The sequence below is a fragment of the Flavobacterium sp. genome (assembly GCF_039932285.1).
In the GTDB taxonomy this organism is placed as follows: Bacteria; Bacteroidota; Bacteroidia; order Flavobacteriales; family Flavobacteriaceae; genus Flavobacterium.
The window spans coordinates 1-56715 of record NZ_JBDTQE010000001.1 but is presented as its reverse complement, the minus strand read 5'-3'; the positions used below and the strand labels follow the sequence as shown (position 1 = coordinate 56715).

64 protein-coding genes and 1 tRNA gene (1 of these 65 only partly in view) are annotated in these 56715 nt (G+C 30.8%); 25 read left to right on the top strand and 40 right to left on the bottom strand.

Annotation, left to right across the window (positions count from 1 at the left end; translation table 11 throughout):
• On the bottom strand, positions 1–331 hold the 5' portion of the coding sequence (locus tag ABI549_RS00325; protein WP_348074449.1) for an anhydro-N-acetylmuramic acid kinase. It extends 737 nt beyond the left edge of the window; the window shows 331 of its 1068 coding nt (coding positions 1–331); the start codon lies at positions 329–331; its stop codon lies off the left edge, out of view.
• A 96-nt stretch (positions 332–427) separates the two neighbouring features.
• Between ABI549_RS00325 and ABI549_RS00320 the strand changes: the two genes are divergently transcribed.
• Complete coding sequence (locus ABI549_RS00320; protein WP_348074448.1) at positions 428–1567, top strand: acyl-CoA dehydrogenase family protein; 1140 nt, start codon at positions 428–430, stop codon at positions 1565–1567.
• 212 nt (positions 1568–1779) lie between these two features.
• Complete coding sequence (locus tag ABI549_RS00315) at positions 1780–2076, top strand: hypothetical protein (RefSeq protein WP_348074447.1); 297 nt, start codon at positions 1780–1782, stop codon at positions 2074–2076.
• A gap of 20 nt (positions 2077–2096) precedes the next feature.
• On the opposite strand, the gene ABI549_RS00310 is transcribed toward ABI549_RS00315, so the two are convergent.
• The 8 genes from ABI549_RS00310 to ABI549_RS00275 form a co-directional block, all read right to left on the bottom strand.
• Positions 2097–2170: transfer RNA gene (locus ABI549_RS00310), tRNA-Thr, on the bottom strand.
• A gap of 79 nt (positions 2171–2249) precedes the next feature.
• Positions 2250–2516 carry a hypothetical protein gene (locus tag ABI549_RS00305; RefSeq protein ID WP_348074446.1) on the bottom strand — a complete coding sequence of 89 codons (267 nt, stop codon included), beginning with the start codon at positions 2514–2516 and terminating at the stop codon, positions 2250–2252.
• A gap of 82 nt (positions 2517–2598) precedes the next feature.
• Complete coding sequence (locus tag ABI549_RS00300) at positions 2599–3567, bottom strand: type I phosphomannose isomerase catalytic subunit (protein ID WP_348074445.1); 969 nt, start codon at positions 3565–3567, stop codon at positions 2599–2601.
• Between the two features lie 194 nt (positions 3568–3761).
• A complete protein-coding gene (locus ABI549_RS00295; RefSeq protein WP_348074444.1) occupies positions 3762–4220 on the bottom strand; it encodes a peroxiredoxin in 459 nt (152 codons plus the stop codon).
• On the bottom strand, positions 4220–4630 hold the full coding sequence (locus tag ABI549_RS00290) for a 6-carboxytetrahydropterin synthase (protein ID WP_348074443.1): 411 nt from the start codon (positions 4628–4630) through the stop codon (positions 4220–4222). Before ABI549_RS00290 ends, ABI549_RS00295 begins: the two co-directional genes overlap by 1 nt.
• A gap of 90 nt (positions 4631–4720) precedes the next feature.
• A complete protein-coding gene (idi, locus tag ABI549_RS00285) occupies positions 4721–5248 on the bottom strand; it encodes an isopentenyl-diphosphate Delta-isomerase (protein ID WP_348074442.1) in 528 nt (175 codons plus the stop codon).
• Positions 5249–5286: 38 nt separating this feature from the next.
• Positions 5287–6690: an FAD-linked oxidase C-terminal domain-containing protein gene (locus ABI549_RS00280; protein ID WP_348074441.1), complete on the bottom strand. Its 1404-nt coding sequence runs from the start codon at positions 6688–6690 to the stop codon at positions 5287–5289.
• Positions 6691–6894: 204 nt separating this feature from the next.
• A complete protein-coding gene (locus ABI549_RS00275) occupies positions 6895–8103 on the bottom strand; it encodes an MFS transporter (RefSeq protein WP_348074440.1) in 1209 nt (402 codons plus the stop codon).
• 110 nt (positions 8104–8213) lie between these two features.
• Here ABI549_RS00275 and meaB point away from each other — a divergent pair, with 110 nt between their 5' ends.
• Complete coding sequence (gene meaB, locus ABI549_RS00270) at positions 8214–9299, top strand: methylmalonyl Co-A mutase-associated GTPase MeaB (protein ID WP_348074439.1); 1086 nt, start codon at positions 8214–8216, stop codon at positions 9297–9299.
• Positions 9300–9301: 2 nt separating this feature from the next.
• Here the strand turns inward: meaB and ABI549_RS00265 are convergent, their stop codons facing one another.
• Together ABI549_RS00265 and ABI549_RS00260 are read right to left on the bottom strand one after the other, a co-directional pair.
• Positions 9302–9532 (bottom strand): hypothetical protein, encoded by a 231-nt coding sequence (locus tag ABI549_RS00265; protein ID WP_091473020.1) that lies wholly within the window; start codon positions 9530–9532, stop codon positions 9302–9304.
• Between the two features lie 35 nt (positions 9533–9567).
• Positions 9568–10947 carry an MATE family efflux transporter gene (locus ABI549_RS00260; RefSeq protein WP_348074438.1) on the bottom strand — a complete coding sequence of 460 codons (1380 nt, stop codon included), beginning with the start codon at positions 10945–10947 and terminating at the stop codon, positions 9568–9570.
• Positions 10948–11221: 274 nt separating this feature from the next.
• Between ABI549_RS00260 and ABI549_RS00255 the strand changes: the two genes are divergently transcribed.
• Positions 11222–11767 (top strand): hypothetical protein, encoded by a 546-nt coding sequence (locus ABI549_RS00255; RefSeq protein ID WP_348074437.1) that lies wholly within the window; start codon positions 11222–11224, stop codon positions 11765–11767.
• 50 nt (positions 11768–11817) lie between these two features.
• On the opposite strand, the gene ABI549_RS00250 is transcribed toward ABI549_RS00255, so the two are convergent.
• Entirely contained in the window at positions 11818–12696 is an 879-nt protein-coding gene (locus tag ABI549_RS00250) for a PPK2 family polyphosphate kinase (RefSeq protein WP_348074436.1), read from the bottom strand.
• 124 nt (positions 12697–12820) lie between these two features.
• On the opposite strand from ABI549_RS00250, the gene ABI549_RS00245 reads away from it, so the two are divergent.
• The 6 genes from ABI549_RS00245 to ABI549_RS00220 all read left to right on the top strand — a co-directional run bounded on the left by ABI549_RS00245 (position 12821) and on the right by ABI549_RS00220 (position 19379).
• A complete protein-coding gene (locus ABI549_RS00245) occupies positions 12821–13633 on the top strand; it encodes a hypothetical protein (RefSeq protein ID WP_348074435.1) in 813 nt (270 codons plus the stop codon).
• The gene (locus tag ABI549_RS00240) at positions 13630–14217 is read left to right on the top strand and encodes a phospholipid scramblase-related protein (RefSeq protein ID WP_348074434.1); all 588 of its coding nucleotides are present in this window, start codon (positions 13630–13632) and stop codon (positions 14215–14217) included. Before ABI549_RS00245 ends, ABI549_RS00240 begins: the two co-directional genes overlap by 4 nt.
• Positions 14218–14273: 56 nt before the next feature.
• Positions 14274–15674 carry a PIN-like domain-containing protein gene (locus tag ABI549_RS00235; RefSeq protein WP_348074433.1) on the top strand — a complete coding sequence of 467 codons (1401 nt, stop codon included), beginning with the start codon at positions 14274–14276 and terminating at the stop codon, positions 15672–15674.
• 277 nt (positions 15675–15951) lie between these two features.
• A complete protein-coding gene (locus ABI549_RS00230; RefSeq protein ID WP_348074432.1) occupies positions 15952–16452 on the top strand; it encodes a sigma-70 family RNA polymerase sigma factor in 501 nt (166 codons plus the stop codon).
• Between the two features lie 2 nt (positions 16453–16454).
• Complete coding sequence (locus ABI549_RS00225) at positions 16455–17390, top strand: hypothetical protein (protein WP_348074431.1); 936 nt, start codon at positions 16455–16457, stop codon at positions 17388–17390.
• Positions 17391–17426: 36 nt separating this feature from the next.
• Entirely contained in the window at positions 17427–19379 is a 1953-nt protein-coding gene (locus ABI549_RS00220) for a von Willebrand factor type A domain-containing protein (RefSeq protein ID WP_348074430.1), read from the top strand.
• Between the two features lie 90 nt (positions 19380–19469).
• Here the strand turns inward: ABI549_RS00220 and ABI549_RS00215 are convergent, their stop codons facing one another.
• Positions 19470–21104, bottom strand: a complete 1635-nt coding sequence (locus ABI549_RS00215; RefSeq protein ID WP_348074429.1) for an ABC-F family ATP-binding cassette domain-containing protein — start codon at positions 21102–21104, stop codon at positions 19470–19472.
• Between the two features lie 149 nt (positions 21105–21253).
• Between ABI549_RS00215 and ABI549_RS00210 the strand changes: the two genes are divergently transcribed.
• Positions 21254–21739, top strand: a complete 486-nt coding sequence (locus ABI549_RS00210) for a YqiA/YcfP family alpha/beta fold hydrolase (protein WP_348074428.1) — start codon at positions 21254–21256, stop codon at positions 21737–21739.
• Between the two features lie 22 nt (positions 21740–21761).
• Here ABI549_RS00210 and ABI549_RS00205 read toward each other — a convergent pair whose 3' ends face one another.
• The 11 genes from ABI549_RS00205 to ABI549_RS00155 form a co-directional block, all read right to left on the bottom strand.
• Positions 21762–22721, bottom strand: a complete 960-nt coding sequence (locus tag ABI549_RS00205) for a Fic family protein (protein WP_348074427.1) — start codon at positions 22719–22721, stop codon at positions 21762–21764.
• Positions 22722–22843: 122 nt separating this feature from the next.
• Positions 22844–23062, bottom strand: coding sequence for a DUF2007 domain-containing protein (locus ABI549_RS00200; protein ID WP_011962825.1), 219 nt, complete (start codon positions 23060–23062; stop codon positions 22844–22846).
• Between the two features lie 11 nt (positions 23063–23073).
• Positions 23074–23505, bottom strand: a complete 432-nt coding sequence (locus ABI549_RS00195) for a hypothetical protein (protein WP_348074426.1) — start codon at positions 23503–23505, stop codon at positions 23074–23076.
• Between the two features lie 42 nt (positions 23506–23547).
• Positions 23548–24207, bottom strand: coding sequence for a DEAD/DEAH box helicase (locus ABI549_RS00190; RefSeq protein WP_348074425.1), 660 nt, complete (start codon positions 24205–24207; stop codon positions 23548–23550).
• 108 nt (positions 24208–24315) lie between these two features.
• Positions 24316–25479 (bottom strand): sigma-54 dependent transcriptional regulator, encoded by a 1164-nt coding sequence (locus tag ABI549_RS00185; protein WP_348074424.1) that lies wholly within the window; start codon positions 25477–25479, stop codon positions 24316–24318.
• A 76-nt stretch (positions 25480–25555) separates the two neighbouring features.
• Complete coding sequence (locus ABI549_RS00180; protein ID WP_348074423.1) at positions 25556–26860, bottom strand: ABC transporter permease; 1305 nt, start codon at positions 26858–26860, stop codon at positions 25556–25558.
• Entirely contained in the window at positions 26860–27783 is a 924-nt protein-coding gene (locus tag ABI549_RS00175; RefSeq protein ID WP_348074422.1) for an ABC transporter ATP-binding protein, read from the bottom strand. The genes ABI549_RS00180 and ABI549_RS00175 overlap by 1 nt, the downstream gene beginning before the upstream one ends.
• A gap of 216 nt (positions 27784–27999) precedes the next feature.
• Positions 28000–29118: a molecular chaperone DnaJ gene (gene dnaJ, locus ABI549_RS00170; RefSeq protein WP_348074421.1), complete on the bottom strand. Its 1119-nt coding sequence runs from the start codon at positions 29116–29118 to the stop codon at positions 28000–28002.
• A gap of 57 nt (positions 29119–29175) precedes the next feature.
• Entirely contained in the window at positions 29176–29748 is a 573-nt protein-coding gene (locus ABI549_RS00165) for a nucleotide exchange factor GrpE (RefSeq protein ID WP_348074420.1), read from the bottom strand.
• A 197-nt stretch (positions 29749–29945) separates the two neighbouring features.
• Positions 29946–30854: a TIGR01777 family oxidoreductase gene (locus ABI549_RS00160; protein ID WP_348074419.1), complete on the bottom strand. Its 909-nt coding sequence runs from the start codon at positions 30852–30854 to the stop codon at positions 29946–29948.
• 205 nt (positions 30855–31059) lie between these two features.
• Positions 31060–31512: a DUF4442 domain-containing protein gene (locus ABI549_RS00155; RefSeq protein ID WP_348074418.1), complete on the bottom strand. Its 453-nt coding sequence runs from the start codon at positions 31510–31512 to the stop codon at positions 31060–31062.
• 191 nt (positions 31513–31703) lie between these two features.
• Between ABI549_RS00155 and ABI549_RS00150 the strand changes: the two genes are divergently transcribed.
• The 6 genes from ABI549_RS00150 to ABI549_RS00125 all read left to right on the top strand — a co-directional run bounded on the left by ABI549_RS00150 (position 31704) and on the right by ABI549_RS00125 (position 37043).
• Positions 31704–32168 (top strand): DUF4870 domain-containing protein, encoded by a 465-nt coding sequence (locus ABI549_RS00150; RefSeq protein WP_348074417.1) that lies wholly within the window; start codon positions 31704–31706, stop codon positions 32166–32168.
• Positions 32169–32244: 76 nt separating this feature from the next.
• A complete protein-coding gene (locus ABI549_RS00145; RefSeq protein WP_091473079.1) occupies positions 32245–32574 on the top strand; it encodes a PadR family transcriptional regulator in 330 nt (109 codons plus the stop codon).
• Between the two features lie 5 nt (positions 32575–32579).
• Positions 32580–34283, top strand: coding sequence for a PspC domain-containing protein (locus ABI549_RS00140; protein ID WP_348074416.1), 1704 nt, complete (start codon positions 32580–32582; stop codon positions 34281–34283).
• 6 nt (positions 34284–34289) lie between these two features.
• Entirely contained in the window at positions 34290–35363 is a 1074-nt protein-coding gene (locus ABI549_RS00135; RefSeq protein ID WP_348074415.1) for a M23 family metallopeptidase, read from the top strand.
• Positions 35364–35403: 40 nt separating this feature from the next.
• A complete protein-coding gene (locus ABI549_RS00130) occupies positions 35404–36132 on the top strand; it encodes a head GIN domain-containing protein (RefSeq protein WP_348074414.1) in 729 nt (242 codons plus the stop codon).
• A gap of 74 nt (positions 36133–36206) precedes the next feature.
• On the top strand, positions 36207–37043 hold the full coding sequence (locus tag ABI549_RS00125) for a DUF2807 domain-containing protein (RefSeq protein WP_348074413.1): 837 nt from the start codon (positions 36207–36209) through the stop codon (positions 37041–37043).
• Positions 37044–37094: 51 nt separating this feature from the next.
• On the opposite strand, the gene ABI549_RS00120 is transcribed toward ABI549_RS00125, so the two are convergent.
• The 4 genes from ABI549_RS00120 to ABI549_RS00105 all read right to left on the bottom strand — a co-directional run bounded on the left by ABI549_RS00120 (position 37095) and on the right by ABI549_RS00105 (position 38964).
• Positions 37095–37292 carry a hypothetical protein gene (locus ABI549_RS00120; RefSeq protein WP_348074412.1) on the bottom strand — a complete coding sequence of 66 codons (198 nt, stop codon included), beginning with the start codon at positions 37290–37292 and terminating at the stop codon, positions 37095–37097.
• A 75-nt stretch (positions 37293–37367) separates the two neighbouring features.
• Positions 37368–38033 carry a tRNA (5-methylaminomethyl-2-thiouridine)(34)-methyltransferase MnmD gene (gene mnmD, locus ABI549_RS00115; RefSeq protein ID WP_348074411.1) on the bottom strand — a complete coding sequence of 222 codons (666 nt, stop codon included), beginning with the start codon at positions 38031–38033 and terminating at the stop codon, positions 37368–37370.
• A 2-nt stretch (positions 38034–38035) separates the two neighbouring features.
• A complete protein-coding gene (locus ABI549_RS00110; RefSeq protein WP_348074410.1) occupies positions 38036–38467 on the bottom strand; it encodes a hypothetical protein in 432 nt (143 codons plus the stop codon).
• The gene (locus tag ABI549_RS00105) at positions 38467–38964 is read right to left on the bottom strand and encodes a DUF4920 domain-containing protein (protein WP_348074409.1); all 498 of its coding nucleotides are present in this window, start codon (positions 38962–38964) and stop codon (positions 38467–38469) included. Before ABI549_RS00105 ends, ABI549_RS00110 begins: the two co-directional genes overlap by 1 nt.
• A 220-nt stretch (positions 38965–39184) precedes the next feature.
• Between ABI549_RS00105 and ABI549_RS00100 the strand changes: the two genes are divergently transcribed.
• The gene (locus ABI549_RS00100; RefSeq protein ID WP_348074408.1) at positions 39185–40252 is read left to right on the top strand and encodes a branched-chain amino acid aminotransferase; all 1068 of its coding nucleotides are present in this window, start codon (positions 39185–39187) and stop codon (positions 40250–40252) included.
• Positions 40253–40320: 68 nt separating this feature from the next.
• Here the strand turns inward: ABI549_RS00100 and ABI549_RS00095 are convergent, their stop codons facing one another.
• The gene (locus ABI549_RS00095; RefSeq protein WP_348074407.1) at positions 40321–40707 is read right to left on the bottom strand and encodes a nucleoside triphosphate pyrophosphohydrolase family protein; all 387 of its coding nucleotides are present in this window, start codon (positions 40705–40707) and stop codon (positions 40321–40323) included.
• 77 nt (positions 40708–40784) lie between these two features.
• Here ABI549_RS00095 and ABI549_RS00090 point away from each other — a divergent pair, with 77 nt between their 5' ends.
• From ABI549_RS00090 to ABI549_RS00080, 3 genes are all read left to right on the top strand, one after another.
• The gene (locus ABI549_RS00090) at positions 40785–40973 is read left to right on the top strand and encodes a hypothetical protein (protein WP_348074406.1); all 189 of its coding nucleotides are present in this window, start codon (positions 40785–40787) and stop codon (positions 40971–40973) included.
• Between the two features lie 74 nt (positions 40974–41047).
• Positions 41048–42076: a GyrI-like domain-containing protein gene (locus tag ABI549_RS00085; protein ID WP_348074405.1), complete on the top strand. Its 1029-nt coding sequence runs from the start codon at positions 41048–41050 to the stop codon at positions 42074–42076.
• Positions 42077–42105: 29 nt separating this feature from the next.
• On the top strand, positions 42106–42549 hold the full coding sequence (locus tag ABI549_RS00080) for an ankyrin repeat domain-containing protein (RefSeq protein WP_348074404.1): 444 nt from the start codon (positions 42106–42108) through the stop codon (positions 42547–42549).
• Between the two features lie 108 nt (positions 42550–42657).
• Here the strand turns inward: ABI549_RS00080 and ABI549_RS00075 are convergent, their stop codons facing one another.
• From ABI549_RS00075 to ABI549_RS00065, 3 genes are all read right to left on the bottom strand, one after another.
• Positions 42658–43368 carry a tRNA threonylcarbamoyladenosine dehydratase gene (locus ABI549_RS00075; protein WP_348074403.1) on the bottom strand — a complete coding sequence of 237 codons (711 nt, stop codon included), beginning with the start codon at positions 43366–43368 and terminating at the stop codon, positions 42658–42660.
• Positions 43369–43436: 68 nt separating this feature from the next.
• Positions 43437–44084 carry a TatD family hydrolase gene (locus ABI549_RS00070; RefSeq protein WP_348074402.1) on the bottom strand — a complete coding sequence of 216 codons (648 nt, stop codon included), beginning with the start codon at positions 44082–44084 and terminating at the stop codon, positions 43437–43439.
• Positions 44084–44683: a DUF1684 domain-containing protein gene (locus ABI549_RS00065; RefSeq protein ID WP_348074401.1), complete on the bottom strand. Its 600-nt coding sequence runs from the start codon at positions 44681–44683 to the stop codon at positions 44084–44086. The genes ABI549_RS00070 and ABI549_RS00065 overlap by 1 nt, the downstream gene beginning before the upstream one ends.
• 88 nt (positions 44684–44771) lie before the next feature.
• Here ABI549_RS00065 and ABI549_RS00060 point away from each other — a divergent pair, with 88 nt between their 5' ends.
• Positions 44772–46001, top strand: a complete 1230-nt coding sequence (locus ABI549_RS00060) for an MFS transporter (protein WP_348074400.1) — start codon at positions 44772–44774, stop codon at positions 45999–46001.
• Here the strand turns inward: ABI549_RS00060 and ABI549_RS00055 are convergent, their stop codons facing one another.
• Positions 46002–47042, bottom strand: a complete 1041-nt coding sequence (locus ABI549_RS00055; protein ID WP_348074399.1) for a patatin-like phospholipase family protein — start codon at positions 47040–47042, stop codon at positions 46002–46004.
• Positions 47043–47310: 268 nt separating this feature from the next.
• Here ABI549_RS00055 and ABI549_RS00050 point away from each other — a divergent pair, with 268 nt between their 5' ends.
• Entirely contained in the window at positions 47311–47670 is a 360-nt protein-coding gene (locus tag ABI549_RS00050; RefSeq protein WP_348074398.1) for a BlaI/MecI/CopY family transcriptional regulator, read from the top strand.
• A 4-nt stretch (positions 47671–47674) separates the two neighbouring features.
• Positions 47675–49270, top strand: a complete 1596-nt coding sequence (locus ABI549_RS00045; protein WP_348074397.1) for a M56 family metallopeptidase — start codon at positions 47675–47677, stop codon at positions 49268–49270.
• A 90-nt stretch (positions 49271–49360) separates the two neighbouring features.
• On the opposite strand, the gene ABI549_RS00040 is transcribed toward ABI549_RS00045, so the two are convergent.
• Positions 49361–50551 (bottom strand): pyridoxal phosphate-dependent aminotransferase, encoded by a 1191-nt coding sequence (locus ABI549_RS00040; RefSeq protein WP_348074396.1) that lies wholly within the window; start codon positions 50549–50551, stop codon positions 49361–49363.
• Between the two features lie 126 nt (positions 50552–50677).
• Here ABI549_RS00040 and ABI549_RS00035 point away from each other — a divergent pair, with 126 nt between their 5' ends.
• A complete protein-coding gene (locus ABI549_RS00035) occupies positions 50678–51997 on the top strand; it encodes an aspartyl protease family protein (RefSeq protein WP_348074395.1) in 1320 nt (439 codons plus the stop codon).
• Between the two features lie 29 nt (positions 51998–52026).
• On the opposite strand, the gene ABI549_RS00030 is transcribed toward ABI549_RS00035, so the two are convergent.
• From ABI549_RS00030 to ftsH, 6 genes are all read right to left on the bottom strand, one after another.
• Positions 52027–52896 (bottom strand): superoxide dismutase, encoded by an 870-nt coding sequence (locus ABI549_RS00030; protein ID WP_348074394.1) that lies wholly within the window; start codon positions 52894–52896, stop codon positions 52027–52029.
• Positions 52897–52899: 3 nt separating this feature from the next.
• Complete coding sequence (locus tag ABI549_RS00025) at positions 52900–53169, bottom strand: acyl-CoA-binding protein (RefSeq protein WP_348074393.1); 270 nt, start codon at positions 53167–53169, stop codon at positions 52900–52902.
• The gene (locus ABI549_RS00020; protein ID WP_348074392.1) at positions 53170–53826 is read right to left on the bottom strand and encodes a phosphatidylserine decarboxylase family protein; all 657 of its coding nucleotides are present in this window, start codon (positions 53824–53826) and stop codon (positions 53170–53172) included.
• Positions 53810–54622 (bottom strand): phosphatidate cytidylyltransferase, encoded by an 813-nt coding sequence (locus ABI549_RS00015; protein ID WP_348074391.1) that lies wholly within the window; start codon positions 54620–54622, stop codon positions 53810–53812. Before ABI549_RS00015 ends, ABI549_RS00020 begins: the two co-directional genes overlap by 17 nt.
• A gap of 1 nt (position 54623) precedes the next feature.
• On the bottom strand, positions 54624–55229 hold the full coding sequence (locus ABI549_RS00010) for a lactate utilization protein B/C (RefSeq protein WP_348074390.1): 606 nt from the start codon (positions 55227–55229) through the stop codon (positions 54624–54626).
• Positions 55230–55336: 107 nt separating this feature from the next.
• Positions 55337–56715 (bottom strand): ATP-dependent zinc metalloprotease FtsH (gene ftsH / locus ABI549_RS00005; RefSeq protein ID WP_348074389.1); only part of this gene is annotated, 1379 nt, incomplete at its 5' end.

Sequence of the window (56715 nt, the reverse complement as noted above, 5' to 3'; positions counted from 1 at the left end):
TAATTCCGTTTTGTGGCTGATGCAAAATTGTATGTCCGTGAGAACAAACTACATCAAGATTTTCTATTTTATTAGATTTAATAAAATTAGAAATAATCTCGGCTAACAATATGGTATAATCTTCATTTAGTTTTTTTAATTCTAAATCAGAAAAATCGACTGCTTTTCTAAGTTGATTTATCCATGATTCCGAATAACTAATAGTTTCGCTTTCATTTATTTGAAAACTCCATTTTCCATTTTCTTCAAAAAAATGAATATGTGCCAAGTCTACTCCATCGAGTGAAGTTCCCGACATTACTCCTAAAACATTATAGTGGTGCTTAAACATGGGTTAAAATTAGGAAAACCTTTTGAAAAATTCATATTAATCAACTATATTTGAAAAATTTTAAAAAAGATTTACAAATAAAATATTAATATAAAGATGGATTTTAATTTTAGCGAAGAACAATTAATGATTCAACAAGCAGCTCGTGATTTTGCTGTAAATGAACTTTTGCCTGGTGTTATAGAACGTGATGAATATTCAAAATTCCCAACCGAGCAAGTCAAGAAAATGGCTGAACTTGGATTTATGGGAATGATGGTAGATCCTAAATACGGTGGTTCAGGATTAGATAGTGTTTCTTATGTTCTAGCCATGACCGAATTATCCAAAATAGATGCTTCGGCAGCAGTTGTAATGTCTGTAAACAACTCATTAGTTTGCGCCGGAATTGAAAAATATGCAAGTGAAGAATTAAAAATGAAATATCTAGTTCCACTTGCAAAAGGTGAAGTTATAGGTGCTTTTTGCTTATCTGAACCAGAAGCTGGATCTGATGCTACTTCGCAAAAAACTACTGCAATAGACAAAGGAGATCATTACCTATTAAATGGAACAAAAAACTGGATTACAAACGGAGGAACTGCTTCTACTTATATTGTAATTGCACAAACTGATATTGAAAAAGGCCATAAAGGAATTAATGCTTTTATTGTAGAAAAAGGTTGGGCTGGTTTTGAAATTGGTCCTAAAGAAAAGAAAATGGGAATTCGTGGTTCTGATACACACTCTCTAATGTTTAGTGATGTAAAAATTCCTAAAGAAAATAGAATTGGTGAAGACGGATTTGGTTTTAATTTTGCTATGAATGTTTTAAATGCTGGTAGAATAGGAATCGCATCTCAAGCTTTAGGTATTGCAACTGGTGCTTACGAACTAGCATTAAAATATGCACAGGAACGTGTTGCTTTTAAAAAACCAATTTTTCAACACCAAGCTATCGCATTTAAGTTAGCAGATATGGCTACACAAATCATGGCAGCCAAAATGTTAGTCCTTAAAGCAGCTACTGAAAAAGATGCTGGTCAAGACATATCACAATCTGGCGCTATGGCAAAACTTTTTGCTTCCGAAACAGCTATGAATACAACTATAGAAGCCGTGCAAATACATGGTGGAAACGGATATGTGAGCGAATATCATGTAGAACGTATGATGCGTGATGCTAAGATTACTCAAATTTACGAAGGAACTTCTGAGATTCAGAGAATTGTAATTTCTAGAACTTTAGTAAAATAAAAAACAATTTTAATAATATAACATGCTAAGCCTAACATAAAAGTTAGGCTTTTTTATTTTTATTGAATATTCTTTAAAGTTAATTCTAAAATATTTCTAAGCTAAATATAATTTTTAAATATTTGATAAAGTAGGCTTTAACCGTATTTTTTATATTAAAAAAACATTAACAATCTTCGCAAACTAATTAGTTAGTAGTAATAATAAAAAAAATGCGTACAGAAGAATTAATAAATAGTTTAGAACTGTTGAAAAACTATAATTATCATTTTACTGATTATGAGTTTAGAGAATTTGAAGAAAATTTCATTGTAAATGAAACTCGAAGAAATTGGTTAGTTAAAGAATACTTTAAATTTATAGATGATTTCAAGTCTATTATAAATGAACATAATGAAAGTTATTATATAGGAAAATCTATAAAAAAACTTGTAGAAAACTTCAGTCCTAATATAATTTATCCGTTTTCAAAACACATAGTCTTAAAACAAAAAAACCACCACAAATAAATGTGATGGTTTTACAAAAGAGCCGGCGGAGGGACTCGAACCCACGACCTGCTGATTACAAATCAGCTGCTCTAGCCAACTGAGCTACGCTGGCGACTTTAATTCTGGTGCAAATATAATTCTGAAATTCTAATTTCCAAAATAAATCAGCACTTTTTTGCAATTATTTTTAACTATAATGCGTTGATTTTTTCAACCATTTGATTTGCAACTTGTTCCAATTCTACATTGATTTGTTTGAAGTGTGCTTTTTTGTTTTCAACGTTTTTTGCGTTTACTTTTACAATTAATCCGTCAAAAGCTGCAATAGCTTGATCTATTAAAGCATTTGTAGCATCAGTAGGTTTTCCTGTCGTTGTCATTTCGTACAAGTAAACTGCTTCAATAATATCTCCTAATACGAAGTTGATGTCTTTTTTTAAATTTTTAACGTTTGCCATTTTATTTTATTTTTGAAATTTTATTATTCTGTTGAATGTTATAATTCGGGTGCAAAAGTACATATAATCTTTATAATATAGACTATGAAATGTAAATTTCTAAAATAGATGCTTTACCTATTAAAGTATAATGAGTAATTACTGCTGGAAGCAGTATTGTTTCTCCTTTTTTGAATGATTGTTTTTCGTTGTTATAAACTAAATAAAATTCGCCTTCGGTACACATAAATACCTTAAATGAACTTGAATTTCCTTTAAAAATCATTTCTCCATCGAGCGGAATAAAATTAGTGGTGAAATAAGGACAATTTACTGCTTTATTTGAAGTGTTAATTGTCTTATTATACTTTTTCCTAGATTCAATTTTATTATAGTTTATAGCTTCTAATGCTAAATCATTGTGTAGTTCTCTACTGTTGCCTTGTGCATCTTTTCTATCAAAATCGTAAATACGATAAGTTATATCAGATGTTTGCTGAATCTCAGCTATGAGGATTCCTGCTCCTATGGCATGAATTGTACCTGTTTCAAGGAAGAAAACATCTCCTTTTTTTACTGAAATTTCTTCTAGAATTGTGGTTAATGTTTTATTTTCTAAATGTTGTAAATATTCTTTTGGAGAGGATTTTTCTTTAAATCCTACTATAATACTAGCTTCTTCATCAGCTTGCATGATATACCACATCTCGGTTTTACCGAAGGAATTGTGTCGTTTTTTTGCTAACTCATCATTAGGATGTACTTGTATTGATAAGTCTTCATGAGCATCTAAAAATTTAAATAATAAAGGAAATTGTTTACCAAATTGTTTATAAACTTTTGTTCCTAATATCTCCTCAGGATATTCTTCAAGTAATTCATTTAATGTTTTTCCTTTTAACAAACCATTTTTCACAATACTTACATCTCCTGTAACTTGAGAAATTTCCCAGCTTTCGCCTGTTGTTTTTGAGATGATTTTTTTTTCGAGGATTGATTGTAACTTGGTTCCTCCCCAAATTCTTTCTTTTAGAATGGATTCGAAAACAAGTGGATAACAATTTGTACTCATATTCATGATATTATAGTGCAAAAATGCAAAAAAATTATTCAATTGCCCTGATGGGGTGAAAATCCTCTCTATTTTTCTTGGCAAGATTACTTCACTAAACTTTCATTTTAAGTAAAGTTCAGTCAACTACGTTTACAATGACAGCAGGAATAGAATTTAAAAGAATTCTCGAAGAATTCGCTTCTAGAAATGCCTTATTTTAATTTTTGGATTGCTTCTAGTGATTTAGGTATGTGCTGGCTGGCGTCCATACTATTGTAAACCATTTGCACAATACCTTTTAGGTCTACTACATAAGTAACTCTTCCCGGAATTAATCCTAACATAATACTTGGCACCCCGAAAAGTTTTCTGATTGTTTTGTCGTTATCCGACAATAGAATATATGGTAATTTGTGATTTTGAGCAAATTTTTTGTGCGATTTTGTACTGTCTCCACTTATTCCGATGACTTCGGCGCCTGCATTTTTGATGTCTTCATATTCATCTCTAAACGAACAGGCTTGTTTTGTACAACCTGGTGTTTCGTCTTTTGGATAAAAATAAATAACTAATATTTTCTTAAATAATACGGATTCGATGTAAAAATCGTTTCCATCTTGGTCTTTTGCGCCAAATATTGGCATTTTATCTCCTACTTTAATTGGTTCCATTATTCTCCTTTATAAGTTACAAAATTACGTGGTGTTTCGTATAATATGACTTCTAAGTCCATTTCTGATGTAATTCTTTTTCGAATTTTACTCCAAATCACGACTACTATGTTTTCGGCAGTTGGATTTAAATCCTGAAATTCTGGTACGTCGAGATTTAAATTTTTATGATCAAATTTGTCTTCTACTTCTTCTTTTATAATATCTGATAGCACTTTAACATCCATTACATAACCAGTTTCTGGATCTATTTTACCAGTAACACTTACTGTTAAATCGTAATTGTGTCCGTGAAAATTTGGGTTATTACATTTTCCGAAAATAGCATCATTTTTTTCGAAAGTCCAATCTTTCCTGTATAAACGATGTGCTGCATTAAAATGTGCTTTTCTGCTTATGGTTACTTTCATTTAATTTTAGATTTTAGATTTTAGATTTTAGATTACGAAATCTAATTTCTAAAATCATAATAATTTGTAATATTTCTGAAAATTGAAATCTTAAATCTTATGATCCTCTAGATAATGATAAAATTCGTCGAAGATAATTTTGAACCAAACCGTATAAATATCCGGATTTTGAATCATGTCTTTTTTTACATTATCAATACTCATCCATTTCCAATTTTCTACTTCGTCATTGTTTATTATTGGTTTTTCGCTATAATATCCTATCATAACGTGATCCAGTTCGTGTTCTGTAAGTCCGTTATCAAAAGGTGCTTTGTATATAAAATGAAATAATTCTTTCAATTCCGTTACAAAACCCATTTCTTCTCGTAAACGACGTGTTCCTGCCTGAATATTTGTTTCACCTTCTCGCTGGTGACTACAACAAGTATTTGTCCATAATAATGGGGAATGATACTTATGATGTGCTCTTTGTTGCAACATAATTTCGTTGTTGCTATTTAGCACAAAAACTGAAAAGGCACGATGTAAAATTGCTTTTTCATGAGCTTCAAGTTTTGGCATTAAGCCTATTTGTTCGTCTTTTTCGTTTACTAAGATTACTTTTTCTTCTATCATACTTTTTTATTGCGTTGTAAAAATACAAAAAAAGAAAATCATAAACTATCTGGAAAAATCTTTCCTGGATTTAAAATATTATTTGGATCAAAAACAAATTTTATTCTTTCCATCAATTCCAAATGGGTTTTAGAAAAAGCAATGTCCATATAGTTTTTTTGCACTAATCCAATTCCATGTTCACCAGATAAAGTTCCTTTTAATGAAACTGTCAATTCGAAAATTTCTCGAATTCCTCTGGTCACTTGTGTATTCCAATTGTCATCTGTCATGTCACCTTTGATGATGTTTACATGTAAGTTTCCGTCTCCAGCATGACCATAACAAACAGATTTGAAACCGTATTTATTTCCTATTTCTTTGATTCCTGAGAGTAATTTTGGTAATTCATATCTCGGCACAACCGTGTCTTCTTCTTTGTAAATAGAATTTGATTTTACAGCTTCGGCAACCGAACGGCGCATTTTCCATAAAGCATTTTTCTGGTCTTCGGTGTCGGCAAAAAGTATTTCATCAATTTCAAATTGCTCCACCACATTCATTATTTTTTCAGCTTCTTGCATCAGAATTTCTGGATAATTTCCATCGACTTCTATGAGTAAATGCGCTTGAATTTCTGATTTTACAACTACAGAAATATTTGGATTAAATTTTAGAGTCCAATCAATCGCATCACGTTCCATAAACTCTAAAGCACTTGGTGTAATTCCTGCTCTAAAAATAGCAGAAACTGCTTCGCAAGCTTGATTGGCTTTATAAAAAGGAACTAACATTAAGACATTGTGATTTACTTTGGGCAGTAATTTCATCACAATTTTAGTGATTACTCCCAAAGTTCCTTCGCTTCCCACCATCAATTGCGTCAGGTTATATCCAGTCGAATTTTTTAGTGTATTAGCTCCTGTCCAAATGATTTCGCCACTAGATAAAACAACTTCGAGATTTAACACATAATCTTTTGTAACGCCATATTTTACAGCTCTTGCTCCACCAGCATTTTCGGCAACGTTCCCTCCTATCCAGCAACTTCCTTGACTACTTGGATCTGGTGGATAAAACAATCCTTTCTGATCTACTGCTTCTCTCAAAACTTGTGTAATGACAGCTGGTTCGACTATTACTTGCAGGTTTTGTTCGTCGATATTGATGATTTTATTAAAACGTTCCATCGATAAACCAATTCCTTTATAAATAGACAATGCACCACCGCTCAAGCCTGTTCTTGCTCCGATTGGTGTTACTGGAATTTTATATTCATTAGCTAACTTTAATATCTGAGAAATTTCTTCAGACGTTTGTGGTTTTAACACAACCGATGGTGGAAAAACATAATCTTCGGTTTCGTCGTGTCCGTAATGATTACGAGTTTCTTGGTCGGTAAAAACGAAGGATTCTCCTATAATTTGGTTTAATTTTTGAAGTATTTCTGGTGTGATTTGCATTTTGTTTTAATTGAATAGTAAAAGTAAATTATTTCATAAAGATTTACAAAGAAGCCGCTAATATTCATAAAATTTTTAGAACAAAATAAATAATTTAAGACCGAAGCCCTAGCCCAGATAGTAGTGAAAATACTTTTTGAGGTTTTTCTCCGAAAAAAGATTGCAACGGATAGCTGGAAATAGCTCCTAATTATTATTGAAAAATTACTTCTTTTTCATGTTAGGCAAAAAATAACAAACAATTCCTAAAATTGGCAAGTAAGAACATATTTGATACACGAATGTAATCGAAGTATGATCGGCAAGAATCCCTAGTAATGCCGAGCCTAAAGCGCCCATTCCGAAAGCAAAACCATAAAAAAGACCTGAAACCATTCCGAGTTTTTTGGGTAATAATTCTTGTGCATAAACAATAATAGCCGGAAAAGCTGAAGAAATGATCATTCCGATAATTATCATTAGTACATCTGTATAAAAAAGGTTGGCGTATGGCAATAATAATGCGAATGGTGTAGCTCCAAAAACCGAAAACCAAATGATGTATTTTCGTCCGAATTTATCTCCCAACGGGCCACCCATTATTGTTCCTAAAGCATAAGCTATCAGGTAAATAAACATATGATATTGTGCTTGTTGAATGCTTAAATGAAATTTCTCGATTACAAAAAATTGATAATAAGTAGAAAGACTCGCCGAGTAGAAAAACTTAGTGAAAATCACAAAAAGTAAGATTGCAATTGCCATTTTAACCTTTTTATTTGGCAAATCATGTTGTTCGATAAAAAGTCTTTTTTTATCTAATTTTAGTTTTAAATTATCTCGGTACCAAAAAGCAATTTTAGAAATTATCATTAATCCCAAAGAAGAAGCTATCAAAAACCAAAGAATGTGTTTTTGAGAATTTGGTACTACGATTGCCGCAACTAATAATGGCGCTATTGCTGTTCCAAGATTTCCTCCTACCTGAAAAATAGATTGTGCCAATCCTCGTTTTCCACCCGATGCCATATTAGAAATTCTAGCCGATTCTGGATGAAAAATCGCTGAACCCAAACCAATAAGCATAACCGAAATAATTATCCAAGGTAAATTATTAGCATAAGAAAGTGAAATGATTCCCAGTGAAGAAAAAATCATACCATAAATTTGTGAAAATGGTTTTGGATATTTGTCTGTATAATAACCTACAAATGGCTGAAAAACGGAAGCTGTTAGTTGAAATGAAAAGGTAATTAACCCTATTTGAGTAAATGTTAACCCATAATTTTGCTTCAAAATTGGATAAACCGATGGGATTATTGCTTGAATTAAATCATTGAGTAAATGTGCAAAACTGATAGAGAAAAGGATTGAAAAAATAGTTTTTTGAACTAAGTCCTTTTTGTTTTCTAGGATAATACTTTCTGTAGCCACAAGAATTTATTTTTGGTAGTGCAAAAGTACTATTTATAGATTTGAAATAAGTAGCATTTATAAATTTTAGCATTTATTTAATTTTTATAGTAATTTTACACAAAGTACAGTTGAAATTGAAAAATAAGAAATCGGCATTAACAGAAAACCAAGGAATAGAAAGACCTGAGATTATCAGTGCTATTTCTGTTGAGCAAATTCAGCAATTTAGAAAAATTCAACCCTCATCTGAAGAATTGGTCAACGGAATTTTATCAGGAAATATAACAGCTTTAAGTCGTGCGATTACACTGGTAGAAAGTACAAATGTTTTACATTTAGAAAAAGCTAATGAAGTAATAAATGCTTGTTTAATTCATGCCAATAAATCGATAAGAATAGGAATTACTGGTGTTCCAGGCGTTGGAAAAAGTACTTTTATAGAAGCTTTTGGGAAAAATTTAACTGGTTTGGGAAAAAAAGTAGCTGTATTGGCTGTCGATCCTTCTAGTACGATTTCTCACGGAAGTATTTTGGGTGACAAAACCCGAATGGAAGAATTGGTAAAAGACAATAATGCTTATATAAGACCTAGTGCTTCGGGCGAAACTTTAGGTGGTGTGGCGCGAAAAACTCGTGAAACAATAACACTTTGCGAGGCTGCTGGTTTTGATACTATCATTATTGAAACTGTCGGTGTTGGACAAAGTGAAACGGCTGTTCATAGCATGGTAGATTTCTTTTTACTCCTAAAAATTTCTGGTGCGGGCGATGAATTGCAAGGCATTAAACGAGGCATTATGGAAATGGCAGATGCTATTGTGATTAATAAAGCCGATGGAGATAATGTTAGAAAAGCCAATTTAGCAAAAACCGAATTCAATAGGGCTTTGCATTTATTTCCTGCAAAAAAATCAGGTTGGACTCCTACAACTTCAACTTGTAGCGCAATTACTCATGATGGAATTTCAGAGGTTTGGAAAACGATTTCTGATTTTACAGCACTCACAAAATCCAACAATTATTTCTTCGAAAAACGAAAAGAACAAAACCAATATTGGATGTTGGAAACCATCAACGAACAATTGAAAGCAAATTTCTTCAACCATCCAGAAATTGATAAATTATTAGAAGAAAACAAAAAAGCAGTTGCAAATGATGAAATTTCACCTTTTGCCGCTGCTCAAATATTGTTAGAAAAATACTTTAAAAAATAAGCTTATTCTTTCTCGTAAAGTTCCATTTCTCGATCATAGAAAGCGTTTGCTTGTTCTATTAACCCTTCCATTTCAGTGTTTAGTTCGGCTTCGTCTAGATCTTCGGCTTCTTCCATAAACTCTACTTCATCATCTTTTAGATTGATGATAAATCGAGGATAGTCAAGATGAATGATAAAAATATCATCTGGAAAATCAGTATTGTCGCCTAGTAAAAATTTTGGTAATTCCATATTTGTTGTTATTTGATTAACATTAAAACTATTTATTAATTTGAATTCTGTCTGACTAATTTTTTTGTCAATTTATGAAAACGAAGGTACAAAAATAGTGCGGCTGTCGTTAATCCTGCCAAAAGCCCTATCCAAATTCCTGTTGCTTTAAGTTCTGTATATTTTCCTAAATAGAAAGAAATAGGAAAACCAACAACCCAATAAGCTACAAAAGTGATATACATAGGGATTTTTACATCTTGCAAACCTCGTAAAGCGCCTAGAACAACTACTTGTATTCCGTCTGAAATTTGAAAAACTGCAGCAACTAATAACAATTGAGCCGTAATTTTTATAACCTCTACATTATCTAAAGCTTGATTTGCATCAGTCATATTTAAAAATAAATGCGGCAAAAAGTTGTGAAAAACAATAAATGCAAGAGCAAAAATAGTTTCTAAAATAATCGCTAGGATAAATATCGATTTGGCAACAATTATCAAATTTTTATAATCATTCAGCCCTTTTTGGTTACTCACTCTTATCATGGCGGTAACGTTTAATCCCATTGCAAACATAAATGTTGTCGTGGCTAATGTGAGTGCAATCTGATTGGCTGCTTGATGATTTTTTCCTATAGAACCTGACAACCAAATGGCTGCAGTAAATAAAGTGACTTCGAAAAGCATTTGCATTGCAGAAGGAAAACCTAGGTTAATGATTTTTCTTAAAGCCGATTTTCTAATTTCTTTAAAGCTAAAATGTTTAAAGAATTTTTTCATCTCCTGGTTTTTTCTTAGCATAAAATGCATAAAAATAACCATCATTATTCTTGAAATTACAGTTCCTAAAGCCGCTCCTACAATTCCTAACTTCGGGAAAATCCAAATTCCGTAAATCAGAACATAATTAAAAAATACATGGACTACGTTTGTAAAAAATATAGCATACATCGAATATTTTGTTTTCGATAATCCATCGGCAAACTGCTTGTAACCTTGATAGATAATTACAGGAATTAACGAAAAAGCAACCCAATCTATATAAGGTGTGGCTAAATCTACTACTGCTTTTGGCTGATGCATTAGTAACATAATAGGTTTAGACAAAACTATTAATATAAACAATACAACACCTATAATCGTGCATAGAAACAACCCATGATGAAAAGTAGATCGGATTTTCTTGTCGTCTTTTTCTGCATCGGCTTCTGCAATAATTGGCGTGATTGCTGTCGAAAACCCAATTCCTATAGACATTCCTATAAATATAAAACTGTTTCCTAAAGATACTGCTGCCAACTCGGTCGAACCTAAATTTCCAACCATCAAGTTATCTACAATTCCTATTAAAGTATGCCCTAACATTCCTAGAATAACTGGATAGGCAAGTTTTATGTTTTCGGAAAACTCCTTGGTGTATTGTTTTAAATTCACTTTTATTTTTTTACAAATGTAATGGCAATAATTTAAAAATAATAATGTGTTTGATGAATTATTTAAGTTTAATGAAGTTTTCGGTTTAAAAAAATAATAAAAGAATATTCAAGTTAAACATTTGATTATCAAATAAAAAGCCTTAATCAATAAAAATTAAAATAATATACTTTCTAGAACTATAATCATAATTATATAACAAATACCTATAATAGTGTAACAAAACTACGATTAACAAGCCTAGATTTGCACTATAAATAATAAAATTTAAAAAATGAAAACGAAAACATCAATTAAAATACTTTTAGTATTAACAATTTCTCTATTTGTTACAAGTAACTCTTTTGCACAAGAAACAGAAACAAAAAATTATGACCAAGGATTTAAATTAGGAATTGGAATTAATGGCGGATATGCATTTGCAGATCCTTATAAATTAGCTTTAGGAGCTGATGCTAGATTACAATATGATTTATCTAAAAGATATTCTATAACTTTAACTAGTGGATTTACAAATCTTTTTGTAGATGGAAAAGACAATGATTTAGGTTTCATTCCTGTTAAAGCTGGTTTTAAAGCTTTTGTTTGGGAAGATCAGTTTTACGTGATGGGAGAAGCTGGAGCGGCATTTGCTGTAACCAATAATTATGACAAAACATCACTTTTACTATCTCCAAGTATTGGATATGCTACAAAACATATCGATTTAAGTTTAAGATACGAACATTATTCAGATTTTGTAAAACTTAATAGCAATGGTACTACAGGAATAGGATTTGGACAAATAGCTCTTAGAGTTGCTTATGGTTTTGATCTTTAATATCATATAAAACGTTTAAAAAAATGCACTGGAATTCAGTGCATTTTTTTTTATTCTTTTTCTAGCTGTTCTCTATACATTTTCATATTCTCTTTCACTTTATCGTCTAATTCAGGCTCACATATATCGACTCGTTTTTGCATTTCTTCCCAAATTATTTTTGCCACAATATAACGTGCCATTTCTTTGTCATCAGCTGGAATTACATACCACGGCGCGTGATTAGTAGACGTGTTGTTAATAGCATCTTCATAACAAGACATGTATTCGTCCCAAAGTTCTCGCTCTTTTAAATCGCCAGTAGAAAATTTCCAATTGTCCTCTTGATTCTCTAATCGATGTAACAATCTTTTTCGTTGTTCCTCTTTGCTCATGTTCAAAAAGAATTTTATCACAATAGTACCGTTCTGAACAATGTGTTTTTCGAAATTATTAATCTGTTCAAAACGATTTTGCCAAAACTCAGGGGTTATAGCTGAAACGTTGTCTATTCCTGGCAAATTTTCATACATAATATATTCAGGATGCACACGAGTAACCAGCACATTCTCATAATGTGTTCTATTAAAAACGGCAAACTTCCCTTTTTCTGGCAGCGCTAAATAGTGACGCCATAAATAATCGTGTTCCAATTCGGTCGAATTAGGAGTTTTAAAACTGTGAACCACAACCCCACGAGCATTAAATTCCTTGAAAACCTCTCGAATCAAACTATCTTTTCCAGAAGTATCCATGCCTTGCAAACAAATTAAGACACTATATCTGTTGTGTGCATACATGACATCTTGAAAAGAGCTCAACTTGCTACGTACTTTGGTCAGCTTTTCTTCTTTTTCACTATCGTCTATATTAGACTCCAAAAGAGTCGGAATTTTAGATAATGTAATTCTATCAGTTACTTTAAAATCATCAGGATTTATCGAATTCATATTCTTTGTTTTATATTTGTTTTTTTAGGAGCTATTTCCCGCTATTCGTTGCAATCTTTTTCTTTCTAAAGAAAAAAGAAAAAGGATTTCTACTTCTATCAGGGCTAAACTTATCAGCTAATTTATGCAAAAATTTCAACTTTCGGAGTACTTAAATATTTCAGGCATTGGTTCTGCCTCAGGAATCGTGTTTACAAACCAATCCTTATATGTTATTAGTGATAACGCAGGATTTTTATATCAATACGATTTAGAATACGACAAATTGATAAAACATCAATTAATAGAAAATCCATCAGAAAATATTGCGAAAATTAGCAAGCCTGATCTCGAATCTATTACATTAAAAGAAAATGAATTACATCTTTTTGGTTCAGGATCAACACAAAACCGAAATAAAAATATCGTTTTTAACATCCAAAATCAAGAAATTCAAGAAAATGATTTCTCTGAAATATATCAAAATATAAAAAATACCATTCCAATTTCTGACGAAGAATTAAATATTGAAGGAGCATTATTTTACAAGGAAAAATTATATTTATTTCAACGAGGAAATGGCGCAAAGGCTAAAAACGGAATTATTACAATCAGTAACGATATCCATTTTCAACCCATACAATTACCTAAAATAAAACACGTAGAAACGGCATTTACAGATGCTATTTTAGTTCATGACAAAATCTACTTTCTAGCATCTGCCGAAGACACACTTTCTACTTACGATGATGGGGAAGTTTTGGGAAGTATAATAGGCTGTATAAATGTTGAAACTTTCGAAATCGAATTCACAATTCAAATTTCTAATTCACATAAATTTGAAGGGTTAACTTTATTTAAAAATTCCGAATATCATTTAGAATTCTTACTTTGCGAAGACAATGACACCGAACAATTAGAAACTAAAATTTATAAACTAACAATATCTAAAAAATGAATCCATTATTAAACCAAAATATTTTCTTGATTAAGGAAAAAATAGGAATGTTTAAGGCTGCAAACAGTTATGACATTTTCGACCCTGAATCGAACAAACAATTAATGACCAGCACCGAACCTAATTTAGGGGTTTTTACTAAAATTTTTCGTTTCACAAAATACAAACGAAACACACCGTTTAATGTTCTTGTCACCACAACCGAAGGAAAACCAATTGTAAACATAAAACGTGGTGTCGTATTTTTTCGTTCAGATGTAGAAGTTTTTGACGAAAGAGGCCAACTTATAGGTTATTTTAAACAAAAATTCTGGTCTTTTGGAGGCAAATTCGAAATTGTAGACAAACATCAAAAACCAGTTTGCACCTTACAAGGAAAATGGACCGGTTGGGAATTCAAATTTAATGCAGCCGAAAAAGAACTAGCATCAGTTAGCAAAAAATGGGCAGGAATTGGCAAAGAATTTTTTACCAGCGCCGATAATTATGTGCTTTCCATAAACGAAATTGTATCACAAGACTCTGTCGAAAGACAACTTATTTTTGCCGCTGTGATGGTGATTGATATGGTTTTGAAGGAGTAATAATAAAATATTTATAACAAGCTAATAGTTAGCTGCTATTTTTTAAAACTACAGACATGAAAGAACCTTTTTATACAATAAGTGAATTTGATGAAAAGAAATTATTTGAAGATTCTTTAATTTTCTTTGATACTTCTTCTCTATTAGACTTTTTCTACTTCACTAACGAAAATCTTAATGAATTAGTTGAAAAATTATTTACTCCATTACAGGAAAGACTTTGGATTAGTAATCATTCAGAAATGGAGTTTTGGAAGAATAAAGCAAAAGTTGAACTCAAACCAATTGATTCTTATAGTGCTTTAATTAATAAAACAAAGGGAAGTAATGAAAGTGGTCATATTCAAGAAATCGAAAGCGTAATTGGGAGTTTTAAATCAAAAATCAACGATGAAATTCGAGGACATTTGAAAACTTTACAGGAAAAAGTTGTCAAAAACAATAAACATCCTTATCTACATGAATTTGATTTTTCATCTTTCAATACGCAAATCCATGAATTTGAGAAAAGTTACCAAATATTGCAAGATCAATATAATAAATTTAAAGACAGTATAATTAAAAAAGTAGAAGAGGAAAAATCAAAAATTAGGGCACAGGAAAATCAAATAGTACTTGAAATCGTTAAAAAATATTTTAAAATCACTGACGAATATAAGTATTCAAAATTGATGGAAATTGTAAATGAAGGAGAATTTAGATACAAACATAAAATTCCTCCCGGATATATGGATGAAGGCGAAAAAGTCGGATTTCAACGATTTGGAGACCTTATAGTGTGGAAGCAGATTCTTGAAAAATGTAAAGAACAAAATTTAAATTTGATACTAGTCACCAACGATGTAAAAGAAGATTGGTGGTATATGGATGATAAAAAAAATCGTTTATCACCTCGCTACGAATTGATAAAAGAATTTTCAGAAATTTCAAATGGTAAATTTTGGATGTATGAAATTGGTGATTTCTTATATAAAACAAATAAATATATTTCAACATCTATTGATGACGAAACAATCGCAGAAATTATTAGTCTTACAGAAGAATATAAAATTCCGGAGCTAGATGACGAGTTTATCGATTGGACATTTGAACATCTTGAAATTGATGTATTAAGAGAAACAATTGTTTTACCAGATAGCCAATTTGACTTTGAATGTGAAAAAGATGATAAGTTGATTTACCAAGGAATAATAAAAAAAATGAGAAGTCACATTTATACTAAGTTAATGTTACCTGTAAGAGACTTTTGCTCTATTAATAATCAAAATGAAGATATTCTTGAAATACTTGTATTAGAATACAATGATCCAGAATTAGTTACAACTTTCTACAACCATACGGTAAACAAAAAAACTTTACGTAGATTAATAAGTAGTATTGATTCAAGCAAAAAAAGACTTATCGTTACGCTAAATTATAATGGAACCTATTCAACTATATTCGATTCACATATATAAAACATCAGCTAACGGCTGTTTCAGGCAATTGCGAATTTTGTGGTAAATTCATGTTTATGTTTCGCAGGAAATTTTATCTTTAATAGAAACAATATCCTATAAAACCAAACATTATAAATCCAATAGTAAACACTTATTTTACTATTGGATTTTGCTTTATAACCAACACCTTAAAAAAATATTTTACCTTCGTCCCAACCTTTTTATAAAAAATAGCCTCTTTAGTATAAAGACATCAATTGTGATAAACGAAAACTTAATATTAGCCTGCAAAAAAATGCACCGAGACGCACAACGTGAGGTGTATGAGCTTATGGCTCCAAAATTGTATCGCACTTGCAAGCGTTACCTAAAGAAAGAGGAAGAAATAGAAGAAGTGTTGGCCGATGCTTTTTATACTATTTTCACAAAAATAGACACATTAAAAGAGCTTGGTGCTTTTGAAGCTTGGGCTCGGAAAATTACAGTAAATAACTGTCTTCATCAGCTGAAACGTAATGTAAACTTCAATATATATCTTGAAGACACAAAGCATCAGCTACAACCGGAGAGTTTGCCAAACACACATTTGGAAGAAGAAGATTTACTCAAATTACTAGATTATATTCCTGCTGGTTGCAAAACAATTTTTAATTTATTCGCTATTGAAGGTTACAGTCACAAAGAAATAGCAACGATGTTGAACATTTCTGAAGGCACATCGAAATCACAATTGAATGTAGCCAAAACAAAGTTGAAAGATTTAGTAAACAATTTGTATTACAAACAAGCAAAGTAAAAATGGAAAATCAAGATAAAATATTCGAACAATTTAAAAATGCTGCCGAGAAAGCAGAAATCAAAGACTTTCCTGAAATGGAGAAAATTTGGTCGCGAGTAGATGCTAAACTCGACACGGTTGTTTACAAAAAGCAAAACAACAATTGGAAGAAATTAGCTGTTGCGGCTTCGGTAGTTTTAGTGGGAATTATTGTGTTTCAGTTTACGAAAACTGAAAATAAGGTAATGATTCCTGAAAACGAAGTTGTAGTTTCCGATGCAAAAAAAGAAGTTTTACCCGAATCAATTACAGAAGAAAATGCAATTGTAAGTACTGAAGAAAACAATAACATTATTAAAACCGATGCTGAAAAAATCCTGAAAAAGCAAATCGAAACACAAGCATCTGTAGCTGTTTTAGATGAGAAAGATGCCGAACCAGCAATGGCTAAAGAACTGGATGAAGCCGTTTCAGTTTCTGATGACTATGTAAAAAGTGCTTCAAATGTAGCTTCGGCAAATAATTCAGGTTATGTATTGCGAGGACGTGTTTTTGATGCCATTGGAGTGCATCATACGACTCAAGAATCAGAAAAAAAAGACAGTAAAAAAGCAGAAGCACAAGATTCAAAAAATGCGCCGTTAGTCGTTATTGATGGTAAACCAATTATCAATGGTAAAAAATCTGGAGAAGCAATCGTTTCAGAATTAGACAACGAAGCTTTTGATACGGTTTATTTAAAAGAACCATTATACATTATAAACGGCACTTATTATTCGGAAGAATCGCTGTTTGGCAAGAATCCAACAAGTCCTTATGCACCATTAGACAAGCAAGAAATTAAAACCATTAAAATCTTGCAAGACGAAAATACAACTGCTGTTTATGGCGAAAAAGGAAAAAAAGGTGTTGTTATTATTACTACTAAAACTGGAAAACCTATAGAACCAAAATAGGTAAACTCAAAAAATTAATCTTTAAAATTTAAAATCATGAAAAACTTAAAAAGTATTTCGTTAGGCATTGCTATGCTTATTTCTGTCCTAACTTTCGGACAGCAAAAAACAATTACAGGAACCGTAACCGATGCGTCTGGACCAATTCCAGGTGTAAATGTTGTGGTAAAAGGAACGCAACGAGGCGTTACTACAAATTTTGACGGAACCTATAAAATTCTAGCAGGAACAGGAGAAACATTGGTTTTCAGTTTTATGGGAATGAACGATGAGATTAGAATAGTTGGAACTTCTAATATTATTAATATCAAGATGAAAGAAAGTGCTAAAATGTTAGAATCGGTTGTAGTTACAGGGTATTCATCAGATTATGAATATGAAGAAAGACCTATTTCGCCAAGAAGAGAAAGAAAAAAAGGGGAAAACATTCAAGCTTTATCTGGCAAAGTTTCTGGTTTACAAATAAACACCAATACAAATGCTAATACAAGAATAGTTTTACGTGGAAATCGTTCTGTTTCAGATAAAAAAGATGATCTAAAACAATATTCGAATACTAATATAAATAAAACGCCAATTCCTAACGATGAAGATTATGGAATATTTTTAGAAAATGAATTTGAAAGCCCAAAACAAGCGCCGCTTTCTACTTTTTCTATTGATGTTGATAATGCTTCTTATACAAACATTCGCCGTTTCATAAACAATGGGCAACAAGTTCCAAAAGATGCTGTTCGTATCGAAGAAATGATGAATTTCTTTAAATACAATTACCCGCAACCAAAAGGAGAACATCCTTTTTCTATTAATATAGAATATAGCGAATGCCCTTGGAATATTAATAATAAACTGGTTCGTATTGGTTTACAAGGGAAAAATATTGAAACGGATAATCTTCCAGCCTCTAATTTGGTTTTTTTAATCGATGTTTCAGGTTCTATGAGTGACGAAAATAAATTACCACTGTTAAAACAATCGTTGAAAATATTGGTTAATCAATTAAGAAATGAAGACAAAATTTCTATTGTAGTATATGCTGGAGCTGCCGGATTGGTTTTGCCTCCAACCTCAGGAAATAACAAAGAAACTATTATTGCGGCACTCGAAAATTTAAGTGCTGGAGGAAGTACCGCTGGAGGAGCAGGGATTCAATTAGCATACAAAACGGCAGAAGATAATTTTATAAAAGGCGGAAACAATCGTGTAATTCTGGCTACTGATGGTGATTTTAACGTAGGTGCTTCTTCAGATAACGACATGCAAAGAATGATTGAAGACAAACGAAAATCGGGCGTATTCTTAACTTGCTTGGGTTACGGAATGGGGAATTATAAAGACAGTAAAATGGAAACTTTAGCAGATAAAGGCAACGGAAACTATGCTTATATAGACAATATTCAGGAAGCCAATCGCTTTTTAGGTAAAGAGTTTAAAGGTTCTATGTTTGCTATTGCGAAAGATGTAAAAATTCAAATTGAATTCAATCCAAAATACGTTCAGAGTTATAGATTAATTGGTTACGAAAACAGAAAATTACGCCCAGAAGATTTCAAAAATGATGCAATTGATGCTGGAGAATTGGGAAGTAATCACACAGTAACCGCTTTGTACGAAATTATTCCAACCGATGTGAAAAGTGATTTTTTTAAAGAAACTTCCGATTTAAAATACACGAAAGTAGCACCAACAGAAAATAATTTTAACGACGAATTGGCTACTATAAAATTCCGTTACAAAAAGCCTGACGGCGACAAAAGTATCGAAATGGTTCAAATTATTGAAAATAAATCTAGCTTGTTAGAAAATGCTTCTGATGATTTAAAATTTACTGCATCAGTAGCTTGGTTTGGATTAAAATTGAGAGATTCAAAACTCATCAAAAACAAAACAACAAAAGACATATTAGCGCTCGCCAAACAAGGATTGATTAATGATAATGAAGGATATAGAGCTGAATTTATTCGATTGATAGAAAATGTAAGATTATAGTTAAGTTGTTTTTTTTGGTTAATTTGTTTTATTGAAAAACCCGTCACATTTTTAGGAACGAGACGGGTTTTATTATATATCAAAAAAATATTATTTTTCGATTTCTCTCATGCTATCCATTTTCTTGTGGGCTAAGAAACCTGCAATATCTTCAAAATGTTCTTTGACACGTTTGTTTCCAAATTCGAAAACTTTAGTTGCCAATCCGTCCAAGAAATCACGATCGTGTGAAACGAGAATTAATGTTCCGTCGAAATCACGCAAAGCTTCTTTTATGATGTCTTTGGTTTTCATATCCAAATGATTTGAAGGTTCATCGAGAATCAACAAATTAACAGGTTCTAGCAATAATTTGATCATTGCCAAACGCGTTTTTTCTCCACCAGAAAGTACTTTTACTTTTTTAGTAATATCATCACCTTGAAACATAAAAGCACCTAAAATGTCTTTTATTTTTGTACGAACATCACCAACAGCAATATCATCAATAGTAGAAAAAATTGTTCCGTTTTCGTCTAATAATGACGCTTGGTTTTGTGCAAAATAACCAATTTGAGAGTTATGTCCAATTTCGACACTTCCAGAATTGATTTCAATTTCTTTCATAATGGCTTTAATCATCGTCGATTTTCCTTCACCATTTTTACCTACAAAAGCTACTTTTTCACCACGTTCGATTACAATATTGGCATCTTTAAAAATGACTTTATCACCATAGGATTTTGTCATATCTTTTACAACAACTGGATATTGACCAGAACGAACAGCTGGCGGAAATTTTAGTTTCAGTGCCGAAGTATCAACCTCATCAACTTGAACAATAACCAATTTCTCGAGCATTTTAACACGCGATTGAACCGCATCGGTTTTAGAAAATGTTCCTTTGAAACGATCGATAAAAGTTCTGTTATCGGCAATCATTCGTTGTTGCTCATCGTATGCTTTTTGCTGATGAATTCTTCGGTCTTTTCTAAGTTCTAAGTAATGAGAATATTTGGCTTTATAGTCGTAAATTCTTCCCATCGTCACTTCGATAGTACGATTGGTAATATTGTCAACAAAAGCTCTATCGTGAGAAATTACCACAACCGCTTTGGCCGAATTGATCAAGAAATCCTCTAACCATTGAATACTTTCAATATCCATGTGATTGGTTGGCTCATCTAGTAAAATTAAATCTGGTTTTTGTAATAAGATTTTTGCTAGTTCGATTCGCATTCTCCAACCTCCAGAAAACTCTGAAGTTTGACGTGTAAAATCTTCACGCATAAAACCTAAACCAGTTAATATTTTCTCGACTTCAGCTTCATAATTTATTTCTTCGATAGCATAAAATTTCTCAGATAAGTCCGAAACTCTTTCTATCAATTTCATGTAATCATCACTTTCATAATCCGTACGAACGGTTAATTGCTCGTTTATTTCGTCGATTTCAGCTTTCATGGCAAAAACTTCTCCGAATGCTTTCGAAGTTTCTTCCATAACCGTAGCACCATCGGTAGTGAGCAAATGTTGAGGCAAATAGGCCACAACGGCATCTTTTGGTGCTGACACATTTCCTGTTGATGGTTTTGCTTGACCAGAAATTATCTTTAATAAAGTAGATTTTCCAGCACCATTCTTACCCATTAAGGCAATTTTATCATTTTCATTGATAGCAAAAGAAACATCGCTAAATAAAGTGGTTCCGCCAAATTGTACGGAAATATCGTTTACTGTAATCATATTCGGTTATTTGTGGATTCGGTTATTTGTTTAATCGAATTTTTGACGGTGCAAAGATAGATTAATTAGGGAATTTGACAATTTTAAAAAATGAATTTGAATTATGAAAAAAAGAATTCAGATATTTGTTTTTTGATAAACTAAAAATAATGAACATTCTTTATTTACAAGGACTTGACAGTAATTTAAGTATTGAAAAAAAGGAAGTTTTGGAACCATTCGGAAATATAATTGCTCCTGATTTAGATTACAGAGCAAATCCAAATATGATTGAAACTTTATATACTGAGTATAAAAACCAAAATATAAATTTTATTATTGGTAGTAGTATGGGTGGTTTTGCAGGTTTTTATCTTTCTAAATTATTGCAAACTCCGGCCTTGTTGTTTAATCCTGCTTTGCCTTATCGTACTCCTATTTTGCAAAATATTCCAATGATTAATAACGATTACAATCATTTACTACAAATTGTAATTGGAAATCAAGACGATGTAATTCTGGCAAAAGATAATCTTGATTTTATCATGAAATTATTACCTCTAAAAAATGATTTTAGACTACACCTTATCAATGAATTGGGTCACGGCATTCCAGTAGCTACTTTTGAAAGTGAAGTAAATTTGTTTTTTAGATAATTTTAAAATAAAAAAGACCACTTTACAGCAGTCTTTTTCGTTGTCTATTTCCAATATAATCTTCAATAGCTTTCTTTGTGGTAAGCCAATTACGACCTTCTTTATAAGCATCTATTTTTCCCTGACGCGCTAACAAACTAACATATTCCTGACCGTAATAAGAACCTGGTTCAGAAACAATATTTGCTATTGTGTCATACTCCTCTTCGTTATCTGGCAACGCATTTAAATAAATATTTAAGGTGCGTTCTACGGCTTGAGCCATTAACAAAATAAGTTTTTGATAATTTCCATTATTAGCTTGATTTAAAGCTTCGTAATATTTTTTACGGTCATTTTTTAAAATAATAGCAGGTGGAAAACCTTTTCGCATGAGTAATAAATTCATAGCCAAACGAACTGTACGACCATTACCGTCAAAAAAAGGATGAATCCAAACAAACTTATGATGAAAAACTGCAGCCAACTCAATATCGTTTAAACCCAAAGGATTTTCATTAACAAAATCTACTAATTCATCTAAATAATCAGAAACTTTGTTTGCATTAGGCGGAATAAAGTTTGCTCCTGAAATACGAACACCTCCGTTTCGGATACGCCCAGCAAAATCATCTTCGATAGAACGCAACACATAACCATGCAAAGAAAGTATATCGATACTTCTTAAAGTGTAATCATCATTTACAATAGAGTACAAATAATCGATTGCTTTTTCATGATTTTTAGCCTCAAAATGCTCTCGAAGAGAAATTCCTTTTATGGTAATTCCTTCTTGCAGAACCATTTGTGTTTCCCTTAAAGTTAAAGTATTTCCCTCAATACTATTAGAATTGTATGTCCATTCTATAGAAAGCGCTTCTTTAATTTTCCGTAATGCTATGTTTGGCAAAGGTCTATTTTTATTGAGCATTGCTTGTTTGTCATACAATCTTTCGAAAGTTGACTCAAATTCTTCAAGGTATGTTCTGTCTATATTCCACATAACATCACAAAGATATAAAAAATATCGGTTAATATTAAAAATAATACTATCCGATATTAAAATTTATTCCAAAAAAAATACTCTTCAAAACGGAAGAGTATCTTGTATATAATTTAAGAAAATTAAATGCTCATTCTAAACTCCTCAATCACCGGATTTGCTTTTCCAAAATCGATTTCTTGAATAAAAACTTCTACCGCTTGATCGGCAGTACCAAAACCTGCTAATTTAGCCGATTGAATATTGTTTTTTACAATTGTATTTACTCCAACCGCTTCAATTTTTGCTTGTAAAGCTTGTGCTAAAATTTCGCTTCCCGAAAATATTTTCATCAATCCCATATTATATTTTTTTATTTATTTTCTGTATATGAATTTATCTCAACGTATCCTTTTCCATAAAAATACCCATACCTTTTTATCGTTCTAAATTTTTTGTCAAAAGACAAGAAAATTATAGCACAGACACTTTTATCTTCCAAAGTTTCCCATTTTATTTTGTCATTGACAATTTCTTTAATGTTTAATTCATTTGTTGTGAAATTAGTATTATTAAAAACACTCATTAGACAAGAATTACCAGAATTATAAACAATTACTTGCAAATACATTTTACCTTTTAGTTTTTCTAAAAGTTTAGGTTTTAAATTGTCACATATTATTTTTAATAACTTATCATTTTCAAGTTCTGCCTGAACTGTATCTTTATCTAAAACAAAACGTTCTGTTAAACAAGGTCCAATCTCTTCTTTAAAAATACTTTGTGAAAAACAAAAAGAATTCAAAAAAACAAGACTAATAATATATAATACTTCATTTGTTTCGTTTTAAGAATTACTGTCAATTTTATCGTCTTCTCCCTCTTCTTCTTCCTCTTCCTCCATCTCAAAAAATAAAGGTTCGATCATTATTTTATCTGCCAGAGATTCTACTCTTTCTGTTAAATCGGTGGTAAAAAATAGTCTTTGTGTTTTATCAATACTATTTGATAATCTGTCAACAACAGCATCCATACGGTTTCTGAAAAGAATATCAGCATCATCGACCACAAACATTTTTACTGTACTAATATTAAATCCCGCCGAAGCAAACATAGCATTTACTCTATTTGGAGTTCCTATAAGCACATCAAGTCCCATTGAAATAACATTTTTATCATAATCGATATCGCCTTTTTCATGCACGCCAAAAACGCTCAAATCGTGGTATTTTCCGTATTTTAAGAACATTTCTTCCATTTCTAAAACACGTTCTTTATTTTCTACAATAATTAAGGCTCTTGTGCTTTCTCCAACGGATTTTTCCATTCGTTGAATCACATTAATAATTATTGTTGTCGATTTTCCAGAACCTTTTTGTGCAACTACAACTGCATCGGCACCACTTTTTATTGTGCTGAATGTTTCTTGTTGCAACTCATTAGCTTCGGTTAAACCGTTTTCGATAAGTGCTTGTTGTAGATTTTCGTTTATTTTTTTTAATTTCATTTTTTTGTTGTTACACAGAGATTATCGAAGAGACTCAGAGACTCACAAAGTCTTTTTAATTTTACTTGCGTGTCTTTGTAGCTACTTTGTGCATCTTTGCGAAATAATTTATTTACTTGCAAACAGTTTTACATCGTCTTCAGAAATTTCGCTTCCACCAAGAATAATTAGGCGTTCTACTACGTTTCTTAATTCACGAATATTTCCTGTCCAATCATATTCTTGTAATAATTTTATAGCTTGTTTTGAAAATACCTTTGACACATTTCCTTGTTCTGAGGCAATCTTATCGTTAAAATGTTCTATTAATAAAGGAATATCATCACGACGATCATTTAAAGCTGGAACTTTTATCAAAATTACTGCCAAGCGATGGTATAAATCCTCACGGAAACGACCTTCGTCTATTTCTTTTTTTAAATCTTTATTCGTTGCCGCTACAACACGAACATTTACTTTTATGTCTTTGTCTGCTCCTACTCTTTGTATCAAACTTTCTTGTAAAGCTCTTAAAACTTTGGCTTGCGCCGAAAGGCTCATATCGCCTATTTCGTCTAGAAAAATAGTACCACCATCGGCAGCTTCAAATTTTCCTGCACGGTCTTTTACTGCTGATGTAAAAGCACCTTTTACGTGTCCGAACAATTCACTTTCTATCAATTCTGATGGAATCGCGGCACAATTTACTTCGATTATAGGGAAATTAGCTCTTTCGCTTTTTTCGTGTAATTGATGTGCTACAAGTTCTTTTCCTGTTCCGTTTGGTCCAGTGATTAAAACCCTAGCTTCGGTTAGTGCTACCTTTTCAATCATATCTTTGATATGATTAATGGGTTGGCTCTCGCCTATCATTTCGTAGTTTTTAGAAACTTTCTTTTTTAATATTTTATTTTCAACAACTAACTTTGTTTTATCTAAAGCGTTGCGAACAGTATTTAACAAACGGTTTAAATCTGGTGGTTTCGAAATATAATCAAAAGCACCCAATCGCATAGTATTTACGGCAGTTTCTAAATCTCCGTGACCAGAGATCATCACCATTTGTATTTCAGGTTTGATTTTTTTTGCGGCTTCTAGGACTTCGACACCGTCCATTTTTGGCATTTTGATGTCGCAAAGAACCAAATCGTAATCTTCGTTTTTTATTTTCTCGAGACCTTGTATGCCATCTTCGGCTTCATCAACAATATAAGTATCGCTTTCTTCGCTTAGTATTTTGGTTAATACACGTCGGATTGCTGGTTCGTCTTCGATGATAAGGATTTTGCTCATTTTTTTAGTTTCAAAGGTGCAAAGTTACAAAGTTTCAAAGGAAAAACTTTGACTCTTTGAAACTTTGCCACTTAAATTAATATTTAAGCCATTTGTATAATTCTTTCCAGGTTGGTTTTTTGCCATACATTAAGATTCCTACTCTATAAATTTTTGAAGCAAACCAGACTACGCCTAAGAATGTTGCAAATAATATGGTGATAGATAGTGCTAATTGCCACCATGGCACACCAAACGGAATTCGCATCAGCATAACAATAGGTGATGTAAGTGGAATCATAGAAAATACTGTAGCTACCGTTCCGTGCGGATCGTTGACTACGGTAAAAAATCCGATATAAACACCTAACATAAGTGGCATAATAATTGGCAATAAGAATTGTTGAGAATCGGTTTCTGAATCGACAGCGGCTCCGATAGCTGCATAAAATGAGCTATATAGGAAATATCCACCTATAAAATAGATTACGAAACAAGTAAGTAATGTTCCCAATGGTAAATTAAAAATTTCCTTAATGTAACTTTGCATAGTAGTTCCTAGTTCATGCTGTACTGCATTTGCCATTGCTGGATCAATACTGGCTTGAGCACCAGTTTGTATACCAAAGAATGCAGAAACTCCAAATAACAAAATAGCTCCTACAATTGCCCAAATGGCAAATTGAAGAATTCCTGCTAATGAATTTCCGATAATTTTTCCCATCATTAACTGATATGGTTTTACAGATGAAATAATGATTTCGATAATTCTAGATGTTTTTTCTTCAATAACACTTCTCATAACGAAATTACCATAAATAATAATAAACATCATGATTAAGTAACCAAATGCTCCACCTATTGCAATCTTCATTTCATTGATACCTTTTATTGTATCTTCTCCAGAAAATTTAGTTAAATGTATATTGGAATCTACTTTTGCTTTTTCAATTTTATCATAATCAAAACCTAATGTAGTTAAGTTGTTTTGGGTTAATTTAGTATCGATTACATCTTCAATTCCCATGATGAATTCCATACTAGGACTTTCATCTGAAATATATTCTACTTTAGTTGATAAATCTTGAATATTAGCTACTTTAGGAACAAAAATAAGTCCTTCATAGTTTTTGTTTGCGGTATCTTTTGCCAATTGTAATGGCATTCCAGATAAATCGACATAGACCGTTTGTTTTGTGTTTTTGAAATCGGACTTTAAGACTCCCGATTCGTCATGAATAGCGATTTTTGTTACCTCATCTTTATTCATACTAGCGAGATAGCCTACAAAAAATGATAATCCTACAATTAGTAATGGACTTAGAAAAGTCATTATAATAAATGATTTATTACGAACTTTTGCAATAAATTCTCTTTTTATGATTAATGATAGTACTCCCATTATTTTTGACTTACAGTTTGAATAAATATATCGTTTACACTCGGAATGTTTTCTGCGAAATGAGTTACTTGACCTCTACTTGTCAAAATACTTAACAATTCGTTTGAGGTGGAAGTTCCTAAATCTATTTCTAGTTTTAAGTCATCATTTAGGGATTTAAAATCCGTTTGACCCACTGTAAATTTCTGGGTTAAATCATACATTAAACCTTCTACATTATTTGTCATGATTCCTACTTGGAAAGTATTTTTTCTGTACTGACGCTTTACATCTTCTAGTTTTCCTTCAATCAATTTGTTTGATTTGTGAATTAAAGCAATATCATCACATAATTCTTCGACACTTTCCATACGATGGGTCGAAAAAATAATTGTAGATCCTTTTTTCTTTAATTCTAAAATTTCGTCTTTTATTAAATTGGCATTTACAGGATCGAAACCTGAAAATGGTTCATCAAAAATTAATAATTTAGGTTGATGCAAAACTGTGACTACAAATTGTACTTTTTGTGCCATTCCTTTTGAAAGTTCTTGGATTTTTTTGTTCCACCAACCCTCAATTTCGAATTTTTCGAACCAATATTTGAGTTGTTTTTGCGCTTCCGATTTAGACAATCCTTTTAACTGCGCGAGATACAAACATTGTTCACCAACTTTCATAGTTTTATACAAACCACGTTCTTCAGGCATATAACCTATATGTTGTACATGATACGGTGCTAATTTTTCGCCATCTAGGATTATTTCGCCACTATCTGGCATTGTAATTTGATTGATGATACGAATCAAAGATGTTTTTCCAGCACCATTAGGCCCCAAAAGTCCGTAAATACTACCTTTAGGAACTTGTAATGAAACACTATTTAAGGCTGTATAATCGCCGTATTGTTTGACTACATTTTTAACTTCAAGAATATTACTCATTATAGAAATTTATTTATTTCATCAGTTCGACCATTATGGTCTCGTGTACGTAAATGTAAGATTATTTTTTTGAACCATATAAACCATATCAGTTCATTTAATTTTTTTTTCACTCTTTAATAAGTAGAAAAGTGTAGTTATTTGTTACAAAAAACCCACCCTAATTTGCACTAGGATGGGAAAAAAAATAAAACGGGTATAAACCCGTTCTATAAATTATGAAAACATATCTTTTACTTTCTCAAAGAATGATTTTTCTGATTTTTCTGGGCTTGGAATAAAATTTTCGTTTGAAAGATTACTTTCAAAAAATTGTTTCTGCTCTTTGTTTAAAGTTTTTGGTGTCCAAACATTTACATGAACTAGCAAATCTCCATTTCCATAACTATTGATACTTGGAATTCCTTTTCCTTTTAGTCGGAGAATTTTTCCTGATTGTATTCCTTCTTCTAATTTGATGCGAACTTTTCCGTTTACGGCTTCAATATCTTTAGATATTCCTAAAACTGCTTCAGCAAAACTAATATACAAATCATAATGTAAATTTTCGCCTTCACGTTTTAAGAATTCGTGTTCTATTTCTTCGATAGCTACAATCAAATCACCTGGAATTCCGTTTCCTGGCGCATCGTTTCCTTTGTTAGAAACTTTTAGTTGCATTCCATCAACAACACCTGCGGGGATTTTTATAGAAACTGTTTCGTCTTCAAGAATCATTCCTTGCGCATCTGCATTGGCTGGTTTTTTTTCAATAATTTGACCAGAACCTCCACAAGTTGGACAAGTTGAAGCAGATTGCATACGCCCCAAAATAGTATTAGTAACACGCATTACTTGACCTTGACCATTACAAGTAGAACAAGTTTTATAAGAAACACCTTGTGCTTGTGTTTTACGTTTTACTTTAACTTTTTTCTCTACACCATTGGCAATTTCTTCTAGTGTTAATTTGACTTTAATTCTCAAATTACTTCCTTTGGCACGACGCTGACCTCCGCCACCGCCTCCAAATCCGCCAAAACCACCACCACCGAAAATATCTCCAAACTGACTAAAAATATCATCCATGTTCATTCCACCACCGTGAAAACCTCCGCCTCCACCATTTCCGCCTTCAAAGGCTTGGTGTCCGAAACGATCGTATTGTGCTTTTTTCTGAGCATCACTTAATACTTCATAAGCTTCGGCTGCTTCTTTAAATTTTTCTTCGGCAGCAGCATCACCAGGATTTTTGTCAGGATGAAACTCTATTGCTTTTTTTCGGTATGCTTTTTTTATTTCGGCTTCAGATGCACTTTTCGTAACACCTAATATTTCGTAAAAATCTTTTTTCATTTTTAAATTATGGATTAAGGATTTTAGAATTAGGATTTAATTCAAAAATCTTAACATTTAGTTTCCAATAACTACTTTAGGAAAACGGATAATTTTATCCCCTAATTTGTACCCTTTTTCAATTACATCGACTACTTTTCCTTTTAGCTTATCGCCAGCTGGAATTTGTGTAATTGCTTCGGCAAAATCGGCATTAAAAGCATCTCCAGTTCTTACTTCCATAACTTCTAAACCTTTAGAAAATAAAGTGTCTTTAAGTTTTGTATGTATAAGTTCTACTCCTTTTATTAGGTTTTCGTCTTCTGATTTAGAAATTTCGACAATAGCTCTGTCAAAATCATCCATAACTGGCAACATGGCTTGTAAAACTTCTTGATTGGCAGTTTTAAACAAGTCTATTCTTTCTTTGGTAGTACGTCTTTTATAATTTTCGAATTCAGCAAAAAGACGTAGAAATTTATCTTTTTCGTGTGCTAAATCTTTGGTTAATTGTTCTTCAACACTTAATTCTTCTACAATTAATTGCTCTCCATTAGCATTTTCTTCTAATGTTAATTCATCTAATTCTTTATCAATTTCAGTATTCTCCGTAGTCATCTTTGATTTATTTTTAAATATATTTTGAAACATTCTTTACTCATTGCAAAAGTACTGCCAATTATAAAATAATGTCAAATTGTCATTAAAAAAATTTAATATAATTTTAAGAATAAAACCGAGATTAATTGTTTAAATTTGAAAATAATAAGTAGAAATCACACAATACCTTTTATATATAATTATTAATTCACCATACTAAGAAAGCGTCTGTCAAAGCAGACGCTTTCTTAGTTTACTAAAAGTTGTTTGAGAGCCGATTGTATTGATTTGTATTGAAATTCGAATCCTGCATCCTTTATTTTTTGTGCGTTTACATTCTGACTTTCGAAAAGTAAAGTATGCATTTCTCCCAAAGTTAATTTCATAATAAATCGAGGAATGTTTGGCATAAAAAAAGGTTTTTCTAAAATTTGTGCTACTGCATAGTTTAATTCGTAATTAGTCACCGGAGAAGGAGCTACGGCATTATACACACCTTGAAGATTATTTTGTAAGGCAAACATAAACATATTTGCTAAATCATGAATATGTATCCAAGATTGCATTTGCTTTCCCGTGCCAAATGCAGAGCCAATTCCCATATTTATGGGTTTTAAAATTTCTGGAAGTGCACCTCCTTTTGTCGATAACACTAAACCTGTTCGAAGTTTGCAAACACTAATATTTAATCTTTCTATTTGATCTACAGACTCTTCCCACTTTATAGCTACATTAGAAAGGAATGTATCTTCAAATTTTGTAAAATCTTCAGAATAATAATTTTGCAAACTGTCTGGATAAATTCCTATTGCAGATGCTGATATAAATTGACTTACTTGATGTGGATTATTTTTTAAAGCATTAAATAATAAGTTTGCTGATAATACTCTACTTTCAATTATTTCTTGTTTGTATTTAGGTGTCCATCGTTTTGCAATATTTGCTCCTGCTAAGTGTATAATTGTATTTACACCTATTAGGCAGTTTTCGTCGATAACTCCAGATTCTGGACTCCAATAAAACCCATTATAGTTGGGTTGGTGTTCTATTTTGTTTTTACTTGTAGTGAGATAATTAATTTTTATACCATTTTGCAATAACAATTCTGTAAGTGCTGTTCCAACAAGACCAGTTGCGCCAGTTATAAGTACTTTCATTATAATTTTTTCTTTAAAATTAATAAATGATTGTCTTAAGTATTTATTAATTGTATAGAATTTAACTATTGTTAAAGAGTCGAAAATCTTAAAGTTGTAAAGTCTTAAATCATGATAGGCATAAAGTTCGCTGTTTTATTGTACACATTGGGATAGCTAAAAAAACATCAATGGCATCAAATCTTTAGACTTTTAGACAATTATATTATTTCAATCGAATGCTCCATTCGAAATCCATTTCAGAAACTTGTTCTCCTTTTTCGTTGGTTCCTATCGATTTCATCCAGAAAGTTTGACCTTCTCCAGTTTCGATAGTTTTCTTTACCGCTTCTTCTATAAGGTGTCCGTCGTTGCAAGTAAAAGTGATTCTTCCAGTAGCTTTTTTGGTAAAATTTCCCTTGTTATTTGCCACTAACATAGATATGTTTCGTTTACTTTTCTGAATATGTAGCATCACCATTGCGCCTGTTGTAAGTTCGGCAGCCATGGCTTGTACTGCAAAATACATCGATTTGAATGGATTTTGATTTACCCAACGATGCTTTACAGTTACCACACATTGTGTTTCATTTATACTCTTTGCTCTAACACCAGACCAAAAAGCTGATGGCAATTTGAAAAATAAAAAGGTATTTAAATTTGATGCTGAAAACTCCATAACGCTATATTTTTCGCTAATGTACAAAAAAATACTATGTATGCATATTATTTTTATTTGTTAAATAAATGTTAATATTTAGTACTTTGTAATGCATAATAGCTTTTTTTAACCGTATCTTTGTATAAGAAATTAATAGCTAAAAGAAAGTACTATTTGTTTTATCATCAAAAAAATCAAAATCAAAAATTATGGAAGCAGTTCTAACATCAAACAGAGAAAAAAATTACGCTACACTTATTCATTTAAGTGCTTTGACAAAATATTTTATTCCATTTGGAAATTATATTTTACCTATTGTATTATGGGGAAGTAAAAAAGATTCATCGGAATTTATAGATTATAACGGAAAAAATGTGTTGAATTTTCAATTAAGCATGTTGCTATATTCATTAGTCTTATTAATTGTTTCGATTCCTACTTTATTATTTTCAATATTCAATAATGTGAGTTTTAACGAAATAGAAAATGGTAATTTTCTACTAGAAAAACTATCAAATGGAAATGTTACTGGAATCGTTGTTGTTGCTTTAGTTGCCGTTGGATTATTTTGTTTTATGAAAATTGCTGAATTTTTCCTTATCATCTATGGTGCAATAAAAACCAATGAAGGTGAATATTTTAATTATCCATTAACTATTAATTTTCTAAAATAAGTTTCAATCATCAGCCGAAAGGCAAATCAAAAATCAATCAAAAAATGAACAGTTTAATCATTAAAAAAAAGAATCTATGAACATTGAAAACACGAAAGCGCAAATGCGAAAAGGTGTACTCGAGTTTTGTATCTTATCGGTCTTAAAAGACAAAGAAGCATACACCTCGGAAATATTAGACACTCTAAAAAACGCAAAGCTACTAGTAGTAGAAGGAACAGTATATCCTTTACTTACTAGACTTAAAAACGATGAATTACTCAGCTATCGCTGGGAAGAATCCACTTCTGGACCACCAAGAAAATATTACGGACTAACGGAAGAAGGACAAACATTTTTAAACGAATTAAATAGCACTTGGACAGAGTTGTCTGATGCAGTAAATATTATAACTATCCAAAAATAATTGCCATGAACAAAACAGTAAATATGAATTTAGGAGGTTTTTTCTTTCACATAGATGAAGACGCCTATCAGAAATTAAATCGCTATTTTGATGCTATAAAGAAATCTCTTTCTAGCGACGGTCGTGACGAAATCATGAACGATATTGAAAGTAGAATTTCAGAACTTTTCTCGGAGAAATTAACATCTGAAAAACAAGTAATTGGTCTAAAAGATGTAGATGACGTTATTACAGTTATGGGACAACCAGAAGATTACAAAATTGAAGATGATACGCCTAAACAAACTAATTATAATTACACATCATCTGGATCTAAAAAATTATACCGTGATAAAGAAAATGGTATTTTAGGAGGTGTTGCTTCAGGATTAGGTCATTATTTTGGAATTGATCTTGTATGGATTAGAATTATCCTAGTACTATTAGTTTTTGCTGGTTTTGGAACTGGAATTATAGCTTACATCGTATTATGGGCAGTAACTCCCGAAGCAGTATCAACTTCTGAAAAACTAGAAATGAGAGGGGAACCTATTAATATCTCCAATATAGAAAAAAAGGTTAGAGAAGAATTTGAAAACGTATCAGATAAATTCAAAAATGCTGATTACGGAAAAATGGGGAACCAAGTAAAATATGGCGCAGAAAAAATAGGAAGCTCGTTAGGTGATGTCTTAGTTTCTATATTTAATGTATTTGCAAAATTTATAGGTGCAATAATCGTTATTATAGCTTCAGTAATGCTAATTGGACTAATAATAAGTTTATTTACCGTAGGATCTACTTCATTTCTAAGTGTGCCGTGGTTAGATTATTTTAATACTTTCAATTATACAAATACGTCAATGTGGTTTGTTACTTTATTAACCATTTTAGTAATAGGAATTCCATTTTTCTTTATGCTTATTTTAGGTTTAAAAATATTAGTTACCAACTTAAAATCTATTGGAAATATTGCAAAATACACTTTATTAGCTATTTGGCTTTTAGCCGTAGGCGTATTAATCACTTTAGGTGTTCGCCAAGCTACTGAAATTGCTTTTGAAAATAAAGTCGTTCAAAAAGAAATCATCAATATTAATCCAACTGACACGCTTTTTGTGAAATTCAGATACAATGATTATTACACAAAATCGATTCATAATGATGAGGATTTTAAATTCGTACAGGATTCAGCAAACAATAACTTGATTTATTCAAACAATGTAAGTATCGAAATGATGCCTACTGATGAAAAATTACCATTCATTCAAATCGAAAAAAGAGCCAATGGCAAAACTTTTTCAGAGGCAAAACAAAGAGCTGAAAAAATAAAATACGGATTCAAAATAGAAGGAAATCAATTGATTCTTGACAATTATTTGTTAGCCGATGTAAAAAGCAAATATCGTGGTCAAGAAGTAGCAATATACTTGTATTTACCAAAAGGAACTTTACTAAAATCAGATACTTCAGTTTCTCGTTATGATGATACCGATAGTGATTACTTTATTTCAAGAGACGATTCAAATTATGCTTACAAAGTGGGAACTGATAAAGTAGAATGTTTAAATTGTCCAAAAGACGAAAATGATGATGACGATGATCATACTGCAACTGTTACCATTGATGAAGATGGTGTAAAAATCAAAAATGACACTGTAATTTCAAATTCAAAAGAAATAAGAGAGCTTAAAATAAATAAAGATGGTATTATTATTAAAACCAAATAGTTTAAAATGAAATCTTTATTAAATATAAAAAGCATCTTAGCATCTGTAATTTTTTTAGCAAGTGTCAGTAGTAATGCACAAAACGACATTAAAATTGTGCATTATCCTGAACAACCTTTAAAGGAGAAAACCAGTAATCAATACTATTTGAATTTCGATTTCATTATAGAAAACAACTCGAAAGACACTTTGAGATTAACCCGATTAGAAGTTCGTGCTTTCGACAAAAACAATGTTTTGGTTCAACAAAAGTTCTTAGACGGTAATGGCACAGCGCCAAGTATCAATACCATTCCTCAAATTCAGTGGAATGGTATTGCAAAAAGCATCTTGTTTAATCCATTTCCGGAAGTAAATATGATGATTAGTAAATTAGAATACACGTTCACTTTCAATGATAATATTGAAGTTAAAAACATTGTCACTCCGAAAGATTACGAACAGTTGAAAGATTTCAATTTACCACTTAAAACCAAATTGTTGGTGTATGATGGTCATGATTTAAATTCGCATCACCGCCGATTTAATTATGAGTTCACTCCTATTCATCAATTAGGATTTACAGGGAATTTTATGCGATATGCGTATGATTTTGTAGTCCTGAATGCTGACAACAAACAATTTGTTAACAAAGGAGAAAATGATTCAGATTGGTTTGGATTTGGAAATGATGTTCTTGCAGTTGCCGATGGAGAAATTGTAGCTGTAGAAACCAAGCAAAAAGACAATAAACAGTTTGATATTCCTGCGCTAAAGGACAATCCGTTGGCGCTGTATGGGAATTATGTAGTCATCAAACACAATGATAATGTGTGTAGTATGTACGGTCATTTAAAAAATCAAAGTTCAGCAGCTTTTAAAATTGGGGATAAAATAAAAAAAGGTCAGAAAATAGGTTTCATTGGGACATCAGGAAGTTCATTTTTCCCACATTTGCATTTCGAAGTTAGAAACAATATAAATCATGATGCTGAAGGAATTCCGTCTTATTTTACTAATTTTAATTTAATTTTAGGATCTGAAACAAAAGAAATAAAAAAAGGAACTGTAAATACAGGTGATATAATTCAAACAAAATAAAAACAAACAAACAAACAAACAAACAAACATGGTAAAACTAATGGTTCATTTAGTACGAATAGTAATTGCAACATGCGTTGCGCTATTGTTTAATTCTTGTAAATATGATGTAGATTTCGGTGAAAAAATAACTGGAAGTGGTCATGTTGTTACAAAAGAGAGAAACTTAGATCCTTTTACAAAAATTGAAGTAAGTAAAGGTTTAGATTGTGAAGTAACACAAGGAAACGATCAAAAAGTGATAATAGAAGCTGATGATAATTTACAAGATGGTATAATCACAACTGTGAGTAATGGGGTTCTAAAAATATCATCAAAATACAACAATTATCACAATTTAAAATCTAAAATGATCAAGGTTCAGATACCTAATATCTCTAGTTTAGAAACTACAAGTGCTGCTTCTTTAGTTACTAAAAATATTATAAAAGGAAATAATATTGCTTTAAAATCCAGTAGTGCAAGTAACCTAAACGCAAAAATTGAAGCCGATCAAATTACTTTAGAAGCAACTAGCGGAAGTGATTTAAATGTTGAAGGAAAAGCACTGGAAGTAACAACATCATCATCAAGCGGAAGCAGTATCGATGCTAAAAATTTATTAGCTAATAATATAAATTCTCAAAGTTCGAGTGGAAGTACAACAATTGTAAATCCAATTCTCAAACTAAAAGCTCATGCATCAAGCGGAAGTTCCATCGGTTATTCTAAAACACCTAAAAGTTTAACTATCGAAGAAAATTCTGGAGGAAGTGTAGATAAAGAATAAAAAACATAATTTTATTAAAATCATTCAACAAAAAGTGAATGATTTTTTTATATTTGTAGTAAACATATTCCAAAATGAAAAAAATTAACCTACTTATTTTTACAATCTTATTTACGACAATTAGTTTTGCTCAAAAAAAAGAAAAAGTTAAAGGATCTAAAATTGTAACCGTCGAAAATGTTGAAATTGCCCCTTTTACAGAAATTGAAATTGAAGACAATCTTGAAGTTTTTTTAGTAAAAGGTGATAAAAATTCTATAGAAGTAGAAACCGACGAAAATTTGCATACCGCTATAAATCATCAAACTTATGGTAATTCGTTAAGATTAAATACAAATAAAGAAATTTCAGGTTTCAAAAAATTAGAAATTAGAGTTACTTATACGGATAGTTTGAAGTTAATATCGGTAAGACATGAAGCAAAACTAAACGCTGTTTCTGAAATCCAATTAAAAAATATAACTATAAAAACTTATGATTATTCTAAATCATTTATTGTTGTAAATTCCCCAAATTTTACATTATTAGCAAATGACAAATCAAAAGTTGAATTAAACCTAAAAAGTGTAGATGCTTTTGTAGAAATGAGTAAAAACTCCGAAATAAAAGCACACATTACATCAAATAAATTAAAATTTGATATGTATCAAAAATCTGAATCTATTCTTGATGGTGAAGTTACAGAAATGAAACTTCGTTTAGATAATAACGCTAGTTATGATGGTCAGAAATTAATATCGAAAATACTTAATCTAACCACAGAAAGTAATACAAAATGCAGTATTTACACAAATGGTAGTTTATCTATATCTGCTGCAGGAAAATCAGAAATATCTATATTTGGCGAACCAAAAATAGAATTAAAGAAATTTGCTGACGAAGCTACTCTATATAAAAAAATAAGGAAATAAATTTTTATTCTAAAAAAAAATCCCAATTTTCATTGGGATTTTTTAGTTATTTTATACATTCAAATAAATTTCGCATCGCCTAAGTTCTGGTTTCTCTTTTGTAAAGTTAAAAAACCAAATTGCTAGTTCTTCAAGTTCGAAAGGTAATAACGTTTTTACAGCTTTCTCTAATTCTTTACAAAACAAAATAGGATCAAAACTAACTCTTTCAAGAATTGATTTTGCATAATTAACCATTAATTTTGACATAGTATTTAATTTAAAATTGTGGTATTGTGTTACTCAAATTTACACAATTAAAATATAAAAAATCATAATAAAGTATTAAAGTTTTTTAAATCCTATCATCATTTCACGTTTTCCTGGTGGCCCAGCTACTTTTTTAACAGTAAATCCAACTTCTTGCATAGAACGCTTAACAACGCCACGAGCAGCATAAGTTACTAGAACTCCCTTTTCTTTAAGTGATTCGAACATATTCTTAAAAATTTCGGTACTCCACAATTCCGGTTGCACTCTGTAGCCAAAAGCATCAAAATAAATCAAATCGAAAGTATTCTTGTCCTGAATATCCTGAAAAAATTGTTTTCGTTTTGTTAATGAAAAATTAGTATTGAAAATATGTTTTTCTTCCCAACTACAATCATGCATTTTTTTGTATTCCGCTTCAAATTCTTCTGCTTTCAATTCTTGCAAATAATTCATTTCTATTGCTTCTTCTTTTGCAATAGGATAAGCCTCTACACCATTATAATCTATGTTTAAATTGTTTTTTTGAGCTTCTAATAAAGTGATAAAAGCATTTAATCCAGTTCCGAAACCTATTTCTAAGATAGAAATATTATTTTCTTCAACTAACGATAGTCCATTTTTGATAAAAACATGATACGCTTCTTGTATTGCGCCGTTTTTAGAATGGTAACATTCGTCCCAATCGGGCAAGTGAATGGTTGTAGAACCATCTAGGGTCTTTATAATCTCTCTTTTCAAAACTACTTAATATAAAGCTTTTTAATTCTAACAATTGGTCCACCGCATTTTACTTCATGACATTTTACACAAGCATCTATACTTGCGTTAAAATGCTCTTTGGCATTTTTAGGGTCTTTATAAATTTCTTCTTGAGCTTGTATAAATTCAGAGGCATGTTGCTTAAAAAAATCATCGTTTTCTTGCTTATCAGTCATTACCGAACTATGAATTTTTAGAAAATGACTAGGAAATTTCCCTATTGTATATCCGTTTATAATCCGTTTTTTTAATCGTTCGTTATCTACATACATTTGTTCCATAAGCGTTGCCATTTCTGACATTTCGTACATATCAAATTTTTTATCCGATGATGGTTTTTCGCAATTTTCTTGTTTATTATTACACGAAAACAATAATATTGAAGCTAGAAATATGATTAAATATTTTTTCATTATTTTTTGATTAAAACACCATCAGCCATAAATGAATAGGTAGTTTTTGGAGCCACAATACTATCAATAGAAGCTTGAGATTGCCCAGCATCTTTCGCATAATGTTTCAACTCATCGATAGATTCGATACTTACATAAGCTTTACCATTTACAATAGCTTCTTCGTTATCAGCATTTTTAGGAACAAAAAAAGCATAATCTTTAAACTTTACGAATGCTTCTTTATTATCACCTAAATTTAGAGTCATCCAACAACCTTTTTTCTTACAAACTGAATTTATTTTAGACTTGAATTTTACATTTACAGTATCGCCTTCTTTTAAGGTTTCAAATTTTTCAGCCATTTCTTGGGCAGTTATTGCTTTCTCATCAGATATTTTATTTCCAAAATTAGCATACTCATTTTTAGCATTTGCATCACTATTTATATCTTTATTTTTTTGGTTACAACTAATAAGTGAAGTCATAATCGCTAGTGAAAGAATGATTTTTTTCATAATATTTTTAATGTTTTTGTTTAAGAATACAAATCTAACAAGAAAATCACAACTTAGTAAATTTAGTTTAACGAAAAACTATTTTTAATAGTAAAAACTCAAATAATGATTTGTGAGAATTGTTTTAAAATAAAAATTGATGTTTTAAGGTTAAATATTTACCTTAACTTTTACAATACACTTTGTTTTTTACTAAATTAGCCAAAAATAATTTTCTGTAATGGGTTTAGATATTCAAAGCGAAATCGATATAGTGAAAGTAGCTTCTTCAAAGATTAATCAGGTAGATTTTGAGAATCTAGCTTTTGGTAATGTTTTTACAGATCACATGCTTATGTGCGATTTTAAAGACGGAAAATGGGAAAAACCTATTATAAAACCATACGAACCTTTTTTATTAGATCCTTCTGCAAAAGTTTTTCATTATGGTCAAGCCATTTTTGAAGGAATGAAAGCTTATAAAGATGATAATAATGATGTTTGGCTTTTTAGACCTGACGAAAATTTAGATCGTTTTAATAAATCGGCAACAAGAATGGCAATGCCAGAAGTGCCTGAGCATATTTTTATTGATGGATTAAAAGAAATTTTAAAAATCGAAAAAGAATGGGTTAAAAAAGGGGTTGGAAATACATTATACATCCGTCCGTTTATGATTGCGATTGGCACTGGTGTTATTGCGCAACCGTCTACACAATATAGATTTATGATTATTCTTTCGCCTGCAAAATCTTATTATTCAGGTGAAGTAAAAGTTATTATTGCTGAGCATTATAGTCGTGCGGCTAATGGCGGAATAGGCGCTGCAAAAGCGGCAGGAAATTATTCGGCACAATTTTACCCAACAAAATTAGCTAACGAACAAGGTTTTCAGCAAATTATCTGGACAGATGATGCAACGCATACTACACTAGAAGAAGCTGGAACTATGAATGTGTTTTTTAGAATAAATGACACTTTATATACCGCACCAACTAGTGAACGTATTCTAGATGGTGTCACTAGAAAAAGCTTAATAGATTTAGCCAAACGTGAAGGAATAAACGTGGCTGTTCAGCCTGTTTTAGTTTCAGAAATTGTAGAAGCGGCTAAAAATGGTACACTAAAAGAGATTTTTGGTGCAGGAACGGCTGCCGTTGTAAACCCTATTGTAGGTTTTTCTTATCAAGATGTTTATTACGAATTACCTAAGACAGAAAACTCATTAGCTTTAGAATTGAAAGAAAAATTAACTAATATTCAACACAAATTGGCAGAAGACACTTTTGGTTGGACGGTTAAGATTTAAGAATTTAAATTGCAGATTTTAGATTATTTTGACATCTAAAATCTGCTTTTTTGCATAAAGCTTACTCATTATAGCTTTAAGATTTCTTCAAAATTAGGTTTAAAATAATTAGGGCCTTTTAGTACTTTTCCATCTTCACGATAAATAGGTTTTCCGTCATGATTCAATTTACTCATATTACTACGCTGAATTTCGTCGAAAACAGCTTCCATTTTGTCCTGTAAACCGTGTTCAATAATCGTTCCGCAAAGGATATAAAGCATATCGCCAAGCGCATCAGCAATTTCTACAATATCATTATTAGTAACAGCTTCGAGATATTCTTCGTTTTCTTCTTTCATCAAATTGTAACGAAGCAAGTTTTTGTTTTCGCCTAAATCTCCCGTAGGATTTGTGTTTATTCCTAATCCAAAAGCAGAATGAAACTCATGAACAGATTTTATTTGTTTTTGCATCTCTTGTATCTTGATTAATTTAAGTCGCAAATTATTAAAATGAATTTACAATTGATTATTTTTACAAAAAAATATTTATGTTTAGTTCCGGACAATTACTTTTTGCTGCCATTTTTGCAATTTCTTTCATTATCATCATGATTTTCGCTTACCGAAAAGATTTAAAAATTCACAAACAATATTACAAAGGAAGTTTATGGATATTGGTTGGGTTTATTTTATTCATTGGTTTTTTGTTTATAATTAAATCATTAATGAAAGAATAGTTAAAATTTGGCATTTTTTGAATATTTTTTGAATATTTTTTCATATTTTTAACAAAAATTTTATTCATTCCTACATGAAAATTGCAAAATATATTTTCTTGTTGCTTTTACTAATTAGTATTACAATTTCTGTTTTTGTTGCCACAAAAGATGGAAATTATACTGTAACAAAAAGCAAACAAATAGATGTTTCCAAAGAAATAGTATTTAATTATGTATCAGATTCTAAAAACTGGGAAACTATAAATCCTTGGAATGCAGAAAATACAAAAGTAAAATGGGTACAGAAAATTGACGGAGAAACCATTTTGCAAAACATCATTATAAATGAAGTTCCTGCCGAGCTAAAACTGACTTTTAAAGATACTTTATCTAAAAAAACAATAGTAACTTGGACAACTCATGGTAAATTAAGTTTTAAGGATAAATTTTTAAGCATTATAAATCGTGGAAAACACAACGATTTTGCCGAAAAATTCGAAAATGGACTCAACACATTAAATACTATTCTTACTACCGAAATTAATAGTTTTTCTGTAAAACTTGATGGTTTTGTAAATCGTGATACCGTTTTTTATATACAACAAGTAGTGAGTTGTAAAGTGGAAGATTTGCCTGCAAAAATTAAGAATGTTCTTCCCAAACTCAATGAGTTACTTAAAATTACAAATACATCTAAAAATGGAGCGCCATTTATTGTTTATCATTCTATAGATAGTTTAGCAAATAAAATCACGGTTTCTGTTGCAATTCCTACTAAGAATAAAGTTTTTACCTCAACAGAAAGCGATATTTACACAGGACAAACGAATCCTTTTCAGGCTGTAAAGGCAACACTTACTGGGAATTATAACCACAAAAAAGAAGCATTGGCTCAATTATATGAATTTATGGATAAAAATAAATTAGAGCGAAGTGACCGTAATAAAGTTTTCGAGATTATCCCTGTAAATAGTTTAACCGAAAAATCGGCTGCAAAATGGGTTACCGAAATTTATATACCTGTAAGACCTAAAAAAATTACAGTAAGGGTACAACCAGTAAAAAATGATACTATAAATACTATGATTGAAAGTAATGTTAAGGGGACTTCAAATCCTTAAGTTAGTTTTATTGTAATATAAGGGACAATATGAAAATATTTAATTTATTTAAGAAAGCAGAAACTAAAACTAATACTTCTTTAAATAATGAACAAGAAATTAGTCTATTCGAAAATGACATTCACAGCGAAATTTTTTTGCAAAAAGTTAGTGAACTGAAAGATGTTGATAAAAAATTTCAAAAAGGATTAAATCTTCTCCACTTTGCTTGTGAGCATTCAAATATAAATTTAGCGAAAGAATTGATAAAAAGACATATCAATATCGAAGAAAAAAATGATTATGGCAATACTCCATTATGGACAGCAGTATTTAACTCTAAAGGTAATTACGAATTAGTCGATTTACTTTTGTTACATAAAGCGAATCCCGATTCTATTAATAATGCAAATAATACGCCTTTAAAATTTGCTGAAACTATTAACAATGAAATACTAATTAAAAAATTGAAAGAAGCAATAGCAAACCGCTAACATACTTGCTGGAATTTAAAAAAAAACCAACAAATATCTACAATTTCAAAATCCACAAATGAATATTACAAGTTTAGTATCTTCCAGAACATTATAAAAATTGTATTTTTACTTCAACAAATATCTAATTACAGTTTCCGCAGCATGCAACCCAAAAAGCCCTGGCATATAACTATTTGTCCCGTAAAATGATTTTTTGTAATTAGAACCATCAGTCATTTTTAAGCTAGTTTCGTCTTGTATCTCTGACGAAGAAACTACTTTTAGCTTGTCTATTTTTAATGCTTTTAATCTTTTTCGGATGGTTTTTGCTAACATACAATTTGTAGCCTGAGTAATACAAGAAACTTTTACTTTGGCAGCTTCCATTTTGCCGCCAGCGCCCATCGACGAAATTATTTTCACCCGTTTGCGTTTGGCTGCAATAATCAAATTTAGTTTTGGCGTAACGCTATCTATACAATCTAGCACATAATCAAACTCTTCAGAAACAATCTCGAAAGCCCTTTCTGGCGAAAGAAATTCTTGCACTCGTGTTAGTTTTAGTTCTGGATTTATATCCATTAATCTATCGCCAACAATCGTAATTTTAGGTTGCCCAACAGTAGAATGTAAAGCTGGTAACTGACGGTTTATGTTTGTAATATCAACCACATCGCCATCTACAATAGTCATTTTTCCTACTCCAGCACGAACTAGAAATTCAGCCGCAAACGAACCTACTCCTCCTAATCCTACCACTAAAACATTTGCATTTTGCAATTTATTTAAACCTTCTTTTTTGAATAAAAGTTCGGCTCTTTCTGTCCACTCTGCCATGATATATTTATTTTTTTGTTACACAGAGATTCACAAAGAATACACGGAGATTCACAAAGTTAATTTTATTATTTTTTGAAAACATGATTAAAATTTGAATTGATAATTTTTATTAGATTTTCAATTTCGATGTTTTTATATTTTGCTGCTAATTTATACACTTCGTCTAAAGTTTCTTCGATGGTATCGGTTTCTAAGAAAAATTTATCGTTTGGAACCAATTTAAAAACAGACTCTAATTCTGGATTTCTCAACAAATATTTTCCAAACGAAAGATAAAATCCATTGTCTAAAAGTGATTTTGCTATTGACAAATTTTTAGAAAACCCATGAATAATCATAGGAACTTCAACTTGCAATCGTTTTTTAATTTCGATAATTTCCTGATAAGCCGAAACGCAATGCAAAATTACTGGTTTTTTGTATTGTATAGCCAATCTTAATTGTTTTTCGAAAACTTGCGTTTGAATACCCATCGAAATTTCAATTCGTTTGTCTAATCCACATTCGCCAAGAGCCAAACAATTTTGCAATTGCAATTTCTCTTCGATAATTTGTAAATCAGCTTCTAGGCTACTCTCTTTGATATACCAAGGATGAATTCCTATGGAGTAAAACGGAATTTTATCATCAAACTCTTGTGGATATTGATTGACAATTTCCAAAACGTTCGGATTATTTGTGAATTTGTGGGTATGTAAATTGATGTATTGCATTAGTCATGAAACTTTTTTACTCCTGCTAAAATTTCAATTTGCAAGTCGTTTTCTAGAGGAACAATTGGGCAAGAATATTTATGATTGTAAGCACAATAAGGATTATAGGCTTTATTAAAATCGATAATTACCATTTCCGATTTGGGAAAACGCATATCGATATATCTTCCGCCAATATAACTTTCTTTGCCACAAGTTAAATCAGAAAATGGCAAGAATAAATAATCTTTGTAACCTTCTTTTTTAGACAAATCGATGTTTTGATACACATTTAGTTTAAAATTTTTGCCATCAATAACAAATGACAACTCCCCATATTTTTTATATTTAGGAAGCCTTGTAGTCGATGTTTTCATTTCGAAAACTTTTTCTTTTTTGGTTCTTATAAATTTTGCTTCAATAGTAAATTTGTCATTTATTGGGTAAAAATCTAATGATTTAAAAACCTTAAAATCCTCATCAGTAAGAGGACTTTCTTTTTTATTTGCATATTCTTTATTCAGATTATTTTGAAATTCCTGAGAAGTTTCTGCTTTCTTATCTTGAGCAAAAGAAATAGCAAAAAACAACATGGTAATTATTGATAAATATTTTTTCATTAGAAGAATTTTATGCAAAAATAGTTTAAAAGTTGCAAAGCTACAAAGTTGCAATTTTGTAACTTTGAAAATTATACTTCTACAATTTATGTTTCAGACCATTTTTAACCGCTACATTAATAACTTCAAAGGGTTTTCAAGAGAGATTTGGATTCTTGCTATTGTAACTTTTATAAATCGTGCCGGTGTAATGGTTGTTCCTTTTTTGTCAAAATATTTGAAAGAAAATTTACATTTTAGTTACTCAGAAGTAGGTTGGATTATGGTTGGCTTTGGTACGGGTTCCGTTTGTGGCTCTTGGCTTGGAGGCAAATTATCAGATAAAATTGGTTTTTATAAGATTATGCTTTTTAGTCTTTTCGTAAGTGGAATTGTTTTAATTTTATTACAATATATAGCGTCATTTTGGGGATTAGTTTTAGGATTATTCGTCTTAATGCTTATTGCTGATATGTTCCGACCAGCCATGTTTGTTGCTATTGGTGCTTATGCAAAACCCGAAAATCGTACTCGAGCTTTAACTCTAGTTAGACTAGCAATAAACATAGGTTTTGCTGCAGGACCAGCCCTTGGTGGATTGGTAATTATGTCTATCGGTTATTCTGGTCTTTTCTGGATTGATGGTTTAACGTGTATTATTTCGATTGTAATATTTGGTTTATTAGTTAAAGAAAAAAAGAAATTTATAGATCCACAAATTGAAACTGTCACCATTGCCGAAGTAAATTCTGTTTTTCATGACAAACCTTTTTGGATATTTTTAGTAGCTTGTTTTATTTCTGGTATATTATTTTTTCAATTATTTACAACAATTCCTTTGTATCATCATATACAATTTGGTCTATCTGAATTTCAAACAGGATTACTTCTTACATTGAATGGGTTAATTATTTTTTTCTTAGAAATGCCATTTGTGAGCTATATAGAGCGAAATAAGATTAGTAAGCTTAAAGTTTGTGGTTGGGGTTTATTATTAATGACAATTAGTATTTCACTACTGATGATTAATTTTTGGTCCGGAATTTTAATCGTTATGATGGTTTTTATGACAATTGGGGAAATGTTTGTTTTTCCGTTTTCAAATTCGTTTGCGATTAGTCGTGCCCCAAAAGGTCACGAAGGCAGATATATGGCAATTTTTACAATGAGTTTTAGTTGTGCTCATATATTTAGTTCTAAAGCGGGATTAGATATTGTCTCACATTTTGGCTATCAAATTAATTGGTCTTTGATGACAATTCTTGGGGTAATTAGTGTTTTTTTAATCATTTGGGTTATTAAATTGGTTGATTATGAAAATCTTAAACCAAATAAATAACTATTTGTTTTTAATCAATTTATTAGCAATAATAATAAGTTGATCTTTATTATCCTCAACAAATGTTAGACCTGCTTGAATAAGTTCCTGAATATTTTTTTTTGTCGTATTATCCATATCTGGAGAAGCATTTTTTAAACTTGGCATCAATCGATGATAATTTTGATAATTAGTTGGACCAAGTGTTTCGTACATTTTTTGTAAATGATAATCGACTGTTTCAACATTCGAGGAAAGTAAAATATCTATTAATGGCGTAATCCATTTTAGTTTGCCTGCATTTTCAAAATCTTCAAAATGATAGGCTTTTAATACTGTTCCTGTTCCAACAGAAACAATAATCATATCGTTTATGGTAGGATAATTTTTTTTGTTCTCATCATTCAAAATATCTTGGAACGGAATTTTTCTAGCTTCGGCATAAGCACAAAGTGCAGGATTATTAGCATAAACTCCACCATCAATAAGTGTAAATTCTTGGTTGTAAAGAGATTTTATTTTTGCTGGTTCAAAATAAGTTGGTGCTGCCGATGTTGCTCTACAAACATCTCTGGCGTAAAAATTTTCAAGTTGGGACGTTTTAGCATCATGACTTGTGAAAAATTTTGCATGTCGCATTTCAATATCATACGATGTGATAAGCGATGGTTTTATAAAATCTTTAATCTCAATATTTCCAAAAACTTCTTTTATTTGTTTTTCGAGATTAGTTTCTGATATTTTTTCGTTAAACAAACCAAATGGATTGATTATTTTGCGCCAAAATGACACGTCGAAAATGGTATCTCCTTTTTCGGCATATAAATCTAGAGCTTCCTGAACAGAGAATTTAGCTTTACCTTTTTCATCAGGAAGCAAAATTATACTAGCTAAAATTCCTCCTGTACTTGTACCTGCAATCAAATCGAAATAATCTCCGATTTTAGCTTCTGGATTATCTAAAACTTGTAATTGTTCCTCTATAAACTTTAAGATAACACAAGATATGATTCCCCTTATTCCACCGCCATCAAGGGAAAGTATTCTGATTTTTTTAGGCATAACTTTATTTGCTTAATAATTTATATCATCTTCTACTTTGCTAATTTATGTCAATTATTAAGCCTTTGTTTATAAAAATTAAACAAATTCTTATTTTTATAAACAATTAGAATTTGTAAAGTAGCAAATCCAATTGAGAATTAACAATATAAAAATCAACAAAAAAAGCTATTAATTAAATTTAAAACTTAAAAAATAGTTAAATAACTATAAAAATAGTTGTGTAACTAAAATACTAGTTGTAAGTTTGACCTATAAAATATCGAACATGCAAAAGTTAACCAATAAAGAAGAAGAAGTAATGCACATTTTATGGAAGCTAAAAAAAGCTTTTGTAAAAGAAGTATTAGCAGAAATCACCGAAGAAAAACCCCATTACAACACACTTTCAACCATTATAAGAAATCTAGAAGAAAAAGGTTTTGTATCTTATAATGCTTACGGAAACACGCATCAATATTTTCCTCTTATAACTATTGAAGATTACAGAAAACGTTTTATGAATACTGCAATAGATAATTATTTTAACAGTTCATATAAAAATATGGTTTCCTTTTTTGCTGAAGAGAACAAAATATCTGCTGACGAATTACGTGAGATATTAGCAATTATAGAACTAAAAAAGTAACATTATGAGTACTATTTTTATTTACTTATTAAAAGCAAATTTACTAATTGTAATTTTTTATTTGGCCTATTATTTTTTGGTTCAAAAAGAAACATTTTTTAATAGTAATCGTTGGTTTTTGTTATTGGGATTATTTACATCAGTTTTAATTCCGTTATTTTTTATTAAAAAAATAGTAATTATAGAAGCTCCAAAATTAGTTGTAGCTAATTTACCATCGATAAAAAATTCTGGTATTAATCTTGTGATTGATGAACCAATGGATTGGTACAAAATATTGTTAATCATTTATGTTATAATTTCAGTCTTTTTAATATTAAAAATAATATCAGAATTGGTTTCATTTTTCAAATTAATAAAAAACAAAGAAATAACTGTAAACAAACCATTTACGATGGTTGATATTAACGAAAATATAAATCCTTTTTCATTCTTTAAATACATTGTTTTCAATTCAACAAAATACTCTAAGACTGAATTAGAAAATATATTAAATCATGAAAAAGTACATAGTAAAGAGAAACATTCGTTAGATGTTCTTATAGCAAAAATATATTGTACTATTTTTTGGTTCAACCCATTTGTTTGGCTTTACAAAAAAGCCATCATTCAAAATCTAGAATATATTGCTGACCAAAAAGCAATAAAAAATATTGAAAATAAAAAAGCGTATCAAATGACGCTTTTAAAAGTAGTTACTGATCACAACTGCTTGTCGATTACCAACTCATTTTATCAATCATTAATCAAAAAACGAATTGTTATGTTAAACAAAAATCAATCAAAACAGAAAAACATTTGGAAATATGCTATTATATTTCCAGCACTAGCAGTCTTTGTTATTTTCTTTCAGGTGAAAGTTATTGCGCAAGAAAAAGTAAGACCTCAAAATGACAAATCATCAGACACGAAACAAGTTTCAGAAATGATTTGGACAAAAGACACACCAAATGATGAAATTAAAAATGATGTACAGTCAATGAAAAAAATAGGTATCGAGGTTAATTACTCCGACATAAAAAGAAATTCATCGGGTGAAATTACAGCCATTAAAATTGATTTCAAGTCTAAAAACGGCAAAACAGGTAGTATGCAATATTCTGGTGATAAACCTATTAGGCCAATTATATTGAGGAGAGAAATAGATTCAAATGACAATACTAAAATTAGTTTAGGTGAAGTAACTGAACTGAATAATTTAACAACAATGTCAGAAATAAGTGATTTGCCTACTCCACCAACTCCTCCTACACCGCCAACTCATAATTTGGATAATATGCCTAAACCGCCAACTCCTCCAAATTTCCCAACACCACCAAATGTAAAAGCACCAAAAGATCCGAATGACAAAAAAGCGTGGCAAAAATTTGAAGAAAAAATGCAGAAGTTTGAAGAAGCTTGGAATACCAAAGAAATAAAAGACTATGAAGTTGCTATGAAAGCTTACGAAAAAGAAATGGAACACTACGAACCAGATATGAGTGATTTTGAAAAACAAATGGAACTTTTTGAATCTAAAATGGAGAAATATGAGGAAGAAATGGAAGCATATCAGGAAAAAATGGAAGAATCTTCTAGAAGAGGAGATATAAAAAATTAATTTTAAAAAAAATGGAATAATAAAAAAATGACTTAATAGTCGTTTTTTTATTATTCCATTTTTTAATATTTTCAATTCTTAAAAAAACGTCTAATTTTTATAAACTTTTAAAGCTTCCCCTAAAATTTGAACTGATTTAATTAAATCCTCTTTTTTAAGTACATAAGCAATTCGAACTTCATTTTTACCCACATTTGGAGAGGAATAAAAACCTGCAGCAGGAGCAACCATAACAGTTTCTTTATTATAATTATAACTTTCTAATAACCATTGCGCAAAATGATCTGCATCATTTACTGGAAGTTGTGCAATACAATAAAATGCACCTTTTGGAGTAGCTACTATTACACCTGGAATTTTATTTAATTCTTCAATAAGTGTATCACGACGCTCTTTATATTCGGTAATTACTTCATCAAAATAACTTTGTGGTGTATCTAGAGCAGCTTCACTGGCAATTTGCTCATATGTTGGTGGACTAAGACGAGCTTGTGCAAATTTCATCGCCGTTGCCATAAGTGCTTTGTTTTTTGAAACAATACAACCTATACGCGCCCCACACATACTGTAGCGTTTTGATACTGAATCAATCATAATTGCATTTTCTTCTATTCCAGCAATATCCATAATGGAATAATGTTTGTATCCGTCATAAGTAAACTCACGATATACTTCGTCTGCGATTAGGAATAGATCATGTTTTTTAACTAAAGCAGCTAATTGCTGAATCTCTGTTTCTGAATACAAATAACCTGTAGGATTTCCTGGATTACAAATAAGAATAGCTTTAGTTTTTGGTGTAATTAATTTTTCGAATTCTGATATAGGAGGCAAAGCAAAACCAGTATCAATAGTTGAGATTACAGGAACTACTTTTACTCCAGATGCCGTTGCAAATCCGTTATAGTTTGCATAAAAAGGTTCAGGAATAATAATTTCTTCACCAGCATCTATTGTGCTCCCCATTGCAAAAAGTAAAGCCTCAGATCCACCTGTTGTAATAATAATATCTTCTTTATTTATAGGTAACCCAATTTTTTGATAACTCAAAGCTAATTTTGTTCTATAACTTTCAAATCCCGCAGAATGACTGTATTCTAATATCTTAATATCTGCATTTTTTACTGCATTTAGCGCAACTTCTGGTGTTTTAATATCGGGCTGACCAATGTTTAAATGATATACTTTATTTCCGTTTTTCTTAGCAATTTCCGAATAAGGAACCAGTTTTCTTATTGGAGATTCTGGCATTTGTTGTCCTTTGTTTGATATTTTTGGCATGATACTATATTTTAAATGCAAATTTGCAATTTTTTATTAAATAATTTCCTCAAAAATCATTGAAAATTATTAAATCTATTTTTTAAAACAATATAATTAGTAACTTTATAAAAAACATTATTCTTAATGAAGAAATTATACTTACTTACATTTATATTTTTCCTTTTCTTATCTTCTTATTCTCAGGAAGGATTTCAATTTACATCTAACACAAAAAAGATAAAAGTACCATTTCAGCTAAGTAATAATTTAATAATAATTCCTGTTAAGGTAAATGGGGTTAATCTTAATTTTTTGCTTGATACTGGTGTTGAAAAGACAATATTATTTAGTTTAGAAGAAACTGATTCTTTGCAATTTAATAATATAGAGAAAATAAAAATAAGAGGTTTAGGAAGCGGAATACCAATTGATGCTTTACATTCTAAAAAGAATAAAATCTCAATAAATGGTTTTGTTGATAATGATCATGAAATATATATTATCCTAGATCAAGAAATTAATTTTTCATCACAATTAGGAATTCCTGTACACGGTATCATTGGTTACGAATTTTTTAAAAATCATTTTATAGAAGTAAATTATAATAGAAAGCGCTTAAATATTTATAGAAGTGATCAAGATTTTTCTTTAAAAAAACTAAACCGTTACGATGAAATTCCTATATCTCTAGAAATAGGAAAACCATATATTGAAACTATTGTAAATATAAATTCTAAAGAGATTAAAACCAAATTACTGTTAGATACAGGTGGTAGTGATGCTTTGTGGTTATTTGAAAATAAAAAAAACATACAATCCCCGAAAAAATATTTTAAAGATTTTCTTGGACGTGGTTTTAGTGGCAATGTATATGGCAAAAGATCTAGGATTGAAGAATTAAAAATTGGAAATTATAAAATATCTTACCCTACGATTTCTTTTCCAGACACATTATCTTTACAAAACGTGGAAATGGTAGAAGGCAGAAATGGTTCTTTAGGAGGAGAAATGCTTAAAAGATTTAATGTCATTTTTGATTATAAAAATAAAAAAATTCATCTCAAGAAAAATTCAGACTTTGAAAATCCCTTTGATTATAATATGAGTGGAATAGAGATTCAACACAACGGATTACAATGGATAAAAGAGGAAATTGAATTAAAAACGAACTTAGTCGCTAATGAAATTAATGTTCTTAAAGGAGAACAAACCAATGTGAAATATAATTTTTTACTCAAACCAGTGTATGAAATTGCAAATGTCACAGAAAACTCTCCAGGTGAGAAAGCTGGTTTAAAAAAAGGAGATATTATAGATAAAATAAACGGAAATTATGCATTCAAATATAAATTACAACAAATAACTCAATTATTACAATCCGAAGAAGGTAGAACAATTAAAATGGAAGTAGAACGAAAAGGAAAAATTATAAAGACCGTATTTCAACTTAAAAAAATATTATAAAATATAAAAATTAATCTAAAACATCTAATTTATTTTGACTCCTCTACTGGAACTAAAGTTGATTTTACATCTGCAGGAACGTTAGTTTCATTTAATATTGTAGTGGTTGTTGTGGCTGAAACAGCAACTTTAGGAAAAGCATCATATTTTTTTAATACTTCACTCCAATTTATAACACTAAAAAAAGTATTTACATAATCACGCTTTCTATTCTGGAATTTTAAGTAATATGCATGTTCCCACATATCTAAATTTAAAAGCGGAATTCCTGAAAAACCTAAGTTTTTCATCAATGGATTGTCATTATTTGGTGTAGTTACAATTCGTAATTTTCCTGATTTGTCAGAAACCAGCCAAGTCCAACCTGAACCAAACACTTTGAGTGACGCTTCTGTGAATTGAGATCTAAAACCATCAAAAGACACAAAATCTCTAACAATAGCTTCCATTAAATCTCCTTCTGGTTCGCCTCCTGCATTAGCCGACATATTTTCCCAAAAAAAGTTGTGATTATAGAAACCTCCTGCATTATTTCGGATTTCAGTATCAGCTAAATTTAGATTTTTAAATATATCATTCAATTTTAAGAACTCATATTTTGTTCCAATTACAGCTTTATTAAGGTTATTTACATAACCTAAGTGGTGTTTAGAATAATGAATTTCGATTGTTGTAGCATCAAAATTTGGTTCAAGAGCTTTATAAACATATGGCAACTCATACATCTTAAAAGCACCTTCAATAGCTTTTACATCGGTTGCATTACTGAATCCATTTTTTACTTTTACAACTTCAATAGGTGTTGCGGGTACATCTACTTGTTCAACTAATGTGTTTTTTTTACAGGAAACTACAGTTGTTAATGCCAATGTAATAACTAATAACTGAGATGATTTCATATCCTATTTGTTTGAAATTTGATTGATAATATCAATGTAACATTCTTTTGCTTCTTCGACAGAAATATGGCTTATTTGCAACCACGCATTATTTTTGAAAGCATCTCTAACATCTAGATTTGAGTAATTTACACTTCCTAAAGTACCAAAAGTAGCTTGCTTATAATAAGCATAACATCTTAACTGTACATCTTGTGGCAACGATGATTGAGGAATCGTTAGCGCAAGTTGTATGGCTTCTTGAAATCGTGTATCTAAATCTTTTTCAGACATTTAACCTAAAGCTATAATTGTTTTATTTCCTTTTGCGACTTCGTTTAGTTTCACACTTACTTTTGTCCCTAAAGGCAGAAACAAATCTACTCGTGAACCAAACTTTATAAATCCAGCATCGGTTCCTTGAATTACTTGAGTACCTTCTTCTGCATAATTTACAATTCTTTTTGCAAGCGCCCCCGCTATTTGACGATATAATATTTCACCAAAAACTTTATTTTCGATAACCACAGTAGTACGTTCGTTCTCTGTACTGGCTTTTGGATGCCAAGCCACGAGGAATTTTCCTGGGTGGTATTTGCTGTATTTTACTAATCCAGAAACGGCATAACGTGTAACATGTACGTTTATAGGCGACATAAATATAGAAACTTGCAAACGTCTGTCTTTGAAATATTCTGGTTCGAAAACCTCTTCTATAACAACTACCTTTCCATCTACTGGAGCTAAAATCTGATTATCATTAGCCACAATACTTCTGTTTGGATTTCTAAAAAACTGCAGTATTATTATGTAGAAAAACAAAGCAACTAACTGAATTCCCATTCTAAGCCAAGTTAAATTGACAAATTCTCCTGCTAAAACAATTGTCGCCACAAATAATAATGTTGCTATTAAAATAATTTTTGAACCTTCTTTATGAAATTGAAACATATACTATAATTTTATAAAATAAAAATAAAAATGGAGCTACAAATATAATACTATCTAATCGATCTAACATACCTCCGTGACCTGGCATTATATTTCCGCTGTCTTTTACGTTGGCTACTCGTTTAAATTTAGACTCTACCAAATCGCCAATTGTACCAAAAAAACTAACTATTATTGCTGTTATTATCCAAACATAAATATTTATTTGTAAATAATATTTTGAGATTATAATACCCGCAATTATTGCAAAAACTAAACCTCCAACAAACCCTTCTATTGTTTTTTTAGGAGAAATAGATTCAAATAATTTATTTTTCCCAATTGACTTCCCTACAATATAAGCAAACGTATCATTTGTCCAAATAAGTATAAAGATACATATTATTAGCATTGGTTTAAAACTACCATCAAAAGTTGAAATTTTTATAACAAAAATAAAAGGCAAAATAATATATCCTATTAAATTTACCCATTTTCCTTGTACATCTATTGCAATATTTTTTTCTTTAAATAACCAAAATAACAATCTGATGGAAACAAATAAGGAAGCAGCAATTAATCCAAAATCGGTAAATTTATTTTCTGGTAAAAAGAAAGCGAATATAAAATATAATAATCCCGCAATTAGTAATGCTGGTATTCTAGGCAAAAGTATCAAATCACAAAATTCACGTATGGTTTGCAACATAAATAGCCCAAAAAGCAACAAGAAGGACTCTCTAGAAAAAAGTGTTGCGAAGACAAGCAATAGTATATATACCAATCCTGACAATGAACGTGTTACGTTTTCATTCATTTTACAAATCTTCTAAAAGCAATAAATATAAATTTTTAGGTGAACTACCATAGTGCAAGAAATCCTCTTCTTTTACTTTTTCAAAATATTTAAAAGTGGTAATATTCGTAGGATAATCAGTAGTATAACGTTTTTTTATTTCTCTCAAACCGTCACTTTTATTTAATATAATTTGACTTGTAGTGGCTACTAAAATGATGTTATCTGGTAAATCGTTTGGTTTATGTTGCTTAATTTGATTTGATGAAAATAACACGGAACCTTCATCGGCAATTAAATTCTCACAACTGGCAAGAAAAAACTTAGGGCTTTGCGGCTTGTTGAAAAAAATCTTATTATCTTCTAACATTTTGAATAATCTTGGTTCTAAACACATTGCTTCAGATTCAAACCAATCATTTTCTTCCAAAATATTTTCAAATTGTTCGCTTAATTCAACTATATTTTCACAATACAAAAACTTACCTCCATTTTTTTTAAAATTATGAGTAAATTGCTCGTCTACAGGAATTTGAGAATTAAAATCCTGTGATAGATTAAAATCATTTTCATTAATATCATTTGTTGTTTCACTACCGGAACCAAATATTTTTCTAAAAAGACTCATATGCTTAAAAAAATGCAAGTTTTTACTTAATCGCAATCAAAGATAAAAAAATCTCAATCTAATTGCTTAATTAGATTGAGATTTTTAAGTATGTTATTAACTAAGTTTTAAACAATTTCAGGTATAACTTCTATAAAAGTATCTTTATCGAATGGTCTTTTTCCAAAAATAGTTTCTAAATCATCTTTAAAAATAACTTCTTTTTCGATCAGAATATCAGCCAACTGATTAAGTTTGTCTTTGTGCAATTCAAGAAGTGCAATAGCTCTTTGGTACTGCTCTTCAATCATTAACGATATTTCTTTATCGATAGTTATAGCCGTTTCTTCAGAATAGGGTTTAGAAAAATTATATTCTGATTGTCCTGACGAATCGTAATAAGTGATATTTCCTAACTTTTCATTCAATCCATAAATCGTAACCATTGCTCTGGCTTGTTTAGTGACTTTTTCTAAATCGCTCAGTGCTCCTGTCGATATATTATTAAAAATAACTTTCTCCGCAGCTCTTCCTCCCATGGTAGCACACATTTCGTCTAGCATTTGATTAGGACGTACAATTTGTCTTTCCTCAGGCAAATACCAAGCTGCACCCAAACTTTGTCCACGAGGCACAATAGTCACCTTAATAAGTGGTGCTGCATGTTCTAGCATCCAACTTACTGTGGCGTGACCAGCTTCGTGAATCGCAATCGCTTTCTTTTCTTCTGGGGTTATAATTTTATTTTTCTTTTCTAATCCGCCTACAATTCTATCTACAGCATCAAGGAAATCTTGTTTATCGACAGCTGTTTTGTTATAACGTGCTGCTATAAGTGCTGCTTCATTACAAACATTTGCAATATCTGCTCCTGAAAAACCTGGCGTTTGTTTGGCAAGAAAATCTAAATCAAGACCTTCTACTTTTTTAAGTGGCGCAAGATGCACCGCAAAAATTTCTGCACGCTCACGAACATCTGGTAAATCGACATAAATTTGACGATCGAAACGACCTGCACGCATTAAAGCTTTATCTAAAACATCGGCTCTATTTGTGGCTGCGATTACGATTACGTTTGTATTTGTTCCGAAACCATCCATTTCTGTCAATAACTGATTTAGTGTATTTTCACGTTCATCATTTCCACCAGACATGTTTCCTTTTCCACGAGCACGACCTACTGCATCAATCTCATCTATAAAAATAATTGCTGGCGATTTGTCTTTAGCTTGTTTAAACAAATCACGTACACGTGAAGCTCCTACTCCAACAAACATTTCTACAAAATCAGATCCTGATAATGAGAAAAACGGAACTTGTGCTTCGCCTGCAACAGCTTTAGCTAATAATGTTTTTCCTGTCCCTGGAGGACCTACAAGTAAAGCTCCTTTTGGAATTTTACCCCCTAAATCGGTATATTTTGTTGGGTTTTTAAGAAACTCTACTATTTCTTGTATTTCTTCTTTTGCGCCTTCTAATCCAGCTACGTCTTTGAAAGTTGTTTTAA

What these genes read in the sequence shown, in the direction of transcription:
- ABI549_RS00290 (WP_348074443.1), bottom strand. Translation starts at nt 4,630, where the DNA reads ATGAAAGTAACCATAAGCAGAAAAGCACATTTTAATGCAGCACATCGT.
- ABI549_RS00035 (WP_348074395.1), top strand. Translation starts at nt 50,678, where the DNA reads ATGAAGAAATTATACTTACTTACATTTATATTTTTCCTTTTCTTATCT.
- ABI549_RS00040 (WP_348074396.1), bottom strand. Translation starts at nt 50,551, where the DNA reads ATGCCAAAAATATCAAACAAAGGACAACAAATGCCAGAATCTCCAATA.
- dnaJ (WP_348074421.1), bottom strand. Translation starts at nt 29,118, where the DNA reads ATGAAAAAAGATTTTTACGAAATATTAGGTGTTACGAAAAGTGCATCT.
- ABI549_RS00095 (WP_348074407.1), bottom strand. Translation starts at nt 40,707, where the DNA reads ATGCAAAAACAAATAAAATCTGTTCATGAGTTTCATTCTGCTTTTGGA.
- ABI549_RS00010 (WP_348074390.1), bottom strand. Translation starts at nt 55,229, where the DNA reads ATGAGTCTTTTTAGAAAAATATTTGGTTCCGGTAGTGAAACAACAAAT.
- ABI549_RS00280 (WP_348074441.1), bottom strand. Translation starts at nt 6,690, where the DNA reads ATGCAAATCACACCAGAAATACTTCAAAAATTAAACCAAATTATAGGA.
- ABI549_RS00190 (WP_348074425.1), bottom strand. Translation starts at nt 24,207, where the DNA reads ATGAAATTAAAAAAAATAAACGAAAATCTACAACAAGCACTTATCGAA.
- ABI549_RS00205 (WP_348074427.1), bottom strand. Translation starts at nt 22,721, where the DNA reads ATGTGGAATATAGACAGAACATACCTTGAAGAATTTGAGTCAACTTTC.
- ABI549_RS00300 (WP_348074445.1), bottom strand. Translation starts at nt 3,567, where the DNA reads ATGAGTACAAATTGTTATCCACTTGTTTTCGAATCCATTCTAAAAGAA.
- ABI549_RS00305 (WP_348074446.1), bottom strand. Translation starts at nt 2,516, where the DNA reads ATGGCAAACGTTAAAAATTTAAAAAAAGACATCAACTTCGTATTAGGA.
- ABI549_RS00155 (WP_348074418.1), bottom strand. Translation starts at nt 31,512, where the DNA reads ATGGAGTTTTCAGCATCAAATTTAAATACCTTTTTATTTTTCAAATTG.
- ABI549_RS00185 (WP_348074424.1), bottom strand. Translation starts at nt 25,479, where the DNA reads ATGAGCAAAATCCTTATCATCGAAGACGAACCAGCAATCCGACGTGTA.
- ABI549_RS00020 (WP_348074392.1), bottom strand. Translation starts at nt 53,826, where the DNA reads ATGTTTCAATTTCATAAAGAAGGTTCAAAAATTATTTTAATAGCAACA.
- ABI549_RS00050 (WP_348074398.1), top strand. Translation starts at nt 47,311, where the DNA reads ATGCAAAAGTTAACCAATAAAGAAGAAGAAGTAATGCACATTTTATGG.
- ABI549_RS00130 (WP_348074414.1), top strand. Translation starts at nt 35,404, where the DNA reads ATGGTTCATTTAGTACGAATAGTAATTGCAACATGCGTTGCGCTATTG.
- ABI549_RS00315 (WP_348074447.1), top strand. Translation starts at nt 1,780, where the DNA reads ATGCGTACAGAAGAATTAATAAATAGTTTAGAACTGTTGAAAAACTAT.
- ABI549_RS00080 (WP_348074404.1), top strand. Translation starts at nt 42,106, where the DNA reads ATGAAAATATTTAATTTATTTAAGAAAGCAGAAACTAAAACTAATACT.
- ABI549_RS00220 (WP_348074430.1), top strand. Translation starts at nt 17,427, where the DNA reads ATGAAAAACTTAAAAAGTATTTCGTTAGGCATTGCTATGCTTATTTCT.
- idi (WP_348074442.1), bottom strand. Translation starts at nt 5,248, where the DNA reads ATGATAGAAGAAAAAGTAATCTTAGTAAACGAAAAAGACGAACAAATA.
- ABI549_RS00065 (WP_348074401.1), bottom strand. Translation starts at nt 44,683, where the DNA reads ATGAAAAAATATTTATCAATAATTACCATGTTGTTTTTTGCTATTTCT.
- ABI549_RS00015 (WP_348074391.1), bottom strand. Translation starts at nt 54,622, where the DNA reads ATGAATGAAAACGTAACACGTTCATTGTCAGGATTGGTATATATACTA.
- ABI549_RS00245 (WP_348074435.1), top strand. Translation starts at nt 12,821, where the DNA reads ATGCAAAAATTTCAACTTTCGGAGTACTTAAATATTTCAGGCATTGGT.
- ABI549_RS00180 (WP_348074423.1), bottom strand. Translation starts at nt 26,860, where the DNA reads ATGGGAGTACTATCATTAATCATAAAAAGAGAATTTATTGCAAAAGTT.
- ABI549_RS00250 (WP_348074436.1), bottom strand. Translation starts at nt 12,696, where the DNA reads ATGAATTCGATAAATCCTGATGATTTTAAAGTAACTGATAGAATTACA.
- ABI549_RS00215 (WP_348074429.1), bottom strand. Translation starts at nt 21,104, where the DNA reads ATGATTACAGTAAACGATATTTCCGTACAATTTGGCGGAACCACTTTA.
- ABI549_RS00225 (WP_348074431.1), top strand. Translation starts at nt 16,455, where the DNA reads ATGGAAAATCAAGATAAAATATTCGAACAATTTAAAAATGCTGCCGAG.
- ABI549_RS00025 (WP_348074393.1), bottom strand. Translation starts at nt 53,169, where the DNA reads ATGTCTGAAAAAGATTTAGATACACGATTTCAAGAAGCCATACAACTT.
- ABI549_RS00120 (WP_348074412.1), bottom strand. Translation starts at nt 37,292, where the DNA reads ATGTCAAAATTAATGGTTAATTATGCAAAATCAATTCTTGAAAGAGTT.
- ABI549_RS00070 (WP_348074402.1), bottom strand. Translation starts at nt 44,084, where the DNA reads ATGCAATACATCAATTTACATACCCACAAATTCACAAATAATCCGAAC.
- ABI549_RS00060 (WP_348074400.1), top strand. Translation starts at nt 44,772, where the DNA reads ATGTTTCAGACCATTTTTAACCGCTACATTAATAACTTCAAAGGGTTT.
- ABI549_RS00140 (WP_348074416.1), top strand. Translation starts at nt 32,580, where the DNA reads ATGAACAAAACAGTAAATATGAATTTAGGAGGTTTTTTCTTTCACATA.
- ABI549_RS00320 (WP_348074448.1), top strand. Translation starts at nt 428, where the DNA reads ATGGATTTTAATTTTAGCGAAGAACAATTAATGATTCAACAAGCAGCT.
- ABI549_RS00105 (WP_348074409.1), bottom strand. Translation starts at nt 38,964, where the DNA reads ATGAAAAAAATCATTCTTTCACTAGCGATTATGACTTCACTTATTAGT.
- ABI549_RS00075 (WP_348074403.1), bottom strand. Translation starts at nt 43,368, where the DNA reads ATGGCAGAGTGGACAGAAAGAGCCGAACTTTTATTCAAAAAAGAAGGT.
- ABI549_RS00255 (WP_348074437.1), top strand. Translation starts at nt 11,222, where the DNA reads ATGAAAACGAAAACATCAATTAAAATACTTTTAGTATTAACAATTTCT.
- ABI549_RS00160 (WP_348074419.1), bottom strand. Translation starts at nt 30,854, where the DNA reads ATGAAAGTACTTATAACTGGCGCAACTGGTCTTGTTGGAACAGCACTT.
- ABI549_RS00210 (WP_348074428.1), top strand. Translation starts at nt 21,254, where the DNA reads ATGAACATTCTTTATTTACAAGGACTTGACAGTAATTTAAGTATTGAA.
- ABI549_RS00145 (WP_091473079.1), top strand. Translation starts at nt 32,245, where the DNA reads ATGAACATTGAAAACACGAAAGCGCAAATGCGAAAAGGTGTACTCGAG.
- ABI549_RS00090 (WP_348074406.1), top strand. Translation starts at nt 40,785, where the DNA reads ATGTTTAGTTCCGGACAATTACTTTTTGCTGCCATTTTTGCAATTTCT.
- ABI549_RS00230 (WP_348074432.1), top strand. Translation starts at nt 15,952, where the DNA reads ATGCACCGAGACGCACAACGTGAGGTGTATGAGCTTATGGCTCCAAAA.
- ABI549_RS00085 (WP_348074405.1), top strand. Translation starts at nt 41,048, where the DNA reads ATGAAAATTGCAAAATATATTTTCTTGTTGCTTTTACTAATTAGTATT.
- ABI549_RS00200 (WP_011962825.1), bottom strand. Translation starts at nt 23,062, where the DNA reads ATGGGATTGATGAAAATATTTTCGGGAAGCGAAATTTTAGCACAAGCT.
- ABI549_RS00100 (WP_348074408.1), top strand. Translation starts at nt 39,185, where the DNA reads ATGGGTTTAGATATTCAAAGCGAAATCGATATAGTGAAAGTAGCTTCT.
- ABI549_RS00165 (WP_348074420.1), bottom strand. Translation starts at nt 29,748, where the DNA reads ATGTTTCAAAATATATTTAAAAATAAATCAAAGATGACTACGGAGAAT.
- ABI549_RS00135 (WP_348074415.1), top strand. Translation starts at nt 34,290, where the DNA reads ATGAAATCTTTATTAAATATAAAAAGCATCTTAGCATCTGTAATTTTT.
- ABI549_RS00235 (WP_348074433.1), top strand. Translation starts at nt 14,274, where the DNA reads ATGAAAGAACCTTTTTATACAATAAGTGAATTTGATGAAAAGAAATTA.
- ABI549_RS00125 (WP_348074413.1), top strand. Translation starts at nt 36,207, where the DNA reads ATGAAAAAAATTAACCTACTTATTTTTACAATCTTATTTACGACAATT.
- ABI549_RS00175 (WP_348074422.1), bottom strand. Translation starts at nt 27,783, where the DNA reads ATGAGTAATATTCTTGAAGTTAAAAATGTAGTCAAACAATACGGCGAT.
- ABI549_RS00055 (WP_348074399.1), bottom strand. Translation starts at nt 47,042, where the DNA reads ATGCCTAAAAAAATCAGAATACTTTCCCTTGATGGCGGTGGAATAAGG.
- ABI549_RS00030 (WP_348074394.1), bottom strand. Translation starts at nt 52,896, where the DNA reads ATGAAATCATCTCAGTTATTAGTTATTACATTGGCATTAACAACTGTA.
- ABI549_RS00150 (WP_348074417.1), top strand. Translation starts at nt 31,704, where the DNA reads ATGGAAGCAGTTCTAACATCAAACAGAGAAAAAAATTACGCTACACTT.
- ABI549_RS00295 (WP_348074444.1), bottom strand. Translation starts at nt 4,220, where the DNA reads ATGGAACCAATTAAAGTAGGAGATAAAATGCCAATATTTGGCGCAAAA.
- ABI549_RS00240 (WP_348074434.1), top strand. Translation starts at nt 13,630, where the DNA reads ATGAATCCATTATTAAACCAAAATATTTTCTTGATTAAGGAAAAAATA.
- ABI549_RS00265 (WP_091473020.1), bottom strand. Translation starts at nt 9,532, where the DNA reads ATGGAATTACCAAAATTTTTACTAGGCGACAATACTGATTTTCCAGAT.
- ABI549_RS00110 (WP_348074410.1), bottom strand. Translation starts at nt 38,467, where the DNA reads ATGAAAAAATATTTAATCATATTTCTAGCTTCAATATTATTGTTTTCG.
- ABI549_RS00045 (WP_348074397.1), top strand. Translation starts at nt 47,675, where the DNA reads ATGAGTACTATTTTTATTTACTTATTAAAAGCAAATTTACTAATTGTA.